The following is a 54,942-nucleotide window of genomic DNA, read 5'->3' as shown; positions in this document are numbered from 1 at the left end:
TTGTCATTGTGGATTCCATCCAAACTGTTTTTCAAAGTGATATTACATCTGCACCGGGGAGTGTTTCACAGGTTAGGGAATGTACCGCTGAACTGATGAGGATCGCGAAAACAAAAGGCATTGCGATCTTTATTGTGGGACATGTCACGAAGGAAGGTTCCATTGCGGGTCCGAGAATTCTTGAGCACATGGTGGATACCGTGCTTTATTTTGAAGGAGAACGCCATCATACGTACAGGATTTTAAGAGCTGTAAAAAACCGTTTTGGTTCAACAAACGAAATGGGCATTTTTGAAATGAAAGAAAGCGGTCTTGAGGAGGTCCTGAACCCTTCTGAGATTTTTCTTGAAGAACGGTCAAAAGGGGCAGCAGGCTCTACGGTTGTTGCATCCATGGAAGGAACAAGACCGGTTCTGGTGGAGATTCAGGCGTTAATCTCGCCTACCAGCTTTGGAAATCCGCGGAGAATGGCAACCGGGATTGATCATAACCGTGTCCCGCTGTTAATGGCTGTCCTTGAGAAACGAGTAGGCTTGCTTCTTCAAAACCAGGATGCCTATTTAAAAGTGGCAGGCGGGGTGAAATTAGATGAACCTGCTATTGATTTGGCAATAGCAGTCAGCATAGCTTCAAGCTTTAAGGACGTACCGTCAAAAGCGACAGATATTATTATTGGAGAAGTAGGATTAACCGGCGAAGTCAGACGTGTTTCAAGAATTGAACAGCGTGTCATGGAAGCGGCCAAGCTTGGATTTAAGCGTGCAATCGTTCCAGAGGCCAATATTGGCGGATGGACGGTGCCGGGGGACATTGAGGTTGTGGGAGTTAAGAACGTCTCAGAGGCCCTGCAGAGTACATTAGGGGGGTAGGACAATGATTGATAAAGAGAAAAAGACATATGAGAAAAGCATGAAGGAAATCTTGCAATTTATTGCTCCTGGGACACCTCTCAGAGCTGGAATTGAAAACGTATTGCGGGCGAAAACCGGCGGTCTGATTGTGGTCGGTTTCAGCGACAAAGTAAAAGAGCTGGTAGATGGAGGTTTTTACATAAACTCTGCCTTTTCCCCGGCTCACCTTTATGAACTTGCTAAAATGGACGGAGCCATTATTCTCAGCGATTCAGGCAATAAAATTTTATATGCAAATGCACAGCTTGTTCCAAATGCTTTTATCGGGTCCATTGAAACAGGCATGCGGCATCGGACAGCAGAAAGAGTAGCGAAGCAGACAGGCAATCTGGTAATCGCCATTTCACAGAGAAGAAATGTTATTACCCTCTATTACGGGGAGCTTCGCTATGCGCTGAGAGACATCGGTGTTATTTTAACAAAAGCGAATCAGGCGATTCAGACGCTTGAGAAATACCGCACGGTTCTTGATCAGTCAATCATAAATCTTGGAGCGCTTGAATTTGAAGAGCTTGTAACGTTTGATGAATTGCTGCAGGTCATTCACCGCATTGAAATGGTGCTCCGCATTAAGAATGAAATCTTGAATTACATTAACGAACTTGGAACAGAAGGACACCTGATCCGCCTGCAGCTGAACGAATTGCTGTCAGATATTGAAGAGGAAGCGGCGCTTGTCATTAAAGACTACTCATTTGATAAAACGCTTGATCCTAAATATGTGCTCGATCAGTTTCAGGTCCTTACAAATACGGAGCTCTTAGATGACATGGTCCTGCTTAGACTGCTTGGCTACTCAGCACATTTTACAAATCTTGAGGATTTAGTGATGCCGCGCGGCTACAGAGTTCTTAAGAAGATTCCGCGTCTTCCGCCTGTCATAATTGAAAATTTGGTGAACAAATTTACGAATCTGAAACTTATTACGCGTGCATCCGTAGAACAGTTGGATGAGGTTGATGGAATTGGCGAGGTTCGGGCGAAGAAAATTAAAGAAGGTCTGCGGAGGCTGCAGGAACAGCTGCTGATTGATCGTCAAATATAGCGAACTTTTTATGAAACTTTTTGTTTAAGCGTTTTAATCCCGCGGATTTAGGTTATATTATTCTTGTTTTTCTTTTTTAGGGAAAGGTATAATCTGTTCTAACATTTCAATCTGTTTACAGCTTTAGAAATTCATATCTTTGGCGTTTTAATTGAATTAAAGTGATTATAATAGATATAAAGGAGGTGGAGGTATGTTAAAGCGTATTGTGCAGATCTTTTTCCTGTTTCTCGGAGGAACTTTAGGCATTTTCTTTATGCCGGAGCTAATGAGATTGTTAAATCTACAAGACATACCTTTTATTAATTCACCATATGCATTGGCCATTTTAGGAGCAATATTATTCTATATAGCAACATTCTGGCTTGTTGATTATGTGGTTAACTGGGTCAAGCTTTTAGAAGAATCACTGGTAAAGGCACCTGTAACGGATGTTCTATTTGGTAGTTTAGGATTGATTGTCGGACTTATAATTGCCTTTCTTATCGTAAATGTTATTCCGTTTAAAGACATCCAATATCAAGTGTTCAGTACGATTATTCCGATCTTTCTTACACTGCTGCTTGGATACCTGGGTTTTCAGGTCGGTTTCAAGCGTAAAGATGAGCTGATCAGTCTGTTCTCTATTTCAGGCAAAATCGGAAAGAAAAAAGGCGCTGGCGAGGAAGACGCAGAAACAGAAGACAAAAAGCTTAAAATTTTGGACACAAGCGTGATTATCGACGGCAGAATTGCTGATATCTGCCAGACTGGGTTTTTAGAAGGCACGATTGTCATTCCTCAATTTGTCCTTGAAGAGCTTCAGCACATTGCTGATTCATCTGATGCATTAAAACGAAATCGCGGGAGACGCGGACTTGATATCCTGAACCGCATTCAAAAGGAGCTCTCCATTAAAGTAGAGATTTATGAAGGCGACTTTGATGAAATCCAAGAGGTTGACAGCAAGCTCGTGAAACTTGCCAAGCTTACATCCGGCGTCGTGGTAACAAACGATTTTAACTTAAATAAAGTATGTGAGCTGCAGGGTGTGGGTGTATTAAATATCAATGACTTAGCTAACGCTGTAAAGCCGGTTGTATTGCCTGGGGAAGAAATGAAAGTACAAGTCATTAAAGATGGAAAAGAACATAATCAGGGCGTCGCCTATTTAGATGACGGAACAATGATTGTTGTTGAAGATGGAAGAGATTATATAGGCAAGCACATTGATGTTATTGTGACGAGTGTGCTGCAGACATCTGCCGGAAGAATGATTTTTGCTAAACCCAAGCTGCTGGAAAAAGCGTTGTAGGGGAGAAAGCGCATGAAGTATGAGGTAGTCATTCCTGCTGCAGGACAAGGAAAGCGGATGAATGCAGGCAAGAACAAGCAATTCATTGAGCTTGACGGGATGCCTGTCATTGTTCATACATTGAATGTTTTTGAACAAGATCCGAAATGTACGGGCATTCTCTTAGTTGTCAATCCGAACGAAAAAGATATTTTCACCAAAATGGCTGACCGTTACGGAATTCATAAGATTAAAGGATTGATCAGCGGGGGCAGCGAGAGGCAGCACAGCGTGTATAATGGTCTAAAAGCTGCGTCTTCTGAGATAGTTCTTGTCCATGACGGGGCTCGGCCATTCATTAAAAAAAACATGATTAATAAACTAGTTAAAGCAGCAAGTGAAGATGGAGCTGCAACGGTTGCAGTCCCTGTGAAAGACACAATTAAACGTGTGCAGAACAGCGAAGTGATTGAAACAGTTGAACGTTCTAGCTTGTGGGCCGTACAGACCCCACAAGCTTTTCGTCTTTCAGCTATCCTCGCAGCCCACGAGGAAGCGTCACAGTCTGGTTTCCTGGGAACCGATGACGCAAGTTTAATTGAAAGAAGCGGAAGCAAAGTTCATGTAGTCGAGGGCGATTATACAAACATTAAACTAACGACACCAGATGATCTGCTGATTGCAAAAGCCATCTTAGAAAGTGAAAGAAGGGAAACATAATGCTTAGAATTGGACAGGGATTTGATGTGCATCAGCTCGTAGAAGGCAGACCGCTCATCCTCGGAGGAATTGAAATTCCGTATGATAAAGGACTGCTTGGCCATTCAGATGCAGATGTATTGCTTCATACAGTTGCAGATGCATGTCTGGGTGCTATTGCTGCTGGTGATATCGGCAAGCATTTTCCGGATACGGATCCTGAATTTAAAGATGCGGACTCCGCAAAGCTGCTGCAGCATGTTTGGCAGCTTGTTAAAGAAAATGGATATTCGTTAAGTAATATTGATTGCACGATTATTGCTCAGAGGCCAAAAATGGCTCCATATATTGACCAAATGAGAGGAAGAATTGCTGAATTGCTTGAGGCGGACATCAGCCAGGTGAATGTAAAAGCAACGACGACCGAACAGCTTGGATTTACGGGCAGAGGCGAAGGAATTGCATCTCAGGCAACGGTTCTCATTCAGAAAAAATAATCACGGACAATCTTTTGAACAGAGTGATTTTAGTGATAAAATGAAACGGATGCTAAAGATTATCGGAGGTACAACAATGACAAATGAAGTAAGAGTGCGATACGCTCCAAGTCCGACTGGACATTTACATATCGGGAATGCCCGAACAGCTCTTTTTAATTATTTATATGCACGCAACACAGGCGGCAAATTTATTATCCGAATTGAAGACACGGATAAAAAGAGAAATATTGAAGGCGGCGAAGAAAGCCAGCTTAAATATTTGAAATGGCTCGGCATCGACTGGGATGAAAGCATTGATACAGACGGTGAATACGGTCCATACAGACAATCAGAGCGCAATGATCTTTATAAAAAATATTACGATGAACTTCTTTCAAGCGGAAAAGCGTATAAATGCTATTGCACAGAAGAAGAGCTTGAGCAGGAGCGGGAAGAGCAAAGTGTCCGCGGGGAGACTCCTCAATACTCTGGAAAATGCGCGAATTTAACATCTGAAGAGCAGCAAAAGCTTGAGGATGAAGGAAGAAAACCTAGCATTCGCTTCCGTGTTCCAAAGGGAGAGGTCATCACATTCAACGATATCGTGAAAGATGAAATCTCATTTGAAACAGATGGAATCGGCGATTATGTCATCGTAAAAAAAGACGGAACACCAACTTATAACTTCGCTGTAGCGGTAGATGATTATTTAATGAAAATGACTCATGTCCTACGCGGGGAAGATCACATTTCCAATACACCGAAGCAAATTATGATCTTCAATGCATTAGGCTGGGAAACGCCTATTTTCGGCCATATGACATTAATCGTTAATGAAAACCGCAAAAAATTAAGCAAGCGCGATGAATCAATTATTCAATTTATTGAACAATATAAAGAGCTGGGCTATTTGCCGCAGGCGCTCTTTAACTTTATCGGCATGCTTGGATGGTCTCCGGGCGGCGAGGAAGAAATATTCAGCAAAGAGCAGTTCATTGAAATATTCGATCCGAATCGATTATCGAAATCACCGGCTGTTTTTGATACACAGAAGCTAATGTGGCTGAACAATCAATATGTCAAACAGCTCGAATTAGATCAGCTGGTTGAGCTTTCCCTTCCTCATTTGATTAAAGCTGGAAAAGTATCAGAAACTGCTGCAGCTGAAGAAATCGACTGGGCGCGGAAATTAATCGGCCTTCATCAGGACAAAATGAGTTATGGTGCAGAGATTGTTGAACTGACTGAGCTTTTCTTTAAAGAAGAAATTACTTATAACCGCGAGGCGCGTAATGTTCTTGAAGAGGAACAGGTTCCAGAGGTTCTTACAGCATTTGCTGTGGAAATCGAGAAACTTGAGTCCTTTACGGCTGATCAAATTAAAGCAGCTACAAAAGCTGTTCAGAAGTCGACCGGACATAAAGGCAAAAATCTCTTTATGCCAATCCGTGTTGCCACTACAGGACAAACTCACGGGCCGGATCTTCCTCAGGCAATTGAGCTGCTGGGGAAAGAAACAATTTTAACCCGATTAAAAAGTGCGAACAGTTAACTTTTTTCTAAAAATGTAATATAGTATGATTAATACATTTAAACGCGTTGATAAGGAGAAGTAGAGAGTCCGTTTCCATATTAGAGAGAACCTCCCCGGCTGAAAGAGGTTTATGCGAAAAAATTCTCGAAATGCACCTTTGAGCCTTTTATTGAACCATCAGCCAGTCTGACGCATTAAATAAAAGCGGATTGCTCACCGTTACAGGAGCCTAAAGTTGAAGCAGGCAATTTCTTTGCTTGTTTAAACAGAGTGGAACCGCGCATTTAAAGCGTCTCTGTCTATTAGGCAGAGGCGCTTTTTTAGATTTTTTTAAATAATCAAGGGGAATGTTTGGGGGGAATAGAATGTTCAAAATGCTGAAGGAAGATATCGAAGTTGTTTTCGAACAGGATCCAGCTGCAAGGTCTTATTTAGAAGTTATTCTTACTTATTCCGGGCTTCATGCAATTTGGGCTCACCGTCTTGCACATGCGTTCTTTAGACGGAATTTGTTCTTCATTGCAAGAGTCATTTCTCAAGTGAGCCGCTTTTTTACAGGAATCGAGATTCATCCAGGTGCAAAAATCGGCCGTCGCTTTTTTATAGACCACGGAATGGGTGTTGTGATTGGTGAAACATGTGAAATTGGAAATAACGTAACAGTCTTCCAAGGGGTAACTTTAGGCGGAACCGGGAAAGAAAAAGGAAAGAGGCACCCGACCATTCTGGATAACGCTTTGATTGCTACAGGTGCTAAAGTGCTGGGATCCATTACAGTCGGCGCTTACTCTAAAATAGGTGCGGGTTCGGTTGTGCTCCGTGATGTGCCTGATCATTCCACTGTGGTAGGAATACCGGGCAAGGTCGTGATACAAAATGGAAAGAGAATCAAAAATGATCTTGATCACTGCAATCTTCCTGATCCAGTCGCAGACAGGTTCAAAGAGCTGGAAGCAGAAATGCTGCATTTGAGACAAGAGCTTGCACAATTGAAAGAAGGGAAGAGTCAAGATGACCATCAAGTTATACAATACGCTAACCAGACAAAAAGAAACGTTTAAGCCGCTTGAAGAAGGCAAGGTCAAAATGTATGTGTGCGGACCGACCGTTTATAACTATATCCATATAGGGAATGCCCGTCCCGCAATCGTCTATGATACAGTCCGTAAATACTTGGAGTACAGAGGATATGATGTAACGTATGTATCAAACTTTACAGATGTAGACGATAAGCTGATAAAGGCAGCAAATGAACTCGGAGAAGATGTTCCAACCATTGCGGACCGCTTTATTGAAGCCTATTTTGAAGACGTCACTGCTCTTGGCTGCGACCGTGCAACTGCACATCCGCGAGTGACAGAAAGCATGGATATTATCATTGACTTTATTCAGGCTTTGATTGAAAAAGGGTTTGCTTATGAAGCAGGCGGGGATGTGTATTACAGAACAAGAGCTTTTAAAGATTACGGAAAACTCTCTCATCAATCCATCGATGAACTTCGAGTAGGCGCAAGAATCGATGCTGGAGAAAAGAAGCAGGATTCACTTGATTTTGCGCTATGGAAAGCGGCAAAAGAGGGCGAGATTTCTTGGGAAAGTCCGTGGGGAGAAGGAAGACCGGGCTGGCATATTGAGTGTTCCGCTATGGTCCATGATCACTTCGGGGATACAATAGATATCCATGCTGGAGGACAGGACTTAACATTCCCTCACCATGAGAATGAAATCGCCCAGTCTGAAGCACTGACAGAAAAACCGTTTGCTAACTACTGGCTGCACAATGGGTATATTAATATTAACAATGAAAAAATGTCGAAGTCTCTAGGCAACTTTGTATTAGTTCATGACATCCTGAAAGAACACGATGCCCAGGTTCTAAGATTGTTCATGCTGTCTGTTCATTATCGTCATCCAATTAACTATTCCGTTGATTTGCTTGAGAGCACGAAAAATGCATTAGACCGTCTTCGTACATCCTATGCAAATCTGCTGCACCGCGTACAAAGCAGCACGGACTTAACCGATGACAATGAGAAGTGGCTGAACATCATCTCTGAACAGCGCACCGTTTTTGTGGAAGCAATGGATGATGATTTCAACACAGCCAATGCCATTTCAGTCATGTTTGAATTGTCAAAGCAAGCCAACTATTATTTGCAGGAAAAGAACACTTCTAAAGAAGTAATTGCTGCATTCACAGCTGCATTTGATGAACTTGGCGCTGTACTTGGCCTGCAGTTCGGCAAAAAAGAACTATTGGATGCAGAAATTGAAGAATTGATTGAAAAGCGCATTCAGGCAAGAATTGACCGGAACTTTCAGCTGTCAGATGAAATCCGGGATCAGCTGAAAGGCATGAATATTATTTTAGAAGATACGCCTCAAGGCACGAGATGGAAAAGAGGGTAAGTATGCTTCACTTAGAAGAGATACCGCACCCAAAACAAGTGAACAGCCTGGCGCTTGCCTATATAGGTGATGCAATTTATGAAGTTTACGTCAGGCATCATCTGCTTTCTAAAGGCAATGTCCGTCCAAATCAGCTTCATAAATTAGCGACAAAATATGTTTCAGCCAAGGCGCAGGCCACCGTTCTTCATGAACTGTCTAAAGCGGAATATTTCTCTGAAGAAGAAATGGCCATTATACGCCGCGGCCGCAATGCAAAATCAGGCACGGTTCCTAAAAACACAGATGTTCAGACCTACCGCTACAGTACAGCATTTGAAGCACTAATAGGCTACCTGCATCTTATGAAAGATGCAGACAGGCTGGCAGAAATCATTCAGTCATCATTTGAATTGATTCAGAACGAAGGGAGGAAATAGGAATGTCAGAAGAATACATTATGGGGCGCAACACAGTCATTGAAGCGTTAAAATCAACGAGAAATGTGTATAAAATCTGGATGGCGGAAAACTCCGTCAAGGGACAGGCCCAGCAGATCATGGACCTTGCAAAAGAAAAGGGCATATCCATTCAATCTGTTCCTAAAAAGAAAATTGATCAAATGGTTGAAGGAAATCATCAGGGTGTCGTTGCTCAGGTAGCAGCATATGAGTACTCAGAGGTAGATGATATTTTAAAGGCGGCTGAAGATAAAAATGAAGCCCCATTTATCCTTCTTTTAGATGAAATTGAAGACCCTCATAACCTTGGTTCCATTATGAGAACAGCCGATGCAACGGGAGCGCACGGCATTATCATTCCTAAAAGAAGAGCGGTAGGGCTGACAGCTACAGTAGCGAAGTCTTCTACTGGTGCAATTGAATATATTCCTGTTGCAAGGGTGACAAATATGGCCAGAACCATTGAGGAATTAAAAGAGCGGGGCGTCTGGATAGTTGGCACAGATGCTAAAGGATCAGATGATTACCGTTCAATGGACGGGAAAATGCCTCTTGGCTTAGTTATTGGCAGTGAAGGTAAAGGAATGGGAAGACTGGTTAAAGAAAAATGCGATTTTCTGGTCAACTTGCCGATGGCTGGCCGGGTCACTTCGCTAAATGCTTCAGTAGCAGCGAGTCTGCTGATGTATGAGGTCTTCAGAAAGCGTCATCCATTAGGAGAATAATAAAATGGATATCCTTCTTGTTGACGGATATAACATCATCGGTGCATGGGCGAATCTTCAATCATTAAAAAAAGAGAATCTCTCAGAAGCAAGAGAGCTGCTGATTCAGAAAATGGCAGAGTATCAAGCTTACACCGGTTACAGGGTAATCGTCATTTTCGATGCTCATCAAGTAAAGGGTATTGAAAAGAAACAAAAAAACCACCGTGTCGAAGTCATCTATACCCGTGAAAACGAAACAGCGGATGAGCGCATTGAAAAACTTGCGATTTCCCTGAGCAATATTAAAACGCAGATCCATGTGGCAACTTCCGATTTTACAGAGCAATGGGCTATTTTTGGCCAGGGAGCTCTCAGGAAATCAGCAAGAGAACTTTTAAATGAAGTGGAAGCAATAGAAAAAAGAATCCAAAAAAGAGTAGAAAAAATAAAAGTGAATAGTCCTCAATCAAAGATTCCAATCACAGATGATGTCCTGAAAATGTTTGAAAAATGGCGCAGGGGCGATTTATAGCCTGTTGACGCTTTCAAAAATCATACTGTATAATATTTCTATCTATTGTGCGGTCGGGGGGATCGGCATGAACACACATTTCAGCACGGGTAAACTCAGCAAGGAAGACTTTCATGCTCTTTTGGATGAACAGGTTGTGGAGCTTGTTCATAATGGAGACAGCGATGCTCTTGATTATTTAATAACAAAGTACCGTAATTTTGTAAGAGCAAAGGCAAGGTCCTATTTTTTGATAGGCGCTGACAGAGAAGATATTATTCAAGAAGGTATGATCGGTTTGTATAAGGCTATCCGTGATTTCAGAGAGGACAAGCTTACTTCTTTCAAAGCTTTTGCAGAACTGTGCATCACTCGCCAAATCATTACCGCTATTAAAACCGCAACCCGTCAAAAACATATTCCTCTTAACTCTTATGTCTCACTGGACAAGCCGATTTATGATGAAGAATCAGACCGGACATTGATGGATGTTATTTCAGGGACAAAAGTCATGGACCCGGAAGAACTGATTATTAATCAGGAAGAATTTGATGATATCGAAGTGAAAATGGGCGAGCTTCTGAGCGATCTCGAACGAAAGGTGCTTGTTCTGTATCTGGACGGCAGGTCCTATCAGGAAATTTCTGAAGAGCTCAACCGCCACGTCAAATCAATAGACAATGCCCTTCAGCGGGTGAAACGAAAGCTTGAAAGGTATCTTGAGCTTCGTGAAATCAATATGTAAAAATCATGTAAAACACGTCAGGCGTCATTGACGAAGGTCCTTGCGTGTGTTACATTTTTATAGAAAAATGCAGGACTAGCGGAAGGTGCCATAAATGCGTAAGAAAGTTACAATGGCTTGCACAGACTGTGGAAGCAGAAACTACACAACGATGAAAAACACGTCAAGCTCCGAAGAGCGTTTAGAATTCAAGAAATTTTGTAAAGCTTGTAACGCACATACGGACCACCGTGAAACAAAGTAGCACTCATCTCATGATTCTTTATTTCTATGACAGGCTTTCTGAATTCTCTTGGAGGTAATGCAAATGCAGCGTATTGTTAATTTTTTCAAAGATGTTTCCCGTGAAATGAAAAAGGTCAGCTGGCCAAAAGGCAAAGAACTGACACGATATACAATTACAGTTATTGCAACTGTCGCTTTTGCTGTCATCTTTTTCGCCATTATTGATCTTGGAATTTCATCGTTAATTCGTCTAGTGTCTTAAAAAATAAAACACCGATCTTCATTTTCGTTTTATTTTTTGAATAATAGATATAAAATCGTGCTATAATAGAGAATATTATATTTCCCCAAAAACCCGTTCGACGGGTTTTTTCATTGTCTTAAAAAGAGTCAGCCAAAGAATAAGAGCAGCAGAATCATCATATAAGCTTCAAAAAGCAGGGAGGGAATGGACAAATCGTCCTATAAAAGATGGAGAAAAATTGGTATGTAGTCCACACTTATTCGGGTTATGAGAATAAGGTAAAGGCGAATCTTGAAAAGCGTGTAGAATCAATGGGCATGCAAGATAAAATTTTCCGTGTTGTCGTTCCGGAAGAAGAAGAAACAGATTATAAAAACGGCAAAAAGAAAGTAACAAAGAAAAAAGTATTCCCGGGATATGTCCTCGTTGAAATTGTAATGACAGATGATTCCTGGTATGTAGTCCGCAATACACCTGGTGTAACAGGATTTGTCGGTTCAGCTGGTTCTGGTTCAAAGCCAACAGCGCTTCTTCCTGAAGAAGTTGTATCAATCCTTAAACATATGGGAATGGAAGAAAAGAGAGTTGAACTTGATTTCGACTTGAAAGAGACTGTAAAAGTAATAGACGGACCTTTTGCTAACTTTACCGGATCAATTGAAGAGATTGATAAAGATAAGAGCAAAGTGAAGGTATTAGTAAACATGTTCGGCCGCGAAACACCGGTTGAGCTGGAATTTTCTCAAGTTGATAAATTATAAGAAAAAAACTTGAATTCGTAAAAGAAAAGTGATAATATTTCATAAGTCAGTATGTCTCGCAATGCGGGACAAAAAACTTGATTAATTTCTATCATTCATATAAAGAATGAACGACATGAGTGGGAGGGTATTACCCTATTACCACATCACGGACTTAAGGAGGTGTGTCTCGTGGCTAAAAAAGTAATTAAAATGGTTAAATTGCAAATTCCTGCTGGAAAAGCAAATCCAGCGCCGCCGGTTGGTCCTGCATTAGGTCAAGCTGGTGTTAACATCATGGGATTCTGTAAGGAGTTTAACGCTCGTACAGCTGATCAAGCTGGACTTATCATTCCTGTTGAAATTACGGTATTTGAAGACCGTTCATTTACATTTATTACAAAAACTCCGCCTGCTGCAGTATTGCTTAAGAAAGCAGCTGGTATCGAGTCTGGTTCTGGTGAACCTAACCGTAATAAAGTAGCAACAGTTAAGCGTGATAAAGTACGTGAAATTGCTGAAACAAAAATGCCTGACTTAAATGCAGCTAATGTTGAATCAGCTATGCGTATGGTTGAAGGTACTGCGCGCAGCATGGGTATCGTCATCGAAGACTAATTGTTGTTTTTGTTTTAGGGGTTGCGAGTTTGCTTTTAACAAGTTCGCAACCTTTATTCGTGGGAGGTTATTCCGCTAAAACCACTAAGGAGGAAATTTAAAATGGCTAAAAGAGGTAAAAAGTACGTTGAAGCTGCTGAATTAGTAGACCGTGCTCAAGCTTACGGAGTTCAAGAAGCAATTGAACTTGTAAAGAAAACAAACACAGCTAAATTTGATGCAACAGTTGAAGTTGCATTCCGTTTAGGCGTTGATCCACGTAAAAACGATCAGCAAATCCGCGGAGCAGTTGTTCTTCCAAACGGAACAGGTAAAACTCAACGCGTTTTAGTATTTGCTAAAGGTGAAAAAGCGAAGGAAGCAGAAGCTGCTGGAGCTGATTTCGTAGGCGATGCTGACTACATCAACAAAATCCAGCAAGGATGGTTTGACTTCGATGTAATCGTAGCTACTCCTGACATGATGGGTGAAGTTGGTAAGCTTGGCCGCGTACTTGGACCAAAAGGCTTAATGCCAAACCCTAAAACTGGCACTGTTTCATTTGACGTTGAAAAAGCAGTTAAAGAAATCAAAGCTGGTAAAGTTGAATACCGCGTTGACAAAGCTGGTAACATCCACGTGCCAATCGGTAAAGTATCTTTCGAAGACAGCAAGTTAGTTGAAAACTTCACTACAATCTTCGAAACGTTATTAAAAGCTAAACCTGCTGCTGCAAAAGGCACATACATGAAGAATGTAGCTGTTGCTTCTACTATGGGACCTGGCGTTAAAGTTGATTCATCAAGTTTCGGCATTAAATAATAGTTGACATAAGGGTCGACTTTATATATAATCAAAAATGTTGTTTAACTAAATAACTTCATTTATACCGAAGACAGTAGGTGCTTGCATAAGCTTAATTTCCTGCCGAGGTGTATATATGTGAACTAAAATTATTAGATCGCTTGTATATATACTGCCTCCATGTCTGACGTGGAGGCATTTCTTGTTTTTTAAAGAGAAAACACCGATCGGTATAAGTGTGGGACTTTGATTCTTACAGGAGGTGTATCAATGAGCAGCGCTATCGAAACAAAAAAATCCATCGTAGATGACATTACTGCTAAATTTCGCGACAGCAAAACAACAATCGTTGTTGACTACCGCGGATTAACAGTAGCAGAAGTTACTGAACTTCGTAAAACTCTTCGTGATGCTGGCATCGAGTTCAAAGTTTACAAAAACACAATGACTCGCCGTGCAGTTGAAAATGTTGAACTTACTGGTCTTAATGACGCCCTAACAGGTCCTAATGCGATCGCATTCAGTAATGACGACGTAGTTGCTCCAGCTAAGATTCTTAACGACTTTGCTAAAAAGCATGACGCGTTAGAAATCAAAGCAGGTGTAATCGAAGGCAACATCGCAACTGTAGAACAAATTAAAGCTCTTGCTGATCTTCCGTCACGTGAAGGCTTACTTTCTATGTTGCTTAGCGTTCTTCAAGCTCCAATCCGCAATCTTGCACTTGCTACTAAAGCAGTTGCAGAACAAAAAGAAGAGCAAGGCGCTTAATCTGTTTGACCCGTACCAAAACAAAAAACTAATAGGTTTATAAGGAGGAAATATACAATGACTAAAGAACAAATCATTGAAGCAGTTAAAGAAATGACTGTTTTAGAATTAAACGACTTAGTTAAAGCAATCGAAGAAGAATTTGGCGTAACTGCAGCTGCTCCTGTAGCAATGGCTGGTGGCGCTGCTGGTGGCGAAGCTGCTGCTGAGCAAACTGAATTTGATGTAGTACTTGCTAGCGCTGGTGCTCAAAAAATCAAAGTTATCAAAGTAGTACGTGAAATCACTGGTCTTGGCTTGAAAGAAGCTAAAGAATTAGTTGACAACACTCCTAAAGCTGTTAAAGAAGGAATCGCTAAAGAAGAAGCTGAAGAAATCAAAGGCAAACTTGAAGAAGTTGGCGCTTCTGTAGAAGTTAAGTAATTCCAAAAGACAAAGCTCGCTTAATTCATATAGCGAGCTTTTTTTTCACGTTTGACAGGAATTGATTTTTATAAAGATACAGAGGTATGAAAAATAGCATGATTTGCTATACTCCTTTAACATGGAGGGAAAAAGATGACAAATCATTATTATTCAAGTCAGCCTGAGGCTGAGAGTAATCGTAAATCATGGACGTTTACTTTAAGAGGGAATTCCTTTCATTTTCAAAGTGATCGCGGCGTTTTTTCTAAAAATGAAGTCGATTTTGGTTCAAGACTGCTGATTGAAACATTTACACTGCCTGATCAAAAAGGCGACTTGCTGGACGTTGGCTGCGGATACGGACCAATTGGAATTTCGCTTGCTAAAGAATTCAAGGATCTCACAGTTGATATGATCGATGTTAATGAGAGAGCAGTAGAACTTGCGAAAGTGAATGCAGAAGCAAATGGCGTGAAAAATGTCCGTATTATCGCAAGCAATCTTTTTGAAAATGTTGATCCTTCGAAAAAGTATGCGGCTGTTCTGACAAATCCTCCTATCCGGGCAGGAAAAAAGGTTGTTCACGAGATTTTTGAAAAAAGCTTTGAATCTCTTTTGCCGGGCGGAGAATTATGGGTTGTCATTCAGAAAAAGCAAGGAGCCCCATCGGCTATTGCCAAACTGGATGAGATGTTTAAAGAAGTTGTTACAGTCAAAAAGGATAAAGGCTACTTTATTATCAGAGCAGAAAAAGATTGACTCGCATTTTTCGCTATGTTAATATTATAAAATGCCAATATATATATTCCATAAGTCTCTATTTTTTGAGGTAAATGTATAAATATAGGACAGATGGAAAAACTTATAAAATCAATAGTACGTTTTACAAAAGTGGTTTTCTAATTTATAGAGACCTTTTTATTTTTGTTTTCTCCTTGTATGTGTATTGGTGGTTAATAGATTGATTTACGAGTACATATTACAAGTTATATTACGCTTGATTTGAGGGGTGAAGCAGTTGACAGGTCAACTAGTTCAGTATGGACGACACCGCCAACGCAGAAGTTATGCACGTATTAGTGAAGTGTTAGAATTACCAAATCTTATTGAGATTCAAACCTCTTCCTATCAGTGGTTTCTTGATGAGGGTCTTAGAGAAATGTTCCAGGACATATCTCCTATCGAAGACTTCACTGGTAACCTCTCGCTAGAATTTATTGATTATAGTTTAGGTGATCCTAAATATTCAGTAGAGGAATCTAAAGAGCGCGATGTTACCTATTCTGCACCGCTTCGTGTGAAGGTGCGTTTAATTAACAAGGAAACTGGTGAAGTAAAAGATCAGGATGTTTTCATGGGTGATTTCCCATTGATGACTGAAACAGGTACATTTGTGATTAACGGTGCTGAGCGTGTTATCGTATCACAGCTCGTACGTTCACCAAGTGTTTATTACAGCGGAAAAGTCGATAAAAATGGTAAAAAAGGCTTCACTGCTACTGTCATTCCAAACCGTGGCGCTTGGTTAGAGTACGAAACAGATGCTAAAGATGTTGCATATGTGCGTATTGATCGCACTCGGAAATTGCCGGTAACGGTTCTTTTGCGCGCACTAGGGTTTGGCTCTGATCAAGAAATCACCGATCTTTTTGGTGAAAATGAATACTTGCGCAACACACTTGATAAAGACAACACAGAAAGCACAGAAAAAGCTCTACTTGAGATTTATGAGCGTCTGCGCCCTGGTGAGCCTCCAACAGTGGATAACGCGAAAAGCTTGCTGGATTCAAGATTCTTTGATCCAAAACGCTATGATCTTGCAAGTGTAGGACGCTACAAGATCAATAAAAAGCTTCATATTAAAAATCGCCTGTTCAATCAGCGTCTTGCTGAAACATTAGTAGACCCTGAAACTGGCGAAATTATTGCAGAAAAAGATACTTTAATTGATAGACGTACTCTTGACCGAATCATTCCTAATTTAGAGAGTGGAGTAGGCTTCAGAAAAATTACGCCATCTGGCGGAGTTGTTGAAGAAGATGTAACGCTTCAATCAATTAAAATCTATGCTCCTATTGATTCAGAAGGTGAAAAAGTCATTAACGTGATCAGCAACGCTTATGTCGAAGAAAACGTTAAGAATATTACGCCTGCTGACATCCTGTCTTCTATCAGTTATTTCTTTAACTTGCTTCATGGAGTAGGAGACACAGATGATATCGACCATTTAGGCAACCGTCGTCTGCGTTCTGTAGGAGAACTTCTCCAAAATCAATTCAGAATCGGTCTTTCTCGTATGGAGCGTGTTGTACGCGAGAGAATGTCCATTCAAGATACAAATACAATTACACCTCAGCAGCTGATTAACATCCGTCCTGTTATTGCATCAATTAAAGAGTTCTTCGGAAGCTCACAGTTATCGCAGTTCATGGATCAGACGAATCCGCTTGCTGAATTAACTCATAAACGCCGTCTGTCTGCACTTGGACCTGGTGGATTAACACGTGAACGCGCTGGATTTGAAGTGCGTGACGTTCATTACTCTCACTATGGCCGCATGTGTCCGATTGAAACGCCAGAGGGACCAAATATCGGTTTGATCAACTCACTTTCTTCTTATGCTAAAGTTAATCGCTTTGGGTTCATTGAAACGCCATATCGCCGCGTAGATCCTGAAACAGGGAAAGTAACTGCCCGCATCGATTACTTAACGGCAGACGAAGAAGATAATTACGTAGTTGCCCAAGCAAACGCTCGTTTAGCAGAAGATGGTTCATTCATTGATGAGGACATCGTTTCCCGTTTCCGCGGTGAGAACACAGTTATGTCCCGTGACAGAATGGATTACATGGATGTATCTCCTAAACAAGTAGTTTCTGCTGCGACAGCATGTATCCCGTTCTTGGAAAATGATGACTCCAACCGTGCCCTAATGGGAGCGAACATGCAGCGACAAGCAGTACCGCTTATGAACCCTGAGTCTCCGATTGTCGGAACAGGCATGGAGTACGTATCAGGTAAAGACTCTGGTGCTGCAGTAATCTGCAAGTTCCCTGGAGTTGTTGAAAAAGTAGAAGCTAAAAACATCTGGGTACGACGCTACGAAGATGTGGATGGCGTGAAAACAAAGGGCAACTTGGATAAGTACAGCCTGCTTAAATTCATCCGTTCTAACCAAGGTACCTGCTACAACCAGCGCCCGATCGTAAGTGTCGGCGATGAAGTTGTTAAAGGTGAAATCCTTGCTGACGGACCATCTATGGAACTAGGCGAACTCGCACTTGGACGTAACGTTATGGTTGCATTCATGACATGGGATGGCTACAACTATGAGGATGCCATCATCATGAGTCAGCGTCTAGTAAAAGATGATGTTTATACTTCTATTCATATCGAAGAATATGAATCAGAATCTCGTGATACAAAGCTTGGACCTGAAGAAATCACACGCGATATCCCGAATGTCGGAGAAGATGCTCTTCGCAACTTAGACGACCGCGGAATTATCCGTGTTGGTGCTGAAGTAAAAGACGGAGATTTGCTTGTTGGTAAGGTTACACCAAAAGGGGTTACTGAACTGACTGCAGAAGAACGCCTTCTACATGCAATCTTTGGTGAAAAAGCAAGGGAAGTACGTGATACTTCACTTCGTGTTCCTCACGGAGGCGGCGGTATCGTTCTTGATGTTAAAGTGTTCAACCGTGAAGACGGCGATGAACTTCCGCCGGGAGTTAACCAGTTAGTCCGCGCATACATCGTTCAGAAACGTAAAATTTCTGAAGGGGATAAAATGGCCGGACGTCACGGAAACAAAGGTGTTATCTCAAGAATTCTTCCTGAAGAAGATATGCCTTACCTTCCAGACGGCACACCAGTAGATATTATGTTAAATCCGCTGGGCGTACCATCTCGTATGAACATCGGTCAGGTACTTGAACTGCATCTTGGAATGGCAGCGCGCAAACTCGGTTTACACGTTGCATCTCCTGTATTTGATGGTGCACGCGAGGAAGATGTATGGTCAACTCTTGAAGAAGCTGGCATGGCACGCGATGCTAAAACAGTTCTTTATGATGGCCGATCAGGCGAACCGTTTGATAACCGTGTATCAGTAGGAATCATGTACATGATCAAACTTGCTCACATGGTTGATGATAAATTGCATGCCCGTTCAACAGGACCTTACTCACTTGTTACGCAGCAGCCACTTGGCGGTAAAGCCCAGTTTGGCGGACAGCGTTTTGGAGAAATGGAAGTATGGGCGCTTGAAGCTTATGGCGCAGCTTATACTCTTCAAGAGATTCTCACAGTTAAGTCAGATGACGTTGTCGGACGTGTGAAAACGTACGAAGCAATCGTTAAAGGCGAAAATGTTCCGGAGCCAGGAGTTCCAGAATCATTCAAAGTATTAATAAAAGAACTTCAAAGCTTAGGTATGGATGTTAAGATTCTCTCAAGCGACGAAAAAGAAATCGAAATGAGAGACTTAGAAGATGATGAAGAAGGACAGCAATCAGAAGGTTTATCCTTGAATGATCAGCCGGATGATCTTTCATCAGCAGCCATGGAAAAAGAAAAAGACGCAGTTATTAAAGAATAGTAAGCAATAAGGGTAAAACCTGAAGACGAAAAGGGAGGTAGGCCCCTTGCTAGATGTAAATAACTTTGAGTATATGAACATCGGTCTCGCTTCACCTGATAAAATTCGCTCGTGGTCATTCGGTGAAGTTAAGAAACCAGAAACGATTAACTATCGTACTTTAAAACCAGAAAAAGACGGTTTATTCTGTGAGCGTATTTTCGGTCCTACTAAGGACTGGGAATGTCATTGCGGAAAATATAAAAGAGTTCGCTACAAAGGTGTAGTCTGTGATCGATGCGGAGTTGAAGTAACTCGTGCTAAGGTCCGCCGTGAGCGTATGGGGCATATTGAACTTGCTGCCCCTGTTTCTCACATTTGGTATTTTAAAGGCATTCCTAGCCGCATGGGCTTAGTGCTTGATATGTCTCCTCGTGCATTAGAAGAAGTGATTTACTTCGCTTCTTACGTGGTTACAGAAACAGGCGACACGCCGCTTGAGAAAAAACAGCTGCTCTCTGAAAAAGAGTATAGAGCATACCGTGATAAATACAGCTCAACTTTCCAAGCTGCAATGGGTGCAGAAGCGATCAAAAAACTTCTTTCTGACATCGATTTGGATAAAGAGGTTGATCAGCTTAAAGAAGAACTTAAAACAGCACAAGGCCAGCGCAGAACTCGTGCAATCAAACGTTTAGAAGTATTAGAAGCATTCCGTAATTCAGGCAATGAGCCATCTTGGATGATCCTTGATGTTCTTCCTGTTATCCCGCCTGAACTTCGTCCAATGGTTCAATTAGACGGCGGACGCTTTGCGACTTCTGACTTAAATGATTTGTACCGCCGTGTAATTAACCGCAACAACCGTTTAAAACGTTTATTGGACCTTGGTGCTCCAAGCATCATCGTACAGAACGAAAAACGCATGCTTCAAGAAGCTGTTGATGCGTTGATTGACAATGGCCGACGCGGCCGTCCAGTTACTGGACCAGGTAATCGTCCTCTTAAATCACTTTCACATATGCTGAAAGGTAAACAAGGACGTTTCCGTCAAAACCTTCTTGGGAAACGTGTTGACTATTCAGGCCGTTCCGTTATCGTTGTAGGACCAAACTTAAAAATGTATCAATGCGGTTTGCCGAAAGAAATGGCTCTTGAATTATTCAAGCCTTTCGTTATGAAAGAACTTGTTGAAAAGGGCTTAGCACACAACATTAAGAGTGCTAAACGTAAAATAGAACGTGTATCTCCTGAGGTTTGGGATGTATTAGAAGCAGTTATCAGAGAGCATCCAGTTCTCCTTAACCGCGCACCTACACTTCACAGACTGGGAATCCAGGCATTTGAGCCTACTCTTGTAGAAGGCCGTGCAATTCGTCTTCACCCATTAGTATGTACAGCATATAACGCTGACTTTGATGGTGACCAAATGGCGGTTCACGTACCTCTATCTGCTGAAGCTCAAGCAGAAGCACGCATTTTGATGCTTGCAGCTCAAAACATTCTAAATCCTAAAGACGGAAAACCTGTTGTTACTCCTTCTCAGGATATGGTACTCGGAAACTACTACCTGACATTAGAACGCGAAGAAGCTGTCGGCGAAGGAATGGTCTTCAAAGATACGAATGAAGCCTTGCTTGCATATCAAAACGGATATGTTCATCTTCACTCTCGTATTGCTGTTCAAGCAAGCTCTCTGCCTAACGAATCATTTACGGATGAACAGCGCAAAAAGCTGCTTGTAACAACAGTAGGAAAACTGATTTTCAATGAAATTCTGCCGCCTTCATTCCCGTATATGAATGAACCGACTAAGAGCAACATTGAAGATGAAACACCGGAAAAATTCTTTATTGATGCAAATGTGAATGTGAAAGAATTCATTCAAAGCCAAGAGATTATCCCTCCTTTCAAGAAGGGGATCTTAGGTAAAATCATTGCTGAAATCTTTAAGAAATTCCATATTACCGAAACGTCTAAAATGCTTGATCGCATGAAAGATCTTGGATTCAGATATTCTACTAAAGCCGGTATTACGGTTGGTGTATCAGATATCATCGTACTTCGCGAAAAAGAAGAGATCTTAAAAGAGGCACAAGCTAAAGTTGATAATGTTCTTAAACAATTCAAACGCGGTCTGATTACAGAAGAAGAGCGCTATGAACGTGTTATTTCCATCTGGAGTGCGTCTAAAGATGTCATCCAGGGCAAACTGATGGCTTCTCTTGATAAGCGCAACCCGATCTTCATGATGAGTGATTCAGGAGCCCGTGGTAACGCATCTAACTTTACGCAGCTTGCGGGAATGCGCGGACTGATGGCCAACCCGGCTGGACGTATTATTGAACTTCCAATCAAATCAAGTTTCCGTGAGGGCTTAACAGTGTTAGAGTACTTTATCTCAACACATGGTGCGCGTAAAGGTCTTGCCGATACAGCCCTTAAAACAGCTGACTCAGGTTACTTGACAAGACGTCTCGTTGACGTTGCGCAGGATGTCATCATTCGTGATGAAGATTGTGGAACGGACCGCGGCATCTTGACGAAGTCAATCAAGGAAGGCACAGAAGTAATCGAGCATTTAGAAGAGCGTTTAATTGGACGTCATGCACGCAAAACTCTTAAACATCCGGAGACTGGTGAAGTCATCGTTTCTGAAAATGATCTCATTACAGAAGACCTTGCCTTAGCGATTGTTGAAACTGGCATAGAAGAAGTATGGATCCGTTCTGCATTTACATGTAACACTCGTCATGGAGTATGTAAAAAATGCTACGGACGCAACTTGGCTACAGGAACCGAGGTTGAAGTTGGAGAGGCAGTCGGTATTATCGCTGCTCAATCTATCGGAGAACCGGGAACTCAGCTTACAATGCGTACGTTCCATACAGGCGGTGTTGCCGGAGATGACATCACTCAAGGTTTACCTCGTATTCAGGAGCTATTTGAAGCGAGAAATCCTAAAGGTCAAGCAACCATCTCTGAAATTGATGGTGTAGTAGTAGAAATTAATGAAGTCCGTGACAGACAACAGGAAATCGTTATTAAAGGCGATGTTGAAACACGCACTTACACAGCTGCTTACAACGCTAGACTTAAAGTGGCCGAAGGCGACAAAATTACACACGGTCAGGAACTTACTGAAGGTTCAATCGACCCTAAAGAATTGCTGAAAGTAACAGACATCACATCTGTTCAGGAATATCTGCTTCGTGAAGTTCAAAAAGTATACCGTATGCAAGGGGTAGAAATTGGAGACAAACACGTTGAAGTAATGGTTCGCCAAATGCTTCGCAAAGTTAGAGTAATGGATGCAGGAGATACAGATGTATTGCCTGGAACATTGCTTGATGTTCACCAATTTACAGATGCCAACAAAAAGGTATTGCTTGAAGGCAAGCGCCCGGCAACAGGACGTCCGATCCTGCTTGGTATCACAAAAGCATCACTTGAAACAGATTCATTCTTATCCGCTGCATCATTCCAGGAAACAACTCGTGTCCTGACTGATGCTGCGATTAAAGGCAAGCGTGATGAACTGCTCGGCTTGAAAGAAAATGTTATCATCGGTAAGCTTGTACCTGCCGGAACTGGAATGCAGCGCTATAGACGCGTTAATCCAATTCCTCGCATTCAGCCTGAAGATGAAACTGTAACTGTAGATTAATTAACTAACTGAAAAAGAGATGGACGATTCTAGAAAAATGTTTCTTTGATCTAGTTGACATCCATCTCTTACGATGTTAGTATGTTCTAGGTGCTTAATTAAAACCTGTTGCTTTGGAGGATATATTTTTATGTCTTATGAAAAAGTATCGCAGGCACATAAAATTATTGTTGGTACAAAGCAAACAGTAAAGGCTCTAAAACTTGATCAAGTAAAGGAACTGATCATTGCTGAAGACGCTGATTCAAGAATCATTCACATGATTACTGAACTCGCTGAACAGAAGAACATTCCCTTTAATATGGTTGACTCTATGAAAAAGCTTGGAAAAGCTTGCGGAATAGAAGTAGGAGCAGTAACTGTAGCTATTATCAATTAAAACCGTTTTTGCCAAGGGTTTTAAATCCTCTGCAAAAACTTTGTTTTTGCCCAAATATGAACCACCTGGATGTGTGGTATTAAACTTCGAGAAGGGAGGACATAAACATGCCTACTATTAACCAATTAGTGCGCAAGGGACGCGTAAGCAAAGTTGAAAAATCAACTTCTCCTGCGTTAAACAAAGGTTACAACAGCTTCAAAAAAGAGCAAACAAACACATCATCACCGCAAAAACGCGGAGTATGTACTCGTGTTGGTACAATGACACCGAAGAAACCGAACTCGGCTCTTCGTAAATATGCTCGTGTTCGTTTAACTAACGGAATCGAGGTAACTGCCTACATTCCTGGTATCGGACACAACCTGCAAGAGCATAGTGTTGTACTTATCCGCGGCGGACGTGTAAAAGATTTACCGGGTGTGCGTTATCACATCGTGCGCGGTGCATTAGACACTGCTGGTGTTGACAAGCGTATGCAAGGCCGCTCTAAATACGGTACAAAACGACCAAAAGCACCAAAAAAATAATGCCTTAAGTAATATAAAGCTTAAGATTATAGCATGAAGGGAGGATATAACATGCCACGTAAAGGTCCTGTTACAAAAAGAGACGTATTACCAGATCCACTTTACAACTCAAAGCTTGTTACTCGTCTAATCAACAGAATTATGGTAGACGGTAAGAGAGGTAAAGCACAAACTATTCTTTACACAGCTTTTGACTTAGTGAAAGAGCGTTCAGGTAAAGAAGCAATCGAAGTGTTTGAACAAGCGCTTAAAAACATCATGCCAGTTCTTGAGGTAAGAGCTCGTCGTGTGGGTGGTGCTAACTATCAAGTTCCTGTTGAAGTTCGCCCTGACCGCCGTACTACTCTTGGTCTTCGCTGGTTAGTAAACTACGCTCGTCTTCGCGGTGAAAAAACGATGGAAGAGCGCTTAGCTAACGAGATTCTTGATGCAGCTAACAACACTGGCTCATCAGTTAAGAAACGTGAAGATACTCACAAAATGGCTGAAGCTAACAAAGCATTTGCTCACTACCGCTGGTAGGATTCAAACCATAAAATATACTAATCCTTATAATAGGAAGGAGAAAAACCCAAATGGCAAGAGAGTTCTCCTTAGACAAAACTCGTAATATCGGCATCATGGCTCACATCGATGCCGGTAAAACGACTACTACTGAACGTGTATTATTCTACACTGGACGTATCCATAAAATTGGTGAAACACATGAAGGTGCTTCACAAATGGACTGGATGGAGCAAGAGCAAGAACGTGGTATCACTATCACTTCTGCTGCTACAACTGCTCAGTGGAAGGGTCATCGCGTAAACATCATCGATACACCGGGACACGTAGACTTCACAGTTGAAGTTGAACGTTCACTTCGTGTACTTGATGGTGCAGTAGCAGTACTTGATGCTCAATCAGGTGTTGAGCCTCAAACTGAAACAGTATGGCGCCAGGCAACAACTTACGGAGTACCGCGTGTAGTATTCGTTAATAAAATGGATAAAATCGGTGCGGATTTCTTATACTCTGTAAAAACAATGCATGACCGTCTTGAAGCTAATGCTCATCCTATCCAACTTCCAATTGGTGCTGAAGATGAGTTTGTAGGTATTATCGACTTAGTAGAAAATGTTGCATATATCTACGAAGACGATCTAGGAACTCGCTCAGAGGCTATGGAAATTCCTGATGAGTATAAAGATCTTGCTGAAGAGTGGCGCGGAAAGCTTGTAGAAGCTGTAGCGGAACTTGACGAAGAGCTTATGATGAAATACCTTGAAGGTGAAGAGCTTACAATCGATGAATTGAAAGCTGCGATCCGTAAAGGAACAGTAAATGTAGAATTCTACCCAGTAATCTGTGGATCTGCATTTAAAAACAAAGGTGTACAGTTAATGTTAGACGCTGTTCTGGATTACCTGCCATCACCTTTAGATGTACCAGCAATTAAAGGTACATTACCTGACAGTGAGGACGAAGTAACTCGTGAATCTAGTGATGAGGGTCCATTCTCAGCACTTGCATTCAAAGTTATGACGGATCCTTATGTTGGTAAATTAACATTCTTCCGTGTGTATTCAGGTGTCTTGAACTCTGGATCATACGTACAGAACTCAACGAAAGGCAAGCGTGAACGCGTAGGACGTATCCTGCAAATGCATGCTAACTCTCGTGAGGAAATCTCAACAGTATACGCTGGAGATATTGCTGCTGCTGTAGGTCTTAAAGATACTACAACTGGTGATACTTTATGTGATGAGAAGAACCAAGTTATCTTGGAATCAATGAATTTCCCAGATCCGGTTATCTCACTATCTGTTGAACCAAAATCTAAAGCTGACCAAGACAAAATGTCTACAGCTTTAACAAAGCTTTCTGAAGAAGATCCAACTTTCAAAGCTCACACTGATACTGAAACAGGTCAAACGATCATCTCTGGTATGGGTGAACTTCACCTTGACATCATTGTTGACCGTATGAGACGTGAATTTAAAGTGGAAGCTAACGTTGGTGCTCCTCAGGTTGCGTATCGCGAAACTTTCCGTGGCTCTGCTAAGGTTGAAGGTAAATTCGCACGCCAATCTGGTGGACGCGGTCAGTTCGGACATGTTTGGGTAGAATTTGAACCAAACGAAGAAGGAAAAGGCTTTGAGTTCCAAAATAAAGTAGTAGGTGGAACAGTACCACGTGAATACGTGCCTGCTGTTGCAGCCGGTCTAGAAGACTCTATGAAAAATGGTGTTCTAGCTGGATACCCTCTAATCGATGTAAAAGCTACATTGGTTGATGGTTCTTACCATGATGTTGACTCTAGTGAAATGGCGTTTAAGATTGCTGCATCTATGGCTCTTAAAAACGCTGTATCAAAGTGTAACCCTGTTATCCTTGAGCCTGTTATGAAGGTTGAAGTTGTAATTCCTGATGAGTACATGGGAGATATCATGGGTGATATCACTTCTCGTCGCGGACGAGTAGAGGGTATGGAAGCACGCGGAAATGCTCAAGTTGTACGTTCAATGGTTCCACTTTCTGAGATGTTTGGTTACGCTACTGCGTTACGTTCAAATACTCAAGGCCGCGGAACATTCTCAATGCACTTTGATCATTACGAAGAGGTTCCAAAATCAATTTCTGAAGAAATTATCAAAAAAAATAAAGGTGAATAATTGATTTTCACCTTTTATTGAAGTATAACTACTTATGTATGAATAGAAAGTGGACATGTTTCACTTTCTGCAATCTATATAATGAATCACGACTCTAAGGAGGAATTTAGAATGGGTAAAGAAAAATTCGACCGTTCAAAAACGCATGCCAATATCGGTACAATTGGACACGTTGACCACGGTAAAACAACTTTAACAGCTGCTATTACAACTGTATTAGCTAAACGTAGCGGTAAAGGTGCTGCAATGGCATACGACATGATCGATGCTGCTCCAGAAGAGCGCGAGCGCGGAATCACAATCTCAACTGCACACGTTGAGTACGAAACTGAAACTCGTCACTATGCACACGTTGACTGCCCAGGACATGCTGACTATGTTAAAAACATGATCACTGGTGCTGCACAAATGGACGGCGGAATCCTAGTTGTTTCTGCTTCTGACGGCCCAATGCCACAAACTCGTGAGCACATCCTTCTTTCTCGTCAAGTAGGTGTTCCTTACCTAGTTGTATTCATGAACAAATGTGACATGGTAGACGACGAAGAATTACTTGAATTAGTAGAAATGGAAGTTCGTGACCTTCTTTCTGAATATGACTTCCCTGGCGATGACATTCCAGTAATCAAAGGTTCTGCTCTTAAAGCTCTTGAAGGCGAAGCAGAGTGGGAAGAGAAAATCGTTGAACTTATGAACGCAGTTGACGAGTATATCCCAACTCCAGCTCGTGACACTGAAAAACCATTCATGATGCCAGTTGAGGATGTATTCTCAATCACTGGCCGTGGAACAGTTGCTACAGGACGTGTAGAGCGCGGCGTAGTTAAAGTTGGAGATGTTATCGACATCATCGGCTTCACTGAAGAGCCAAAATCTACAACTGTAACAGGTGTTGAAATGTTCCGTAAGCTTCTTGACTATGCAGAAGCTGGCGACAACATCGGTGCACTTCTTCGTGGGGTTTCTCGTGAAGACATCCAACGTGGACAAGTTCTTGCTAAGCCAAAAACAATCACTCCACACACTAAATTTAAATCAGAAGTTTACGTTCTTTCAAAAGAAGAGGGTGGACGTCACACTCCATTCTTCTCTAACTACCGCCCACAGTTCTACTTCCGTACTACGGACGTAACTGGTATCATTCAACTTCCAGAAGGCGTTGAAATGGTTATGCCTGGCGATAACATCGAAATGACTGTTGAACTTATCGCTCCAATCGCGATTGAAGAAGGTACTAAATTCTCAATCCGTGAAGGCGGACGTACAGTAGGCGCTGGTGTCGTAGCTACGATCACTGAGTAATTCTACTTTCAAAAAGACGAGCTTAATGCTCGTCTTTTTTTATATGAAAAAATCTCTTCTATTAGAAGTATTTTAGTCAAGAAGCAAAAACATTTTCCATTTGCTGATTCGCTTGTCATACGACTATGAAGTATGTATAATAGTAAAAGTGCGCAAGAAAGTAAAAACTTTATTTTCTTCTTGCATTGGGCACGGATTTTTTATATAATAGACAATGTTGGTCTTTGACTGCGATGAAGTAGGAGGTTGCCGATACACACGGCCGCTTTGCCATGGCGAGTGTACGGAAAATTTCTACGGAGAAAGTCTATTTTAAAAGTAGGCGAAAAGGAGGGAAAATAATGGCAAAACAAAAAATTCGTATTCGTTTGAAAGCATATGATCACAGAATTCTTGATCAATCTGCTGAGAAGATCGTTGAAACAGCAAAACGTTCAGGTGCTAACGTTTCTGGTCCGATCCCGTTGCCAACTGAAAAATCGATTTATACGATTCTTCGTGCGGTACACAAATACAAAGATTCTCGTGAGCAATTTGAAATGCGCACGCACAAACGTTTGATCGATATCATTAACCCAACACCACAAACTGTTGATGCATTAATGCGATTAGACTTACCGTCAGGCGTTGACATTGAAATCAAACTTTAATTTCAAAAATAGATTTTACAACACATTATAGGAGGTGTGACTAATGACCAAAGGAATCTTAGGTAAAAAAATCGGTATGACTCAAGTATTCACGGAAAAGGGTGACCTTATCCCGGTAACAGTAATTGAGGCTACTAGAAACGTTGTTCTTCAATTGAAAACTGTTGAAAGTGACGGCTATGCAGCTGTTCAAGTTGGTTTCTCAGACAAACGCGACAAACTTTCTAACAAACCTTCAAAAGGACACGTTGCAAAAGCTAATACTGCACCTAAGCGCTTCGTAAGGGAATTCCGCGGAGATGCTGGTGAGTATGAAGTTGGTCAGGAAGTCAAAGTTGATATTTTCTCTGCTGGAGATGTAGTAGATGTAACAGGAGTATCGAAAGGTAAAGGTTTCCAAGGCTCAATCAAACGCCATAACCAATCTCGCGGACCGATGTCACATGGTTCTCGTTACCACCGTCGCCCAGGTTCAATGGGTCCTGTTGCTCCTAACCGAGTATTCAAAAACAAATTATTGCCAGGCCGTATGGGCGGAGAGCGCGTTACTGTTCAAAACCTTGAGATCGTGAAAGTTGACGCTGAGCGTAACCTTCTATTGATCAAAGGTAACGTACCTGGACCTAAAAAATCACTTATTACAGTGAAAAAAGCTGTTAAATCTAACTAATTTTTCTAAGAAAGGAGGAATTCGATAATGCCGAAAGTAGCATTATTAAACCAAAGCGGATCTAACGTTGGTGAAATCGAGCTAAACGACTCCGTATTTGGTATCGAACCTAATCAGCACGTTTTATTCGAAGCGGTTATCATGCAAAGAGCTTCCTTGCGACAAGGAAACCACAAAGTTAAAGGTCGTTCAGAAGTTAGAGGCGGAGGTCGTAAGCCTTGGCGTCAAAAAGGTACTGGACGTGCTCGTCAAGGGTCTATCCGTTCACCACAATGGCGCGGCGGTGGTATCGTATTCGGTCCAACACCACGCAGCTATTCTTACAAATTACCAAAAAAAGTTCGCCGCTTAGCGATCAAATCAGCTTTATCATCTAAAGTACAAGAAAACAACGTATTAGTATTAGAAGACTTACTAATGAATGCTCCTAAAACAAAAGAAATGACTTCTATCCTTACAGGTCTTTCAATTGCGAAGAAAGCATTGATCGTTACTGCTGATGTAAACGAAACAGTTGAATTATCAGCTCGTAACATCCCTGGCATTACAGTTCTTACAGCTAATTCTATTAACGTTTTAGATGTACTTAACCATGAGAAGCTTGTTATTACGAAAGCAGCGGTGCAAAAAGTAGAGGAGGTGCTTGCATAATGAAAGATCCTCGTGATATTATTAAGCGCCCCGTAATCACTGAACTTTCAACAGACTTAATGACTGAGAAAAAGTACACGTTTGAAGTAGACGTTAAAGCTAACAAAACTCAAGTTAAAGATGCTATCGAAGCGATCTTTGGCGTAAAAGTTGAGAAAGTTAACGTACTTAACTACAAAGGCAAATATAAGCGTGTAGGTCGTTATACAGGTCTTACTAATAAGCGTAAAAAAGCAGTTGTTAAATTAACAGCTGACAGCAAAGAAATCGAATTATTCGAAGTCTAATACATTTTTCAAGATAGGAGGGAAACGAGATGGCGATTAAAAAGTACAAACCAACCTCAAATGGTCGTCGCGGCATGACGGTTTCTGATTTCGCTGAGATTACAACAAACAAACCAGAAAAGTCATTACTTGCGCCTGTTCACAGAAAAGGCGGTCGTAACAACCAAGGTAAAATTACTGTACGTCATCAAGGCGGCGGTCACAAACGTCAATACCGTATTATCGATTTTAAACGCGATAAAGATGGTATACCAGGACGCGTTGCTACAATCGAGTATGATCCAAACCGTTCTGCAAACATTGCACTTATCAATTATGCAGATGGTGAGAAAAGATATATCCTTGCTCCAAAAAACCTAGAAGTAGGTTTACAAGTTGTTTCTGGACCTGAGGCTGATATTAAAGTAGGAAATGCACTTCCTCTTCAAAACATCCCAGTAGGTACAGTAATCCACAACATCGAACTAAAACCTGGAAAAGGCGGACAATTAGTACGTTCTGCTGGTACTTCTGCACAAGTACTTGGTAAAGAAGGCAAATACGTATTAGTTCGTTTGAATTCTGGTGAGGTTCGCATGATTCTTGCTACTTGCCGTGCTACTATTGGTCAAGTAGGAAATGAACAGCATGAACTTATCAACATTGGTAAAGCTGGACGCTCACGCTGGTTAGGTATCAGACCTACAGTACGTGGTTCTGTAATGAACCCTAACGATCACCCTCATGGTGGTGGTGAAGGTCGTTCTCCAATCGGACGTAAGTCTCCAATGACTCCTTGGGGTAAACCGACTCTTGGTTATAAAACTCGCAAGAAAACCAATAAGTCTGATAAATTCATCGTACGTCGTCGTAAAAAATAACGTGATGGTTCTACGGTTCGAAGGAACCGTAGCGCAATCGCGAAGGGAGGTACAAGTATGGGCCGTAGCTTGAAAAAAGGACCATTCGTAGATGAGCATTTATTCAAAAAAGTTGAAAAGTTAAACGAGTCAGAGAAAAAGCAAGTGATCAAAACTTGGTCTCGTCGTTCTACTATTTTCCCACAATTCATCGGTCAAACGATCGCTGTATATGACGGTCGCAAACATGTTCCTGTATACGTTACTGAAGATATGGTAGGACACAAACTCGGTGAGTTTGCTCCAACACGTACGTATAAAGGTCATGCAGCTGACGACAAAAAAACAAGACGTTAATGAGAGGAGGCTTTTAAATGCAAGCTAAAGCCGTTGCAAGAACAGTACGTATTGCTCCTCGTAAAGCTCGTTTAGTAATTGATCTTATCCGAGGAAAGCAAATAGGTGAAGCGGTAGCGATTCTTCGTCACACACCGAAAACTGCTTCTCCAATTATTGAAAAAGTTCTAAAATCTGCTGTGGCAAATGCAGAGCACAACTATGAAATGGACATTAACAACCTGGTTGTAACTGAAGCTTATGTAGGCGAAGGTCCAACTCTAAAACGTTTCCGTCCACGCGCAATGGGTCGTGCTAGTGCAATCAACAAACGCACAAGCCACATTACAATCGTTGTATCAGAAAAGAAGGAGGGATAATCCGTGGGTCAAAAGGTAAATCCAGTCGGTCTTCGCATTGGTGTCATTCGTGATTGGGAATCTAAATGGTTCGCTGGTAAAGATTATGCAAATCTTTTACACGAAGACATTAAAGTTCGTGAATATATCAACCAACGTTTAAGCGATGCTTCTGTTTCTAAGATTGAAATCGAGCGTGCTGCTAATCGTGTAAACATTACGATCCACACTGCTAAGCCAGGTATGGTAATCGGTAAAGGCGGTACTGAAGTTGAAGCACTTCGTAAAGCTCTTAACCAATTAACTGGCAAGCGTGTACACATCAACATTCTTGAAATTAAAAGAGCTGATTTAGATGCTAAATTAGTAGCTGAAAACATTGCTCGTCAATTAGAAAACCGTATTTCTTTCCGCCGTGCTCAAAAGCAAACAATTCAACGTGCTATGCGCGCTGGTGCAAAAGGAATCAAAACAATGGTATCTGGTCGTCTTGGCGGTGCTGATATCGCTCGTTCTGAACATTACAGTGAAGGAACTGTTCCACTTCACACACTTCGTGCTGATATTGACTATGGTACAGCTGAAGCTGACACTACTTATGGTAAATTAGGCGTTAAAGTTTGGATCTATCGTGGAGAGGTTCTTCCTACTAAGAAGAAAAAAGAGGAAGGAGGAAAATAATTATGTTGTTGCCAAAACGCGTTAAGTATCGCAGAGAACACCGTGGAAAAATGCGCGGTCGTGCTAAAGGCGGTACAGAAGTTCACTTCGGTGAGTTCGGTATTCAAGCTCTAGAAGCTTCATGGATTACAAATCGTCAAATCGAGGCAGCTCGTATTGCGATGACTCGTTACATGAAACGTGGCGGTAAAGTCTGGATCAAAATTTTCCCTTCTAAGCCATATACGGCAAAACCTCTAGAGGTACGTATGGGATCCGGTAAAGGGGCTCCAGAAGGCTGGGTAGCAGTCGTTAAACCTGGAAAAGTTTTGTTTGAGATTGCTGGTGTTTCTGAAGAAGTAGCACGCGAAGCATTGCGTCTTGCATCTCACAAATTACCAATCAAAACAAAATTCGTTAAACGCGAGGAAATTGGTGGTGAATCAAATGAGAGCTAATGATATTCGTGATCTTACCACTGCTGAAATTGAACAAAAAGTAAAATCACTAAAAGAAGAGTTGTTTAACCTTCGTTTCCAATTAGCGACAGGTCAACTTGAAAACACTGCTCGCATTCGTGAAGTACGTAAATCGATCGCTCGTATGAAAACTGTGATCACTGAAAGAGAGATCGCTGCTAATAATCGATAATCCTGAGAGGAGGTTGCAGAATGAGTGAACGCAACAACCAGCGCAAAGTCTACACTGGACGTGTAGTTTCTGATAAAATGGATAAAACGATCACTGTTCTTGTCGAAACTTATAAAAAGCATTCGCTTTACGGCAAGCGTGTAAAATACTCCAAAAAGTTCAAAGCTCATGATGAGAACAACCAAGCTAAAGTTGGCGATGTAGTGAAAATCATGGAAACTCGCCCTTTATCAGCTACTAAACGTTTCCGTCTAGTTGAAATTGTTGAAGAAGCTGTTATTATCTAATATTGTTCGGATTATTTTTCCGAAAGGAGGTAACGTAAATGATTCAACAAGAATCCCGTTTAAAAGTTGCTGACAATTCCGGTGCTCGTGAAGTACTTACTATTAAAGTTCTTGGCGGATCTGGACGTAAAACTGCTAGTATTGGTGATGTAATTGTTTGCACGGTCAAACAAGCAACACCAGGAGGCGTTGTTAAAAAAGGTGACGTTGTTAAGGCAGTAATTGTTCGCACAAAAAGTGGTGCTCGCCGTCAAGACGGAACATATATCCGCTTCGACGAAAATGCATGTGTAATCATTAAAGATGACAAGAGCCCTCGCGGAACTCGTATCTTTGGACCAGTTGCACGTGAATTGCGTGAAAATAACTTTATGAAAATTGTTTCTCTTGCTCCAGAAGTATTATAAATCGAAAATAGACAGCCTTACTAAGGAGGTGCGACTAGGATGCATGTAAAAAAAGGTGATAAGGTAATGGTTATCTCAGGTAAAGATAAAGGTAAACAAGGCACAGTTCTTGCTGCTTTTCCTAAGAAAGACCGAGTACTTGTTGAAGGCATCAACATTATGAAGAAGCATTCAAAACCTTCTCAATCAAATCCTCAAGGCGGCATCATCAGCCAAGAGGCACCTATCCATGTATCAAATGTTATGCCACTAGATCCTAAATCTGGTGAACCAACTCGTGTTGGATTCAAAGTGGTTGATGGCAAAAAGGTACGTGTTGCAACAAAATCTGGTGAAACTTTAGATAAATAGTAAATAAGGAAGGGAGGTCCTCGCATGAACCGCCTTAAAGAAAAGTATCAAAAAGAAATTACACCTGCTTTAATGAGCAAGTTCAACTATAAATCAGTGATGCAAGTTCCAAAGCTTGAGAAGATCGTAATCAACATGGGTGTTGGTGACGCAGTATCTAACTCTAAAGCTCTTGACACAGCTGTTGAAGAGTTAACAACTATCTCAGGTCAAAAGCCGGTTATCACTAAAGCTAAAAAATCAATTGCAGGATTCCGTCTGCGTGAAGGTATGCCTATCGGTGCGAAAGTAACACTTCGCGGCGAGCGCATGTATGAATTCCTAGATAAATTAGTTTCTGTATCATTACCACGTGTACGTGACTTCCGCGGTATCTCTAAAAAGTCTTTTGACGGACGCGGCAACTACACACTAGGTGTTAAAGAACAATTAATCTTCCCTGAAATTGATTATGATAAAGTATCAAAAGTTCGTGGTATGGACATCGTCATCGTTACAACTGCTAACACTGACGAAGAATCTCGTGAGTTATTAACTCAGTTCGGTATGCCATTCCAAAAATAATCGAAATAGGGAGGCGAAAACGTGGCTAAAAAGTCAATGATTGCGAAACAAAAACGCACTCAAAAGTTTAAAGTACAAGAGTACACTCGCTGCGAACGCTGTGGTCGTCCACATTCAGTTCTGCGTAAATTTAAACTTTGCCGTATTTGTTTCCGTGAACTCGCATATAAAGGTCAAATTCCAGGCGTTAAAAAAGCTAGCTGGTAATACCCCATAATCGGGAAGGAGGTAATTTTGATATGGTAATGACAGATCCAATTGCAGATATGCTTACTCGTATTCGTAACGCGAATATGGTTCGTCATGAAAAATTAGAAATTCCTGCATCTAAAGCGAAAAAAGAGATCGCTGAAATTCTTAAGCGTGAAGGTTTCGTTCGTGATGTTGAATATGTAGAAGATAACAAACAAGGTATCATTCGTATTTTCTTGAAATACGGATCAAACAACGAGCGTGTTATCACTGGTTTGAAACGTATCAGTAAACCAGGATTACGCGTTTACGCTAAAGCTAACGAAGTACCACGCGTACTTAACGGTTTAGGTATTGCAATCGTATCTACTTCTCAAGGTGTCTTAACTGACAAAGAAGCTCGTGCGAAGCAAGCTGGCGGAGAAGTTCTAGCATACGTTTGGTAAGAACCTGAAATAGAATGGAGGTGTACATGAATGTCTCGTATTGGTAAAAAACCACTTGAAATCCCTGCAGGTGTAACAGTTACTATCAACGAAAGCACTGTAACTGTTAAAGGACCTAAAGGTGAATTAACTCGTACTTTTAACTCTGATATCAACGTTAAAGTTGAAGATAACGTACTTACTGTGACACGTCCTTCTGATCAAAAAGAACATCGTGCTCTTCACGGTACAACTCGCAGCCTTTTAGGCAACATGGTTGAGGGCGTTTCTAAAGGATTTGAAAAAGGTCTTGAATTAGTAGGTGTCGGTTACCGTGCTACTAAATCTGGCAACAAGCTAGTTCTAGCTGTTGGATACTCACATCCTGTAGAAATCGTTCCTGAACAAGGAATCGAAATTGAAGTACCTTCAAATACGAAAGTTATCGTAAAAGGTACTGATAAAGAGCGTGTTGGAGCTATCGCTTCAAACATCCGTGCTATTCGTCCGCCAGAGCCTTATAAAGGCAAAGGTATCCGCTACGAAGGTGAATATGTACGTCGTAAAGAAGGTAAAACAGCGAAGTAATATCGCCTAGATGATAAGAAAGGAGTGACCTAGATGATTACGAAACTTGATAAAAACGTTGTGCGTAAGAAAAGACACGGCCGTGTTCGCGCGAAATTATCTGGAACAACTGCTCGTCCTCGTTTAAACGTATTTCGTTCTAATCAGCACATCTATGCTCAAGTAATTGACGATCTTCAATCAGTTACAATTGCAAGTGCTTCTACTTTAGATAAAGATCTTAATCTTGACGCAAAAGCTAATATCGATGCAGCTCAAAAAGTTGGCGAATTAGTTGCTAAGCGTGCGATTGAAAAAGGTGTTAAATCTGTTGTATTTGACCGCGGGGGTTACTTATACCATGGCCGTGTAAAAGCTTTGGCTGAAGCTGCTCGCGAAGCTGGATTAGAATTTTAATAAAAAAAGGAGGGACACAGAGAATGGGTCGTATTGAACCAAACAAATTAGAGCTTGAAGAACGCGTTGTTACTGTAAACCGTGTAGCTAAAGTAGTTAAAGGTGGACGTCGTTTCCGCTTTGCTGCATTAGTAGTTGTCGGCGACAAAAACGGTCATGTAGGTTTCGGTACTGGTAAAGCACAAGAAGTGCCAGAAGCGATTCGCAAAGCGATCGAAGACGCTAAGAAAAACCTTGTTGAAGTACCTATGGTTGGTACTACTATTCCTCACCAAGTCATCGGTAGATTCGGTGCTGGAAACATCCTTTTAAAACCTGCATCTGAAGGTACTGGTGTTATCGCTGGTGGTCCTGTTCGTGCAGTACTAGAATTAGCAGGAGTTAGTGACATCTTGTCAAAATCACTAGGTTCTAACACTCCAATTAACATGATCCGTGCTACAATTTCTGGATTAACAGAACTTAAACGCGCTGATGAAGTTGCGAAGCTACGTGGCAAGTCGGTTGAAGAATTGTTAGGATAAGGAGGGAAACATGATGGCAAACAAATTAGCGATTACCCTCACTCGCAGTGTGATTGGTCGCCCAGAAGACCAACGTATTACTGTTAAAACACTAGGTCTTAAAAAAATGCATCAAACAGTTGTACTTGATGACAATGCAGCTATTCGCGGCATGATCAACAAAGTATCTCATTTGCTTACAGTTAAAGAACAATAATATAGATCTTCTAATATCAAGGAGGTGTCCCGATGAAACTTCATGAATTAAAACCAGCAGAAGGGTCACGCAAAACACGTAACCGTGTTGGCCGTGGTACAGGTTCTGGTAACGGTAAAACGTCTGGTAAAGGTCATAAAGGACAAAACGCTCGTTCTGGCGGCGGTGTTCGCCCTGGATTCGAAGGTGGTCAAACTCCTTTATTCCGACGTCTTCCTAAACGCGGATTTACGAACATCAACCGTAAAGATTTCGCGATCGTGAGCTTAGACAAATTAAATCTTTTTGAAGATGGTACTGAAGTAACAACTGAACTTTTACTTGAAGCTGGCATGATCAGCAAAGTAAGATCAGGCGTGAAAGTACTTGGCAACGGCAAGCTTGAGAAAAAGCTTACTGTAAAAGCTAACAAATTCTCTGCATCTGCTAAAGAAGCTATTGAAGCTGCTGGCGGTACAGTAGAGGTGATTTAATGTTTAAGACAATCTCCAATTTTATGCGCGTGGGTGATATCCGCAATAAAATCTTGTTCACCCTTTTAATGTTAATTATATTTCGCATTGGAACTTTCATCCCTGTGCCTGGCGTCAACGCTGACGTTTTAAAGGCTCAGGATGAAATGAATGTTTTCGGAATTCTTAACACGTTCGGCGGTGGTGCACTGTATAACTTCTCGATCCTTGCGATGGGGATTATGCCGTACATTACAGCATCCATTATCGTGCAGCTTTTGCAGATGGATGTTGTGCCGAAATTTACTGAGTGGTCAAAGCAAGGTGAAGTTGGCCGTCGTAAACTAGCACAATTCACTAGATATTTTACGATTGTACTAGGTTTCATCCAAGCGTTGGGTATGTCTTACGGTTTTAATAATCTCGCTGGGGGATTATTAATTGAAAACCCAGGTATTGCAACGTACCTTTTAATTGCAGTTGTCTTAACAGCAGGTACTGCTTTTTTAATGTGGTTAGGAGAGCAAATTACCTCTAAGGGTGTTGGCAATGGTATTTCCATTATCATCTTTGCAGGGATTGCAGCAGGAATCCCTACAACTCTTAACCAAATCTATGCACAACAATTCCAGGACGCTGGAGATCAGCTTTTCTTGAATATTGTAAAAGTTGGGCTGATAGTATTAGCGGTAATCGCAATTATTGTTGGAGTTATCTTCATTCAGCAGGCTCTTCGCAAGATTCCTATTCAATATGCGAAGAACTCAGCAGGTCGTGCACCGGCGAAAGGTCAGTCTACTCACCTTCCGCTTAAAGTGAACCCGGCTGGCGTAATCCCTGTCATCTTTGCGGTTTCGTTCATTATTACACCGCCAACGATTGCATCATTCTTTGGATCCAATGATGTTACAAACTGGATTCAAAAAACGTTTGACTATACACAGCCAATTGGTATGGTAGTCTACGTAGCACTAATCATTGCTTTCACTTATTTCTATGCATTCGTTCAGGTTAATCCGGAACAAATGTCAGAGAATCTGAAAAAGCAAGGCGGATATATCCCAGGCATTCGCCCTGGTAAAAATACGCAAGAATATTTGACAAAAATTTTATACAGACTGACGTTTGTTGGTTCTCTTTTCTTAGCAGCTATCTCAGTTCTTCCTGTATTCTTTATTAAGTTCGCTAACTTGCCAGCTTCTGCACAGATTGGCGGAACGAGCTTGTTGATCGTAGTAGGGGTTGCTCTTGAAACGATGAAACAACTTGAAAGTCAGCTTGTTAAGCGTCATTATAAAGGATTTATTAAACAGTAAGGTTATGGGACTTGGGTCCCTTTCCTTCTAAATAGAGACTGAGGGGGGTAATATTCTTGAATTTAGTTCTTATGGGTCTGCCAGGAGCCGGTAAAGGCACACAGGCAGAACGAATCGTTGAAAAATATGAAATCCCTCATATCTCAACAGGGGATATGTTCAGAGCTGCTATTAAAGGTGAAACTGAATTAGGTCTTAAAGCAAAATCCTTCATGGATCAAGGTGCACTTGTTCCTGATGAAGTAACAATTGGTATCGTCCGTGAGAGATTGGGCAAGAATGATTGTGAAAAAGGTTTCCTCTTAGATGGATTCCCGCGCACAGTTGCTCAAGCTGAAGCTTTAGAAGAAATTCTGTCAGATCTTAATAGAAAAATTGATTACGTCATTAACATCGAGGTTGATAAAGACATCCTTATGGAGCGTCTTACAGGTCGCCGTATTTGCAAAAAATGCGGATCAACATATCATCTCGTTTTCAACCCTCCTGCGGCTGAAGGAATCTGCGACAAATGTGGCGGAGAACTTTACCAAAGAGAAGATGATAACGAAGAGACTGTTGCAAACAGACTTGAAGTGAATCTCAAACAGACACAACCTTTGCTGAATTTCTATGAAGAAAAAGGATATTTGCGTAATATTAATGGACAACAGGACATTAAGCAGGTTTTCGTTGACGTTAATGAACTGCTTGGAGGATTAGGTGAATGATCATTTGTAAGACTCCACGTGAAATTGAAATCATGCGTGAAGCTGGTCGCATTGTCGCATTGACCCACCAGGAACTCCAAAAACATATACAGCCTGGAATTACTACAAAAGAACTGGATGTAATTGCCGAAAAGTTTATACGCGGAAGCAATGCAATTCCTTCTTTTAAAGGTTATAATGGTTTTCGCGGGAGCATTTGTGCTTCAGTGAATGAGGAGCTCGTTCACGGAATACCTGGAGATCGAGTATTGCGTGAAGGAGACATTATCAGCATCGATATCGGTGCTAAGTATAATGGCTATCATGGTGACTCTGCTTGGACATATCCTGTTGGAAAAATCTCTCTGGAATCCGAAAGACTTCTTGAAGTTACAGAGGAATCCTTATACAAAGGGCTAGCTGAAGCAAAGCCTGGCGAGAGACTATCCAATATATCACACGCTATTCAGACGTATGTTGAACAGCATCAATTCTCGGTCGTTCGGGAATATGTTGGACACGGCGTTGGACAGGATTTACATGAAGATCCGCAGATTCCGCATTATGGTCCGCCAAACAAAGGTCCGAGGTTAAAACCAGGCATGGTCTTGGCGATTGAGCCAATGGTTAATGCCGGCAGCCGTTACGTAAGAACTCTTTCTGACAACTGGACAGTTGTTACGCAAGACCGCAAGATGTGTGCTCATTTTGAACATACAATTGCTATTACTGAAACTGGCTATGAAATTTTAACTAAAGCCTGATCCGAAGGTGATATTGTTTGAACGAAGCCGAATCGAGTCCGCGCATAGGTCAGTTTGTCTATATTACTGAAGGCAGAGAAGCTGGACAATATGCTGTTGTGATCAATATTCTCGATGAACGATTCGTTTTAATAGCTGATGGAGAGAATCGATTGTTTCACTCCCCGAAAAAGAAGAATGTTAATCATCTAGAATTTATTGATTGCGTATCTCCGGAAGTTCAGAACAGTATATATGAAACAGGTCGTGTGACAAACGGGAAACTTCGGTTTGCCTTAACAAAGTTTGTCAATGAGCAAGTTGCTGATTTGAAGAAGGGAGAAAAGTGAATGGCGAAAGACGATGTAATTGAAGTAGAGGGTACTGTACAAGAGACATTGCCTAATGCAATGTTCAAAGTTGAGCTTGAGAACGGTCATACGGTTTTAGCGCATGTATCTGGAAAAATCCGCATGCATTTTATTCGTATTTTACCTGGAGACAAAGTTACGGTAGAATTATCACCATATGATCTATCTCGTGGCAGAATTACGTACCGTTTTAAATAAAACACTCCGCAACTAAGGAGGTAAGAGAAATCATGAAGGTAAGACCATCGGTTAAACCAATCTGTGAAAAATGCAAAGTTATTCGCAGAAAAGGCAAAGTAATGGTAATTTGTGAAAATCCAAAACATAAACAAAAACAAGGCTAAAACTAAAGGAGGTGCAGCTTTAAATGGCTCGTATTGCTGGTGTAGATATTCCTCGTGACAAACGCGTTGTTATTTCATTAACATACGTTTTCGGTATTGGTCGTCCAACTGCTGAAAAAGTACTAGCTGAGGCTGGTGTTTCTGAAGATACTCGTGTGCGTGACTTAACAGAAGAAGAATTAGGTAAAATTCGTGATATCGTAGACAAGCTGAAAGTTGAAGGAGACCTTCGTCGTGAAGTTTCTTTAAACATCAAACGTCTGATTGAGATCGGCAGTTTCCGCGGTTTGCGTCATCGTCGCAGTTTACCTGTTCGTGGTCAAAATACCAAAAATAACGCTCGTACTCGTAAAGGACCTCGTCGTACGGTTGCGAACAAGAAAAAATAAGGTAAAGGAGGTTAACCCACAATGGCTCGTAAAACGAACACTCGTAAGCGTCGCGTAAAAAAGAATATTGAGGCAGGTATCGCTCATATTCGTTCAACATTTAACAACACGATTGTTACTATTACAGACGTACATGGTAACGCTCTTTCTTGGTCAAGTGCAGGTTCACTGGGATTCAGAGGATCACGTAAATCGACTCCATTTGCTGCACAAATGGCTGCTGAAGCTGCAGCTAAAGGATCAATTGAACACGGTATGAAAACTCTTGAAGTAACTGTTAAAGGACCAGGCGCAGGCCGTGAAGCTGCTATTCGTGCACTTCAAGCTGCTGGTCTAGAAGTAACAGCTATCAGAGACGTTACTCCGGTTCCACATAACGGATGCCGTCCGCCAAAACGTCGTCGTGTATAAATTTTCTGTATAGATTTTGTATCCCTGTCAATAATGGGTTATGATACAGTAAAAAGTTCTCGCAGAAATAACTATTTGTTGTTGTGCACATTCGGGACTTTATAATGGGGAATTTCGGTTAGACACACCTAAAAGCTTGCTTTTGTCTAGCCGGGGTTTCGACGTTTTGAAGGAGGGTTTATAGATGATAGAAATTGAAAAACCAAAAATCGAAACGGTTGAAATCAGCGACGATGCCAAGTACGGTAAATTCGTCGTCGAACCACTCGAGCGTGGATATGGTACTACTTTGGGTAACTCCTTACGTCGTATTCTCTTATCTTCACTCCCTGGTGCCGCTGTAACATCAATCCAGATAGATAGTGTACTCCATGAATTCTCTACAATCGAAGGCGTTGTTGAAGATGTTACAACAATCATCTTAAACATTAAAAAGCTTGCTCTTAAGATTTATTCTGAGGAAGAAAAAACGCTTGAGATTGACGTACAGGATGAAGGAGTTGTAACGGCTGCAGATATTACTCACGACAGTGATGTTGAAATTCTAAATCCGGACCTTCATATTGCTACATTAGCGAAGGGTGCACATTTCCGTATGAGATTGACTGCGAAGCGTGGACGCGGATATACTCCGGCTGATGCAAACAAAAGAGAAGATCAGCCAATTGGCGTTATCCCAATCGATTCAATTTTCACACCTGTATCCCGCGTGTCTTATCAAGTTGAAAATACACGTGTAGGTCAAGTGTCGAACTATGATAAACTTACTTTTGATGTGTGGACAGACGGAAGCACAGGTCCAAAAGAAGCTATTGCACTTGGTGCAAAGATTCTGACTGAACATCTTAATATCTTCGTAGGGCTTACTGATGAAGCTCAAAACGCTGAGATTATGGTGGAAAAGGAAGAGGACCAAAAAGAAAAAGTTTTAGAAATGACGATCGAAGAATTGGATTTGTCAGTTCGTTCTTATAACTGTTTAAAACGTGCAGGCATCAACACTGTACAGGAGCTTGCTCATAAAACAGAAGAAGACATGATGAAAGTTCGTAACTTAGGTCGTAAATCTTTGGAAGAAGTTAAAGCGAAACTAGAAGAACTTGGCTTAGGTCTTCGTAAAGACGACTGACGACTAGTTAACAAGTTAACTAGCGTTTTCGCGTGTTTCTAAAATTAACATACAGTATTAAACGAAGGAGGGAACACATAATGCCTTACAGAAAATTAGGACGTACAAGTGCTCAACGTAAAGCGTTACTTCGTGATCTAACTACAGATTTAATTATCAGCGAGCGCATTGAAACTACTGAGGCTCGTGCGAAAGAATTACGTTCAACTGTAGAAAAAATGATTACTTTAGGTAAACGTGGGGATCTTCATGCCCGCCGCCAAGCTGCTGCTTACATCCGTAACGAGGTAGCAAACGAAGAAGGCACGCAAAATGCACTTCAAAAACTATTCGGTGATATCGCACCACGTTATACAGAGCGTCAAGGTGGATACACTCGCATAATGAAACTTGGACCTCGCCGCGGCGACGGAGCACCAATGGTCATTATCGAATTAGTTTAATTATATTTAGTTACTCCAAGGGCGGGTCAGTTTTTAGAAACTGGATCTATGCCCTTTTTTTATACACTTAAAGCCCCTCTGCTTTCTAATAGGCTGTGAGGGGTCATTCTAAGTGTGAGCAGAGAGAGAATAGAAGAGTACAGGTGTTTTTTTGTGTGAACATGCAGTTGCATGTTTTCATTATACGAATAAAAACACAGGTGAGGGAGGCAGCAATGGAACAGCCGATCATTCATGTGAATGACGTGACATTCCGTTATCACGAAGAGGACGCAAGACCCGCATTGAACTCCGTTTCCTTAAGTGTAAACAAGGGAGAGTGGCTTGCGGTTGTCGGTCATAACGGCTCGGGCAAGTCTACACTTGCAAGGGTACTGAATGGTTTGATACTGCCTCAGAACGGTAACGTAATCGTAAACGGCATCACTCTTAATGAAGATTCAGTTTGGGAGATACGAAAACAGATTGGCATGGTTTTTCAAAATCCTGATAATCAATTTGTCGGTACAACCGTAAAGGATGATGTGGCTTTTGGTTTAGAAAATCACGGAGTGCCGCGGGAAGTCATGAAAAAGCGCGTGGAGTGGGCTACACATAAAGTGAAGATGGAAGCATTTCTCGATCAAGAGCCGCACCATCTGTCAGGAGGACAAAAGCAGCGTGTTGCCATAGCAGGTGTCATAGCTGTCCAGCCTCAAATTATCATCTTAGATGAAGCAACCTCCATGCTTGATCCCCAGGGAAGAAAAGAAGTCATGGAAACAGTAAGGGAACTAAAAGATCAGGGGATCGTTACTGTTATATCGATTACTCATGATCTGGAAGAAGCTTCGAAGGCTGACAGGATTATTGTCATGAATGGCGGGGAAAAGTTCTCCGAAGGTACACCTGAGACAATCTTCAAGCTTGATCAGAAGCTAGTTGAAATTGGCCTTGATCTCCCTTTTCCATACAGAGTGAGCATGAAGCTGAGAGAAGCAGGGGTTAACCTGACACGCAACCATCTTGATGAAGAAAGCCTGGTGAATGAACTATGGACATTACATTCAAAGAGTTAGAGCACAGGTACCAAGTTCATTCTCCTTTTGAACGTCTTGCCCTTTATGACATCAATCTGACGATTAAAGATCGTTCGTTTGTTTCGATTATCGGACATACGGGATCAGGGAAATCTACCATCCTGCAGCATCTAAATGGCCTGCTGAAGCCAACAAAGGGATCGGTCTCTATTGGGGACCGCAAAATTGAAGCTTCTAAGAAAAACAAGAATCTGAAATTAATCCGCCAATCGGTTGCGATTGTCTTTCAGTTTCCTGAGCATCAGCTGTTTGAGGAAACGGTGGAACGTGATATCATGTTTGGCCCCTTGAACTTCGGCGTGCCGCCTGAAGAGGCGAAAGTGAAGGCGGGAGATGCATTAAGACGAGTAGGTCTTCCTGCAGAGGTTCTTCAAAAATCGCCATTTGATTTAAGCGGCGGACAAATGAGACGTGTCGCCATTGCAGGTGTCCTGGCCATGGAGCCAAAGGTGCTTGTACTCGATGAACCGACTGCAGGACTTGATCCAAGCGGTAGAAAAGAGATCATGGACCTTTTCTATACCCTTCATCAGGATCGCTCTCTAACAACCATTCTTGTCACACACAGCATGGAAGACGCTGCCCGTTACTCAGATGAAATCATCGTCATGCACAAAGGAACTGTTCAAATGAAGGGAACTCCTGAAGAAGTATTCAGCCATTCAGAAACATTAATTTCTGCAGGGCTTGATCTTCCGGAAACTGTAAAGCTTCAAACAATAATCGAACAAAAGCTTGGCAAGGAACTGAAAGGGATCTCACTTTCTATTGATGATTTGGTTCATCAGGTTGCATCTGAGATAAAGGGTGACCCAACATGATGAGCAGTATGATCATTGGAAAATATGTGCCTGGAAGTTCTCTCATTCATAAGATGGATCCGCGTTCGAAGCTTGCGATGATCTTTTTGTTTGTCTTTATTGTCTTTTTTGCCAACAATACACTGACTTATGCGATTCTTGGATTCTTCACGCTCTTTATTGTTGCTTCTACCAAATTGCCGCCTAGATTTTTACTGAATGGCTTGAAGCCGATTATATGGATTATCTTATTTACCTTTATCCTGCACATTCTGGTCACAAAAGAAGGGCCTCTTCTGTTTGAATTTGGTTTTCTATCAATTCATGAAGAAGGAGTCAGACAGGGGATTTACATTTCCCTGCGTTTCCTGTTTCTTATTCTTCTTACGACGATCCTGACATTAACTACTACTCCTATCGAAGTAACAGACGGGATGGAAAGTCTGCTTAATCCGTTTAAAAAAATCGGCCTGCCTGTCCATGAACTCGCATTAATGATGTCGATCTCACTCCGGTTTATTCCAACCCTTATGGAAGAAACGGATAAAATCATGAAAGCGCAGATGGCAAGAGGCGTTGATTTTACAAGCGGACCTGTCAAACAAAGGATTAGTGCCATTATACCTCTGTTAGTGCCGTTGTTTATAAGTGCGTTTAAACGGGCTGAGGAACTTGCCACTGCTATGGAAGCGCGTGGATATCAGGGCGGCGAGGGCAGAACAAAGCTGCGCGAGCTGAAATGGGGAATCCTCGATTCGGTCATTCTGGCCATTTTAGTCGGTGTAGGTATTGTTCTATTACTATTGCGTTCATAGGAGCTTATCATGAGGGTAAAATGTACAATCGGATATGATGGAACAAGATTTAACGGCTTTCAAATTCAGCCGAATCTGAGAACCGTCCAGGGTGAGATTGAAAGGGGCCTTAAAAGGCTTCATAAAGGAAAAGAAGTAAAAGTATTTGCATCGGGAAGAACGGACGCAGGAGTCCACGCAGTCGGACAGGTTCTGCATTTTGATACGGACATTTATATTCCTGAGGACCGCTGGCCAAATGCATTAAATTCACTGCTTGCTGAGGACGTTGCGATTCAATCCGTTTCGTTTGTAAACGAAGACTTTCATGCAAGGTATCATGTCCGCGCGAAGGAATACCGCTATAAAATAAACCGTTCAGCGATCCGGAATGTATTTAATCGAAATTATTCTTATCATTATCCTTATAAACTTGATTACGTCAAAATGAGAGAAGCGATTAAATTTCTGATCGGCACTCATGACTTTACCAGCTTTTGTTCTGCGAAGACGGATAAAGAAGACCGGGTAAGAACATTATATGATATCGAATTTTATGAAGAAGATGACATGCTTACGTTTCGATTTGTAGGCGATGGATTTCTTTATAACATGGTAAGAATATTGGTCGGCACTCTGATCAATGCAGGGCGCGGAGCGATGGATCCTTATCAGATTCCGGAGATACTGAAGGCGCAGGATCGTTCCTTATGCGGCAAAACAGCCCCGGGGTCTGGATTATATTTGTGGAAAGTTTATTATGACAACTAAACCAGGTGTAACATTTTCTTGACAATGTTGCCTGAACGTTATAATATATCATATGGTATGTATTTCAACCCCACAAATAAAGCCCCGGAAGAGTTTAATTTGTGTTTTGAAATAGAATGATTAAATTTTAACAACTGAAAGATATTTAGGAGGGAAAAACATGCGTACAACATATATGGCGAAAGCAACTGAAGTTGAACGTAAATGGTTCGTAGTAGATGCGGCCGGCAAAACTTTAGGTCGTCTTGCTAGCGAAGTAGCATCTGTACTTCGTGGAAAACACAAACCAACTTACACACCACATGTAGACACTGGTGATCATGTGATCATCATCAATGCAGCACAAATCGAACTAACTGGTAAAAAATTGACTGACAAGATTTACTACCGTCACAGCCAATTCCCAGGCGGTTTGAAATCAAGAACAGCTCTTGAAATGCGTACAAACTACTCTGAGAAAATGCTTGAATTAGCAATTCGCGGAATGCTTCCTAAAGGTTCATTAGGACGTCAAATGTACAAAAAATTACATGTATATGCTGGCAACGAACATCCACATCAAGCACAACAACCAGAAGTTTACGAACTTCGCGGTTAATTATTAAGGAGGTTATTAATTTGGCACAGGTTCAATATTACGGTACTGGCCGTCGTAAAAGTTCAGTAGCGCGTGTTCGTCTGGTTCCAGGCGAAGGCCGTATTGTTATCAACGATCGTGAAGTAAAAGATTATATCCCATTCGCAGCTTTAATCGAAGATATTAAACAACCATTAAACTTAACTGAAACAACTGGAAGCTATGATGTTTTAGTTAGCGTTAACGGCGGTGGATTTGCTGGTCAAGCTGGCGCAATCCGTCATGGTATCTCTCGTGCATTATTAGAAGCTGACCCAGAATACCGCGGCACTTTAAAGCGCGCTGGTCTTCTAACTCGTGACGCTCGTATGAAAGAACGTAAAAAATACGGTCTTAAAGGCGCTCGTCGTGCACCTCAGTTCTCAAAACGTTAATCTGTACGTTTCAAAGGCTCTCAACCATTATGGCTGGGGGTCTTTTTTATAGCTGAAAAATGCTTATGGTCAATTTTTAGTCAAGAAAATATTTTTGATCAAATTTGACCACATATCATCACTCAATGTACTTTTGAAATTTTTCTGCTGTTTGTTCTTTAAGTGTATCTTTTTACGAAAATTCCTGTAGTGTTATTGCTAGAAATTGTTTTTATCTCATCCTTTTTCTAATAATTCCTCTCATATGCCTCATTTTCCTTGCTAATTAACTCTTTTTGCTGTCTTGGTATTTACATGCTCCAACGGGTTCTTTGAGATAATATCCATACTTAAAGCGCATTTAAAAACTTGAATTCGTAAATATTCATCCTATCTTTACCGTTAGATGAAAAAGGAGTTTATTCTTCTGTATTCTAGTACTATACCGGGCATGAACATGTCTCTGACGCCGGGCGGTGTGCATGAGGTACATTGACAAAAGCATGCAGACTGGGTTTAGATGAGTTTGAAAAACAGCAGGGGGAAATTCCTGCTGTTTTTTTAGACCTAAAAAACTTTTTTCTGATCTCGATCTTCTTTTAATATTTCTACCGCTTCACGGAATCTCATAGAGTGGACGATTTCACGTTCTCTTAAAAAGCTAAGCGAATCATTAATGTCTGGATCGTCGGACATATTGATCAGCCATTGATAGGTAGCACGCGCTTTTTCCTCGGCTGCTATATCTTCATATAAATCGGCAATCGGATCCCCTTTTGCCTGAATATATGCAGCAGTCCATGGTACACCAGCTGCGTTATGGTAAAAAACTGCACTGTCATGATTCGCATAATGTTCGCCAATCCCGGCATCTCTTAGCTGCTCGGGCGTAGCATCTTTGGTAAGCTTAACAACCATTGTCGCAATCATTTCAAGATGGGCAAATTCTTCAGTACCAATATCAGTTAAAAGCCCAACAACCTTATCCGGAATGGAGTACCGCTGGTTTAAGTATCGGAGGGCTGCCGCAAGTTCTCCATCCGCACCCCCGTATTGTTCAATCAAATACTTTGCAAGGGTTGGGTTGCATTTACTAACTTTTACAGGATATTGCAACTTCTTTTCATAGACCCACATATGCTCTCCTCCTTAAACCTGCCATGGCCAGGGGGCGCTTCCCCAATCCCAGCGGGGGCCGGGATTATTGCTGACTCCAAATTGAAACAAAGGACCGTATTTCGCTTCAAAAACCTGTTTCACTTGTCTTGAGTAATCGGAAAACTGGTTGAATTGCTGTAATGCGTTCTCATCATCAGGATGCGTGTCAAGGTAAAGAGTTAATTCGACTAGAACGAAATCTGCAGCCTGAATCTGATGCATCAATTGATAGTATTCATCATCAATTTGCTTTACCAAATCAAGACTTCCTCTCTTTATATGGATTTTCATAAGGATCGTATAAAGCTTTCCAAAGCGTTCCTTTTTTCAATGCTTCATAAGGCGGAAATTGTTCCAGGTTAGGCGGCTGAAAATTCATGTATAAGTTAGGTGGGGTCCAATAATATTTACTTCCGATTGGCGGACAGGGATCAAAACGGCTATGAAAGGGTTTATATGTTTTAACTGGTGTAAAGTGATTTGGATTTTGGCTATACAAATCATTTCCCTCCTCTCCAAAAATCCTTGCCATTAAAAGGTATGTGTGTGTATGAAAGCTTATGACCCCATTATTGCATCCGGTTTAAACATTGAAGTCACGGGACCACTTCTGGATTAGGATATTTACTATTTGTACATATCCCGCGGAACATCAACCCACCTTCAGGACAGACATTCAAATGCGGAGAGCTGAACAAGCTTTCGAACTAGTTCCTGCATACGTTTATCTAACATCTAATGAGTCGGCCTGCGTGACCGGCCAGTTTCTGCATGTGAACGGCGGAAAGATACGCTATACCTAGGGATAACCATCAATGTATAGTGATAAGGTTTAAAAAGAACATTTAATCATGAAGAACATGTACATAATTGGGCACCCTTTTGTCTTTTCGTTATTTGGACATGAAATTTTAATGGGAAACCTATTCGTGCACCTCTGTTCTGTTACTTTTATTAAAATCACAATATTTATGTGTGTGTTTTCATTGATCGCAATCCAAAGCCTCCGGATCCTCCTTTAATTGGTAAAACAATCACGAATGATAAAAAAACAGCAGTAAAACAATAGAGAAAGGGGGCGATGAATAAATGGAAATTATAACATCACTTGCAGATAAAAGAAGAGATAAACAAATCAAATACGAACGAAGCATCCTTAAGGATCTCACGTTAACCCAGCTAAAAGCAAAAGCCTATGAAAGCTTTGGCGTTTTCATGCATTCTGGTACATTCGATTATTCAGCAATTGAGGATGGCTGCATTGACTTATCGATTGAAGCTTATTTGCTTGGTGCCAGCTACAGCAGGTTTGGCTTTTTTGGAGAATCTATCCAAACTGTCAATAATAGGAGCAGAAGAGAAGAAAAGCTGCTTATCGATGAATTGTATGAATATATGCTGATATGGGGTAATCAAAGCGAAAGTGATTTTACAAATGAATCCATTTACTATGCTTGTGAATTTTTAATTCACTCATGGTGGTCTGAGGGATTTGAGATAGGTGAAAAACGGTACAAGCTTCGGCTTCATTAAACTTTTTTTAGCATAATCCATTCTATTTCTTAACATATTCCCTGCAAGTCCCCCATATATTGTTAAAGGACGAGCAGGAGGGGAAAAAATGAGAAGAAAGCTAAGATGGTTTGGCTTCGGTGCAGGCTTTATTTTATTACTCCTATTATTTCAGTTTCAATTCAATAACGACAGTTCCTGGAAATCGTGGAATCTGCCTTTGACGGGGAAAGTGATTTACATAGACCCGGGCCACGGAGGACCAGACGGAGGGGCGGTAGGAAAAAAACATCTTGAGAAAGATATCGCACTTTCCATATCGAAGCAGATTAGAGACTACCTTCAAGAACAGGGAGCATTAGTCCTTCTCACCCGTGAAACAGATACAGATCTTGCTGAAAAGGATACAAAAGGATATTCAAAGAGAAAAGGGCAGGATTTGAGAAAAAGACTCCACATGATTAACGATTCCGAAGCAGACTTGTATTTGAGTATTCACTTGAATGCCATTCCCTCTAATGAATGGAGCGGAGCCCAGACTTTTTATCATTCCAAAATGAAAGAGAATGAAAAGGTGGCAAAATTCATTCAAGATGAACTAAGAAGAAATTTAGAGAATACAGACAGAAAAGCAAAGCAAATGAACACAATCTACTTAATGAAGCACATTGATAAACCGGGTGCATTAGTAGAAGTAGGTTTCTTATCTAACCCAGAAGAGGCCAGGCTTCTTGGAACGGAAGAATACCAGGACAAAGTGGCTGCTTCCATTTATAATGGCATCTTAAGATATATGACACATGAAAAAAATCCTCCTGAGTGAAGGATTTTTTTGTTTTCTGCTGCATTCTCTGGTCGGAATGTGCAATACCTCTTTTTTGTCTATATATGTTATACTGATGTAAACGAATACAACAAAGGGTGGTTATCATGCTGAATGAGGAAACAGCTCGTAAAATTGTCGGGAATTTAGAAGAACCTTTTTTACATAGAACATTAAAAGAGTTAAATGCAATTGAAGAAGTTTCCATAAAAGAAGAGAAAAATCATATTAGCATGAAAGTGGCGATTGCCAAAACAGGTACATCTGAACAAATGCAGCTGCAGCAGGAAATCGTTGCTAAACTGAAAGAAACAGGGGCTGCAACAGTGGGTCTCCGTTTCACTGAGCTTCCTCAAGAGGTCATCGCGAAATATCAAACTGCAAAGCCTGAAGATCCTTCATTGCTCTCAAACGGAAAGCAGCCGACGTTTATCGCGATTGCAAGCGGAAAAGGCGGAGTCGGAAAGTCTACCGTATCAGTAAATTTAGCAGTTGCACTCGCTCGCTTAGGCAAGAAGGTCGGCTTAATTGATGCGGATATTTATGGGTTCAGTGTTCCTGATATGATGGGGATCACAAAAAGACCGGTTGTAAGGGGAGAAAGAATCATCCCTGTTGAGCGGTTCGGAGTACAAGTTATATCTATGGGATTTTTTGTTGAAGATAATGCTCCGGTCATCTGGAGAGGACCTATGCTTGGTAAAATGCTCAACAACTTCTTTCAGGAAGTAGAATGGGGAGACCTGGATTACCTGCTGCTTGATCTGCCTCCTGGTACTGGCGACGTTGCGCTCGATGTCCATGCCATGCTGCCGTCTTGTAAGGAAATCATCGTGACGACTCCTCATCCAACAGCTGCATTTGTAGCGGCAAGAGCAGGTGCTATGGCTCTTAGAACAGAGCATGAAGTAATCGGAGTAGTCGAAAACATGTCTTACTTTGAAAGCAAGCTCACTGGAGAAAAAGAATATGTATTTGGCAAAGGCGGAGGGGAAAAGCTTGCACGTGAACTTGAAGTGCCTGTCCTTGGAAATATTCCGCTGCAGCAGCCGGACTGGAACGAAGAAGACTTTGCTCCATCTGTTTACGCGAAAGATCACCCTACAGGTGAGATTTACTTAGGGATTGCCAAGAAGGTTACAGAACTTGTGCCTGTAAGTGTATAAAGAAAAGCGCCAAGTGATTGGCGCTTTTCTTTATTATTTAATGGATGCGGATTATTACCCGCCCGATCCAGTTTCACTTTGTCCGCCTTGCTCTGATTGCTGGCCGCCGCTTTCACCGCCTCCTGAGCTTCCTCCGCTGCCGCCTTGCTGATTCATTTCTTTAGCAGCTTTCAGGAGGGTTTCTTCCATCTTTGTTTTGAAAAGCGGGCTATTAATCGTTTCTGTGATGACTTGCTGTAAATGCTTGCGGAATTCTTGGCTTTGAAGCACTTTTACCGTTTGTTTTTCCATTTCAGGATTCTCAAGAACGCCAATAAGCATTTCTTGATACTCAGGGTCTTTCATCAATCCTTTAATGACTTTTTCATGCTCCGTCTGCAGGCTTTTGGCGAAGCTTTCACTGAATTTTGGATCTTCAAAGGTTTTTTTCCAGAATTCCGCACCTTTTTCAGATGTCAGTGTTTTAGAAATGGTATCTGAAACAACCTTTTGGTCCATGATCAAATTTTGCTTCATGTCATCATTTTTCAAAATTTCCTGTATTGCTTTTTTTCCATCATCGGTCTTTAGTATATCAACAACCATCTTTTTTGTTTCTTCATAATCAAGTTGTCCTGCAGGCTGATCCTTTGGTGAACAGCTTGCAAGGAAGAAACAAATGGCTATTAGCGATAATAATGAGAGCAACCCTCGCTTATTCATGTATGCAAAGCTCCTTTCATAATCAAGTTGCTTATTTTTAATATGAATTATCTAAAGGTTTTTATACTGGGAATTAAAATAGCTTTTTCAGAAGGACATTGGTAAAATTTCATGAGTAGATTACATATTGGGGGAAACTGCATTGAACAGTAGAAATTGGGTCCGTTTGTTTTTGACGACTCTGCTTGTCGGAGGCATCAGTACAAGCATCGTCGGCTTTGCATTAAAATGGGGAGAGTATCAGAAATTTTTTACCTCTTTTGATCTTGTTGAAATCCTCTCCATTTTATTTTGGCTGATTGGTGTTGGTTTTATTTTCAGTATTATTAGCCAAATGGGCTTTTTTGCGTACTTAACGATCCATCGCTTTGGTCTGGGCATATTCAAAACAGCTGCTTTATGGAATGCCATTCAAATCGTGCTGATTTTGTTCGTGGTGTTTGATTTGATTTATTTCCGCTATCAGCTGTTCGCAGCGGAAGGCGAATCGATTCTGTCTTATATCCTTCTTGCATTATTCATTGTTATTTTTGGTCTGGCTGTAGCTTACATCAAAATGCAGCAAACAAATAAAATGGCTTTCATCCCTGCTTTGTTCTTTATGATTGTCGTTACTTCTGTCGAATGGGTCCCTGCTCTCCGTGTAAATGAGGGAGACTGGCTGTATCTCATGCTCATTCCGCTTCTCATCTGCAATGCGTATCAGCTATTATTATTAACGAAATACTCTCAAGCCAAAAAAGCTAAGCCCATGTGAGCTTAGCTTTTTTATGATCTTTATTTCACTTCAGTTGTTTTCGCATTCCCATTAGCGATTAATTCAGCAACCGATACATTCTGTAATCCTTTTTGCTTCAGACCATCAACAATCTGGGGAAGTGCTTTTTGTGTTTGCTTAGCGGAATCAGAAGCATGAAGCAGGATAATGTCTCCGCCCTGGACACTGTCAATGACGTTTTTAACAATTTCATTTACTCCTGGATTCATCCAATCATCAGAGTCAACACTGTAGTGGACAACCGTATAACCATATCTTTCAGCTATAGTAAGAATTTCTTGATTGAAATTGCCTGTTGGAGGTCTGAGGAGTTTAATATCCTTCAGCCCAAGTTCATTAAACACATCCTGTGCCATTAGAATGTCACGGCGAACGTCCTCAGCCTCCAAAGAAGTATAATTTTTATAAGCATAGCCCATGCTTCCAACCTGGTGTCCATCCTTTACAATTTGCTTCACGATTTCCGGATGACGTTCAGCCCATGCCGCAGAGAGGAAAAAGGTTGCGTTTGTAATGCCGTTTTGCTTCAATGTTTCAAGAATGGGTTTTGCTTTCTCATCTCCCCAGCTGATATCAAAAGTTAATGAAACCTTATTCTCCTTTTCCTCACCTCTGAAAACGGCTTTAGGGCCATCTGCAGTTGAAAAAACAGGGAATTGCATGACGTTTTCTATATATAATATCCCGGCTGTAAAAAGCGCAGCTATAACAATAATAATAAGTTGCTTGATCTTTTTAACATGTAAAACGTAAAAATTATTCATCCTCATCAACCCCGTTCCAATGTTCTTGTCTCATATGTATGCCAAGCTGTTAATAATATGATTAGAAAAATACTGCTTGTGCAATAATGATAAAACTTAGGCATCTTAGAGGAGGATCATATGTCAAAAGGATTCATTTTTAATGATAAAGAAGCACAGGAAATGGAGCTGCTGGTTGAGCAGGAATTATCCATTATCAGCAACATACTGATCGATGAAAATTTGACGTTCGTTCAAAAAAGGTCTCTTTTAGAAAAAAGAGAACTCCTTAGCAATTTGTATAAAATTATCAGCGGGAAATTCGATCAGCATTTTAATAAATATATTAAATAATTTCTATTGACCATGGGTGGAATAGATGGTATATTATTCTTCGTCGCTAAGAAACAATTTGAATTTGAAAGAATGAAAAAATATTTCAAAAGGTTGTTGACACGGCGATAAAGACCATGTTAAATTATATAAGCCGTCACCACTGATGGCGCAAATGATCTTTGAAAACTAAACAAAACCAAAAGCGTACCAAACGTTTTAAATTTTTGAAGTCAGCAACAAATTGAGTCACAAATTTTCTTCGGAGAGTTTGATCCTGGCTCAGGACGAACGCTGGCGGCGTGCCTAATACATGCAAGTCG

The 54,942-nt window shown here is 41.3% G+C and carries 73 protein-coding genes, 1 rRNA gene, 1 pseudogene and 2 other annotated features (1 of these 77 only partly in view); of the genes and pseudogenes, 70 read left to right on the top strand and 5 right to left on the bottom strand.

Annotation, left to right across the window (positions count from 1 at the left end):
* The 64 genes and pseudogenes from radA to rpsI form a co-directional block, all read left to right on the top strand.
* Positions 1–869: the 3' portion of a DNA repair protein RadA gene (radA, locus tag GJU41_RS23130; RefSeq protein ID WP_070875257.1), read on the top strand. The gene continues 514 nt to the left of window position 1, outside the view; the window shows 869 of its 1,383 coding nt (coding positions 515–1,383); the start codon falls outside the window, past its left edge; the stop codon is at positions 867–869.
* Between the two features lie 7 nt (positions 870–876).
* Entirely contained in the window at positions 877–1,956 is a 1,080-nt protein-coding gene (disA, locus tag GJU41_RS23125) for a DNA integrity scanning diadenylate cyclase DisA (protein ID WP_083328100.1), read from the top strand.
* A gap of 193 nt (positions 1,957–2,149) precedes the next feature.
* Positions 2,150–3,250 carry a PIN/TRAM domain-containing protein gene (locus GJU41_RS23120; protein WP_070875255.1) on the top strand — a complete coding sequence of 367 codons (1,101 nt, stop codon included), beginning with the start codon at positions 2,150–2,152 and terminating at the stop codon, positions 3,248–3,250.
* A 12-nt stretch (positions 3,251–3,262) separates the two neighbouring features.
* Positions 3,263–3,949: a 2-C-methyl-D-erythritol 4-phosphate cytidylyltransferase gene (gene ispD, locus GJU41_RS23115; protein WP_070875254.1), complete on the top strand. Its 687-nt coding sequence runs from the start codon at positions 3,263–3,265 to the stop codon at positions 3,947–3,949.
* Entirely contained in the window at positions 3,949–4,425 is a 477-nt protein-coding gene (ispF, locus tag GJU41_RS23110; protein WP_070875253.1) for a 2-C-methyl-D-erythritol 2,4-cyclodiphosphate synthase, read from the top strand. Before ispD ends, ispF begins: the two co-directional genes overlap by 1 nt.
* 76 nt (positions 4,426–4,501) lie before the next feature.
* Entirely contained in the window at positions 4,502–5,959 is a 1,458-nt protein-coding gene (gene gltX, locus GJU41_RS23105; protein ID WP_154319698.1) for a glutamate--tRNA ligase, read from the top strand.
* A 38-nt stretch (positions 5,960–5,997) separates the two neighbouring features.
* Positions 5,998–6,241 (top strand) — a binding site (T-box leader).
* Between the two features lie 65 nt (positions 6,242–6,306).
* Positions 6,307–7,002: a serine O-acetyltransferase gene (gene cysE / locus GJU41_RS23100; RefSeq protein WP_070875251.1), complete on the top strand. Its 696-nt coding sequence runs from the start codon at positions 6,307–6,309 to the stop codon at positions 7,000–7,002.
* A complete protein-coding gene (gene cysS / locus GJU41_RS23095; protein WP_070875250.1) occupies positions 6,953–8,350 on the top strand; it encodes a cysteine--tRNA ligase in 1,398 nt (465 codons plus the stop codon). The genes cysE and cysS overlap by 50 nt, the downstream gene beginning before the upstream one ends.
* Before the next feature lie 2 nt (positions 8,351–8,352).
* Positions 8,353–8,769, top strand: a complete 417-nt coding sequence (locus GJU41_RS23090; RefSeq protein WP_070875249.1) for a Mini-ribonuclease 3 — start codon at positions 8,353–8,355, stop codon at positions 8,767–8,769.
* 2 nt (positions 8,770–8,771) lie between these two features.
* Entirely contained in the window at positions 8,772–9,515 is a 744-nt protein-coding gene (gene rlmB / locus GJU41_RS23085) for a 23S rRNA (guanosine(2251)-2'-O)-methyltransferase RlmB (RefSeq protein WP_070875248.1), read from the top strand.
* A 4-nt stretch (positions 9,516–9,519) separates the two neighbouring features.
* The gene (locus tag GJU41_RS23080) at positions 9,520–10,029 is read left to right on the top strand and encodes an NYN domain-containing protein (protein ID WP_070875247.1); all 510 of its coding nucleotides are present in this window, start codon (positions 9,520–9,522) and stop codon (positions 10,027–10,029) included.
* Positions 10,030–10,096: 67 nt separating this feature from the next.
* A complete protein-coding gene (gene sigH / locus GJU41_RS23075; protein WP_070875246.1) occupies positions 10,097–10,753 on the top strand; it encodes an RNA polymerase sporulation sigma factor SigH in 657 nt (218 codons plus the stop codon).
* Positions 10,754–10,847: 94 nt separating this feature from the next.
* Positions 10,848–10,997 carry a 50S ribosomal protein L33 gene (rpmG, locus tag GJU41_RS23070; RefSeq protein WP_083328099.1) on the top strand — a complete coding sequence of 50 codons (150 nt, stop codon included), beginning with the start codon at positions 10,848–10,850 and terminating at the stop codon, positions 10,995–10,997.
* 63 nt (positions 10,998–11,060) lie between these two features.
* Positions 11,061–11,240: a preprotein translocase subunit SecE gene (gene secE / locus GJU41_RS23065; RefSeq protein ID WP_070875245.1), complete on the top strand. Its 180-nt coding sequence runs from the start codon at positions 11,061–11,063 to the stop codon at positions 11,238–11,240.
* Positions 11,241–11,449: 209 nt separating this feature from the next.
* Positions 11,450–11,983, top strand: coding sequence for a transcription termination/antitermination protein NusG (nusG, locus tag GJU41_RS23060; protein WP_070875244.1), 534 nt, complete (start codon positions 11,450–11,452; stop codon positions 11,981–11,983).
* Between the two features lie 171 nt (positions 11,984–12,154).
* Complete coding sequence (rplK, locus tag GJU41_RS23055; RefSeq protein WP_029282857.1) at positions 12,155–12,580, top strand: 50S ribosomal protein L11; 426 nt, start codon at positions 12,155–12,157, stop codon at positions 12,578–12,580.
* Between the two features lie 102 nt (positions 12,581–12,682).
* Positions 12,683–13,381 (top strand): 50S ribosomal protein L1, encoded by a 699-nt coding sequence (gene rplA, locus GJU41_RS23050; RefSeq protein WP_154319697.1) that lies wholly within the window; start codon positions 12,683–12,685, stop codon positions 13,379–13,381.
* A gap of 49 nt (positions 13,382–13,430) precedes the next feature.
* Positions 13,431–13,576, top strand: a sequence feature (ribosomal protein L10 leader region).
* 57 nt (positions 13,577–13,633) lie between these two features.
* Positions 13,634–14,134: a 50S ribosomal protein L10 gene (gene rplJ, locus GJU41_RS23045; RefSeq protein WP_070875242.1), complete on the top strand. Its 501-nt coding sequence runs from the start codon at positions 13,634–13,636 to the stop codon at positions 14,132–14,134.
* 57 nt (positions 14,135–14,191) lie between these two features.
* Positions 14,192–14,557 carry a 50S ribosomal protein L7/L12 gene (gene rplL / locus GJU41_RS23040; protein ID WP_070875241.1) on the top strand — a complete coding sequence of 122 codons (366 nt, stop codon included), beginning with the start codon at positions 14,192–14,194 and terminating at the stop codon, positions 14,555–14,557.
* Positions 14,558–14,692: 135 nt separating this feature from the next.
* A complete protein-coding gene (locus tag GJU41_RS23035) occupies positions 14,693–15,298 on the top strand; it encodes a class I SAM-dependent methyltransferase (RefSeq protein ID WP_070875240.1) in 606 nt (201 codons plus the stop codon).
* A gap of 259 nt (positions 15,299–15,557) precedes the next feature.
* Positions 15,558–19,139, top strand: coding sequence for a DNA-directed RNA polymerase subunit beta (gene rpoB / locus GJU41_RS23030; protein WP_070875239.1), 3,582 nt, complete (start codon positions 15,558–15,560; stop codon positions 19,137–19,139).
* 46 nt (positions 19,140–19,185) lie between these two features.
* On the top strand, positions 19,186–22,785 hold the full coding sequence (gene rpoC, locus GJU41_RS23025) for a DNA-directed RNA polymerase subunit beta' (RefSeq protein WP_070875238.1): 3,600 nt from the start codon (positions 19,186–19,188) through the stop codon (positions 22,783–22,785).
* Positions 22,786–22,915: 130 nt separating this feature from the next.
* A complete protein-coding gene (locus GJU41_RS23020) occupies positions 22,916–23,164 on the top strand; it encodes a 50S ribosomal protein L7ae-like protein (protein ID WP_070875237.1) in 249 nt (82 codons plus the stop codon).
* 107 nt (positions 23,165–23,271) lie between these two features.
* A complete protein-coding gene (gene rpsL / locus GJU41_RS23015) occupies positions 23,272–23,694 on the top strand; it encodes a 30S ribosomal protein S12 (RefSeq protein WP_029282841.1) in 423 nt (140 codons plus the stop codon).
* A gap of 51 nt (positions 23,695–23,745) precedes the next feature.
* A complete protein-coding gene (gene rpsG / locus GJU41_RS23010) occupies positions 23,746–24,216 on the top strand; it encodes a 30S ribosomal protein S7 (protein ID WP_070875236.1) in 471 nt (156 codons plus the stop codon).
* Positions 24,217–24,269: 53 nt separating this feature from the next.
* On the top strand, positions 24,270–26,348 hold the full coding sequence (gene fusA / locus GJU41_RS23005) for an elongation factor G (protein WP_070875235.1): 2,079 nt from the start codon (positions 24,270–24,272) through the stop codon (positions 26,346–26,348).
* A 111-nt stretch (positions 26,349–26,459) separates the two neighbouring features.
* Positions 26,460–27,650, top strand: a complete 1,191-nt coding sequence (gene tuf, locus GJU41_RS23000) for an elongation factor Tu (RefSeq protein ID WP_070875234.1) — start codon at positions 26,460–26,462, stop codon at positions 27,648–27,650.
* A 341-nt stretch (positions 27,651–27,991) separates the two neighbouring features.
* Complete coding sequence (rpsJ, locus tag GJU41_RS22995) at positions 27,992–28,300, top strand: 30S ribosomal protein S10 (RefSeq protein WP_029282834.1); 309 nt, start codon at positions 27,992–27,994, stop codon at positions 28,298–28,300.
* 43 nt (positions 28,301–28,343) lie between these two features.
* Positions 28,344–28,970 (top strand): 50S ribosomal protein L3, encoded by a 627-nt coding sequence (gene rplC / locus GJU41_RS22990; protein ID WP_154319696.1) that lies wholly within the window; start codon positions 28,344–28,346, stop codon positions 28,968–28,970.
* A gap of 27 nt (positions 28,971–28,997) precedes the next feature.
* Complete coding sequence (gene rplD, locus GJU41_RS22985) at positions 28,998–29,621, top strand: 50S ribosomal protein L4 (protein ID WP_070875232.1); 624 nt, start codon at positions 28,998–29,000, stop codon at positions 29,619–29,621.
* Positions 29,621–29,908, top strand: a complete 288-nt coding sequence (rplW, locus tag GJU41_RS22980) for a 50S ribosomal protein L23 (protein ID WP_070875231.1) — start codon at positions 29,621–29,623, stop codon at positions 29,906–29,908. Before rplD ends, rplW begins: the two co-directional genes overlap by 1 nt.
* Before the next feature lie 29 nt (positions 29,909–29,937).
* On the top strand, positions 29,938–30,768 hold the full coding sequence (gene rplB, locus GJU41_RS22975) for a 50S ribosomal protein L2 (RefSeq protein ID WP_070875230.1): 831 nt from the start codon (positions 29,938–29,940) through the stop codon (positions 30,766–30,768).
* Between the two features lie 57 nt (positions 30,769–30,825).
* Positions 30,826–31,104, top strand: coding sequence for a 30S ribosomal protein S19 (rpsS, locus tag GJU41_RS22970; RefSeq protein ID WP_029282824.1), 279 nt, complete (start codon positions 30,826–30,828; stop codon positions 31,102–31,104).
* A 17-nt stretch (positions 31,105–31,121) separates the two neighbouring features.
* Entirely contained in the window at positions 31,122–31,463 is a 342-nt protein-coding gene (gene rplV, locus GJU41_RS22965; RefSeq protein WP_029282822.1) for a 50S ribosomal protein L22, read from the top strand.
* Positions 31,464–31,466: 3 nt separating this feature from the next.
* Positions 31,467–32,123 (top strand): 30S ribosomal protein S3, encoded by a 657-nt coding sequence (rpsC, locus tag GJU41_RS22960; RefSeq protein WP_070875229.1) that lies wholly within the window; start codon positions 31,467–31,469, stop codon positions 32,121–32,123.
* A 2-nt stretch (positions 32,124–32,125) separates the two neighbouring features.
* Positions 32,126–32,560: a 50S ribosomal protein L16 gene (gene rplP, locus GJU41_RS22955; protein ID WP_070875228.1), complete on the top strand. Its 435-nt coding sequence runs from the start codon at positions 32,126–32,128 to the stop codon at positions 32,558–32,560.
* The gene (rpmC, locus tag GJU41_RS22950; RefSeq protein ID WP_070875227.1) at positions 32,550–32,753 is read left to right on the top strand and encodes a 50S ribosomal protein L29; all 204 of its coding nucleotides are present in this window, start codon (positions 32,550–32,552) and stop codon (positions 32,751–32,753) included. Before rplP ends, rpmC begins: the two co-directional genes overlap by 11 nt.
* A gap of 20 nt (positions 32,754–32,773) precedes the next feature.
* On the top strand, positions 32,774–33,040 hold the full coding sequence (gene rpsQ / locus GJU41_RS22945) for a 30S ribosomal protein S17 (RefSeq protein WP_070875226.1): 267 nt from the start codon (positions 32,774–32,776) through the stop codon (positions 33,038–33,040).
* 38 nt (positions 33,041–33,078) lie between these two features.
* Positions 33,079–33,447 carry a 50S ribosomal protein L14 gene (gene rplN / locus GJU41_RS22940; RefSeq protein ID WP_070875225.1) on the top strand — a complete coding sequence of 123 codons (369 nt, stop codon included), beginning with the start codon at positions 33,079–33,081 and terminating at the stop codon, positions 33,445–33,447.
* Between the two features lie 39 nt (positions 33,448–33,486).
* Positions 33,487–33,798 carry a 50S ribosomal protein L24 gene (gene rplX / locus GJU41_RS22935; RefSeq protein ID WP_070875224.1) on the top strand — a complete coding sequence of 104 codons (312 nt, stop codon included), beginning with the start codon at positions 33,487–33,489 and terminating at the stop codon, positions 33,796–33,798.
* Between the two features lie 24 nt (positions 33,799–33,822).
* Complete coding sequence (gene rplE / locus GJU41_RS22930; RefSeq protein WP_029282808.1) at positions 33,823–34,362, top strand: 50S ribosomal protein L5; 540 nt, start codon at positions 33,823–33,825, stop codon at positions 34,360–34,362.
* Positions 34,363–34,383: 21 nt separating this feature from the next.
* The gene (rpsN, locus tag GJU41_RS22925) at positions 34,384–34,569 is read left to right on the top strand and encodes a 30S ribosomal protein S14 (protein ID WP_010285078.1); all 186 of its coding nucleotides are present in this window, start codon (positions 34,384–34,386) and stop codon (positions 34,567–34,569) included.
* A 32-nt stretch (positions 34,570–34,601) separates the two neighbouring features.
* Positions 34,602–35,000, top strand: a complete 399-nt coding sequence (gene rpsH / locus GJU41_RS22920) for a 30S ribosomal protein S8 (protein ID WP_029282804.1) — start codon at positions 34,602–34,604, stop codon at positions 34,998–35,000.
* A 30-nt stretch (positions 35,001–35,030) separates the two neighbouring features.
* On the top strand, positions 35,031–35,567 hold the full coding sequence (gene rplF, locus GJU41_RS22915; RefSeq protein ID WP_070875223.1) for a 50S ribosomal protein L6: 537 nt from the start codon (positions 35,031–35,033) through the stop codon (positions 35,565–35,567).
* 33 nt (positions 35,568–35,600) lie between these two features.
* The gene (rplR, locus tag GJU41_RS22910; RefSeq protein ID WP_070875222.1) at positions 35,601–35,963 is read left to right on the top strand and encodes a 50S ribosomal protein L18; all 363 of its coding nucleotides are present in this window, start codon (positions 35,601–35,603) and stop codon (positions 35,961–35,963) included.
* A gap of 23 nt (positions 35,964–35,986) precedes the next feature.
* On the top strand, positions 35,987–36,487 hold the full coding sequence (rpsE, locus tag GJU41_RS22905) for a 30S ribosomal protein S5 (RefSeq protein ID WP_029282798.1): 501 nt from the start codon (positions 35,987–35,989) through the stop codon (positions 36,485–36,487).
* A gap of 13 nt (positions 36,488–36,500) precedes the next feature.
* On the top strand, positions 36,501–36,683 hold the full coding sequence (gene rpmD / locus GJU41_RS22900) for a 50S ribosomal protein L30 (protein WP_029282796.1): 183 nt from the start codon (positions 36,501–36,503) through the stop codon (positions 36,681–36,683).
* A 32-nt stretch (positions 36,684–36,715) separates the two neighbouring features.
* A complete protein-coding gene (gene rplO / locus GJU41_RS22895) occupies positions 36,716–37,156 on the top strand; it encodes a 50S ribosomal protein L15 (RefSeq protein WP_070875221.1) in 441 nt (146 codons plus the stop codon).
* Positions 37,156–38,451 (top strand): preprotein translocase subunit SecY, encoded by a 1,296-nt coding sequence (gene secY / locus GJU41_RS22890; protein ID WP_070875220.1) that lies wholly within the window; start codon positions 37,156–37,158, stop codon positions 38,449–38,451. The genes rplO and secY overlap by 1 nt, the downstream gene beginning before the upstream one ends.
* A gap of 56 nt (positions 38,452–38,507) precedes the next feature.
* Complete coding sequence (locus GJU41_RS22885; protein ID WP_070875219.1) at positions 38,508–39,161, top strand: adenylate kinase; 654 nt, start codon at positions 38,508–38,510, stop codon at positions 39,159–39,161.
* Positions 39,158–39,904, top strand: coding sequence for a type I methionyl aminopeptidase (map, locus tag GJU41_RS22880; protein WP_070875218.1), 747 nt, complete (start codon positions 39,158–39,160; stop codon positions 39,902–39,904). The genes GJU41_RS22885 and map overlap by 4 nt, the downstream gene beginning before the upstream one ends.
* 17 nt (positions 39,905–39,921) lie before the next feature.
* Positions 39,922–40,256, top strand: a pseudogene (locus tag GJU41_RS22875) (KOW motif-containing protein).
* The gene (gene infA / locus GJU41_RS22870; RefSeq protein ID WP_070875217.1) at positions 40,234–40,452 is read left to right on the top strand and encodes a translation initiation factor IF-1; all 219 of its coding nucleotides are present in this window, start codon (positions 40,234–40,236) and stop codon (positions 40,450–40,452) included. The pseudogene GJU41_RS22875 and the gene infA overlap by 23 nt, the downstream one beginning before the upstream one ends.
* Before the next feature lie 32 nt (positions 40,453–40,484).
* Positions 40,485–40,598, top strand: coding sequence for a 50S ribosomal protein L36 (rpmJ, locus tag GJU41_RS22865; protein ID WP_003156543.1), 114 nt, complete (start codon positions 40,485–40,487; stop codon positions 40,596–40,598).
* A 23-nt stretch (positions 40,599–40,621) separates the two neighbouring features.
* On the top strand, positions 40,622–40,987 hold the full coding sequence (rpsM, locus tag GJU41_RS22860; RefSeq protein WP_070875216.1) for a 30S ribosomal protein S13: 366 nt from the start codon (positions 40,622–40,624) through the stop codon (positions 40,985–40,987).
* A gap of 21 nt (positions 40,988–41,008) precedes the next feature.
* Positions 41,009–41,398 (top strand): 30S ribosomal protein S11, encoded by a 390-nt coding sequence (gene rpsK, locus GJU41_RS22855; protein ID WP_029282777.1) that lies wholly within the window; start codon positions 41,009–41,011, stop codon positions 41,396–41,398.
* A gap of 184 nt (positions 41,399–41,582) precedes the next feature.
* Positions 41,583–42,527, top strand: coding sequence for a DNA-directed RNA polymerase subunit alpha (locus GJU41_RS22850; protein ID WP_070875215.1), 945 nt, complete (start codon positions 41,583–41,585; stop codon positions 42,525–42,527).
* 80 nt (positions 42,528–42,607) lie between these two features.
* Positions 42,608–42,970, top strand: a complete 363-nt coding sequence (gene rplQ, locus GJU41_RS22845) for a 50S ribosomal protein L17 (protein WP_070875214.1) — start codon at positions 42,608–42,610, stop codon at positions 42,968–42,970.
* A gap of 215 nt (positions 42,971–43,185) precedes the next feature.
* Positions 43,186–44,028 (top strand): energy-coupling factor ABC transporter ATP-binding protein, encoded by an 843-nt coding sequence (locus GJU41_RS22840; RefSeq protein ID WP_070875213.1) that lies wholly within the window; start codon positions 43,186–43,188, stop codon positions 44,026–44,028.
* Entirely contained in the window at positions 44,004–44,870 is an 867-nt protein-coding gene (locus GJU41_RS22835; protein WP_154319695.1) for an energy-coupling factor ABC transporter ATP-binding protein, read from the top strand. The genes GJU41_RS22840 and GJU41_RS22835 overlap by 25 nt, the downstream gene beginning before the upstream one ends.
* Positions 44,867–45,664 carry an energy-coupling factor transporter transmembrane component T family protein gene (locus tag GJU41_RS24825; protein WP_070875211.1) on the top strand — a complete coding sequence of 266 codons (798 nt, stop codon included), beginning with the start codon at positions 44,867–44,869 and terminating at the stop codon, positions 45,662–45,664. The genes GJU41_RS22835 and GJU41_RS24825 overlap by 4 nt, the downstream gene beginning before the upstream one ends.
* A gap of 6 nt (positions 45,665–45,670) precedes the next feature.
* On the top strand, positions 45,671–46,414 hold the full coding sequence (truA, locus tag GJU41_RS24820) for a tRNA pseudouridine(38-40) synthase TruA (RefSeq protein WP_070875210.1): 744 nt from the start codon (positions 45,671–45,673) through the stop codon (positions 46,412–46,414).
* Positions 46,415–46,574: 160 nt separating this feature from the next.
* Positions 46,575–47,012 (top strand): 50S ribosomal protein L13, encoded by a 438-nt coding sequence (rplM, locus tag GJU41_RS22825; RefSeq protein ID WP_070875209.1) that lies wholly within the window; start codon positions 46,575–46,577, stop codon positions 47,010–47,012.
* Positions 47,013–47,032: 20 nt separating this feature from the next.
* Positions 47,033–47,425: a 30S ribosomal protein S9 gene (gene rpsI / locus GJU41_RS22820; RefSeq protein ID WP_070875208.1), complete on the top strand. Its 393-nt coding sequence runs from the start codon at positions 47,033–47,035 to the stop codon at positions 47,423–47,425.
* Positions 47,426–47,971: 546 nt separating this feature from the next.
* On the opposite strand, the gene cotJC is transcribed toward rpsI, so the two are convergent.
* The 3 genes from cotJC to GJU41_RS22805 are packed head-to-tail and all read right to left on the bottom strand — an operon-like array spanning position 47,972 to position 49,061.
* A complete protein-coding gene (gene cotJC / locus GJU41_RS22815; RefSeq protein WP_070875207.1) occupies positions 47,972–48,541 on the bottom strand; it encodes a spore coat protein CotJC in 570 nt (189 codons plus the stop codon).
* Positions 48,542–48,553: 12 nt separating this feature from the next.
* The gene (locus tag GJU41_RS22810; RefSeq protein WP_139149054.1) at positions 48,554–48,853 is read right to left on the bottom strand and encodes a spore coat protein CotJB; all 300 of its coding nucleotides are present in this window, start codon (positions 48,851–48,853) and stop codon (positions 48,554–48,556) included.
* Positions 48,822–49,061, bottom strand: coding sequence for a spore coat associated protein CotJA (locus GJU41_RS22805; protein WP_224771492.1), 240 nt, complete (start codon positions 49,059–49,061; stop codon positions 48,822–48,824). The genes GJU41_RS22810 and GJU41_RS22805 overlap by 32 nt, the downstream gene beginning before the upstream one ends.
* Before the next feature lie 590 nt (positions 49,062–49,651).
* Between GJU41_RS22805 and GJU41_RS22800 the strand changes: the two genes are divergently transcribed.
* The 3 genes from GJU41_RS22800 (at position 49,652) to GJU41_RS22790 (ending at position 52,063) form a co-directional block, all read left to right on the top strand.
* The gene (locus GJU41_RS22800) at positions 49,652–50,095 is read left to right on the top strand and encodes a DUF2521 family protein (protein WP_070875204.1); all 444 of its coding nucleotides are present in this window, start codon (positions 49,652–49,654) and stop codon (positions 50,093–50,095) included.
* Positions 50,096–50,183: 88 nt separating this feature from the next.
* Positions 50,184–50,897, top strand: coding sequence for an N-acetylmuramoyl-L-alanine amidase CwlD (cwlD, locus tag GJU41_RS22795; protein WP_070875203.1), 714 nt, complete (start codon positions 50,184–50,186; stop codon positions 50,895–50,897).
* Positions 50,898–51,004: 107 nt separating this feature from the next.
* Positions 51,005–52,063, top strand: coding sequence for an Mrp/NBP35 family ATP-binding protein (locus tag GJU41_RS22790; RefSeq protein ID WP_070875202.1), 1,059 nt, complete (start codon positions 51,005–51,007; stop codon positions 52,061–52,063).
* A 54-nt stretch (positions 52,064–52,117) separates the two neighbouring features.
* Here GJU41_RS22790 and gerD read toward each other — a convergent pair whose 3' ends face one another.
* Positions 52,118–52,765, bottom strand: coding sequence for a spore germination lipoprotein GerD (gerD, locus tag GJU41_RS22785; RefSeq protein WP_070875201.1), 648 nt, complete (start codon positions 52,763–52,765; stop codon positions 52,118–52,120).
* A 142-nt stretch (positions 52,766–52,907) separates the two neighbouring features.
* Here gerD and GJU41_RS22780 point away from each other — a divergent pair, with 142 nt between their 5' ends.
* Entirely contained in the window at positions 52,908–53,522 is a 615-nt protein-coding gene (locus tag GJU41_RS22780) for a KinB-signaling pathway activation protein (protein ID WP_070875200.1), read from the top strand.
* 20 nt (positions 53,523–53,542) lie between these two features.
* Here the strand turns inward: GJU41_RS22780 and pdaB are convergent, their stop codons facing one another.
* Positions 53,543–54,307 (bottom strand): polysaccharide deacetylase family sporulation protein PdaB, encoded by a 765-nt coding sequence (gene pdaB, locus GJU41_RS22775; RefSeq protein ID WP_154319694.1) that lies wholly within the window; start codon positions 54,305–54,307, stop codon positions 53,543–53,545.
* 120 nt (positions 54,308–54,427) lie between these two features.
* On the opposite strand from pdaB, the gene GJU41_RS22770 reads away from it, so the two are divergent.
* A complete protein-coding gene (locus tag GJU41_RS22770) occupies positions 54,428–54,640 on the top strand; it encodes a hypothetical protein (protein ID WP_070875198.1) in 213 nt (70 codons plus the stop codon).
* Between the two features lie 238 nt (positions 54,641–54,878).
* Positions 54,879–54,942, top strand: a 16S ribosomal RNA gene (locus GJU41_RS22765); the annotation flags it as partial.

This window comes from Metabacillus idriensis (assembly GCF_009674765.1).
GTDB lineage: Bacteria > Bacillota > Bacilli > Bacillales > Bacillaceae > Bacillus_P > Bacillus_P idriensis.
This window is presented reverse-complemented; position numbering and strand designations above follow the sequence as displayed.

Excerpts from the sequence above, each read along its gene's own strand:
- GJU41_RS23120 (WP_070875255.1), top strand. The coding sequence starts at position 2,150 with ATGTTAAAGCGTATTGTGCAGATCTTTTTCCTGTTTCTCGGAGGAACT.
- ispD (WP_070875254.1), top strand. The coding sequence starts at position 3,263 with ATGAAGTATGAGGTAGTCATTCCTGCTGCAGGACAAGGAAAGCGGATG.
- ispF (WP_070875253.1), top strand. The coding sequence starts at position 3,949 with ATGCTTAGAATTGGACAGGGATTTGATGTGCATCAGCTCGTAGAAGGC.
- gltX (WP_154319698.1), top strand. The coding sequence starts at position 4,502 with ATGACAAATGAAGTAAGAGTGCGATACGCTCCAAGTCCGACTGGACAT.
- cysE (WP_070875251.1), top strand. The coding sequence starts at position 6,307 with ATGTTCAAAATGCTGAAGGAAGATATCGAAGTTGTTTTCGAACAGGAT.
- cysS (WP_070875250.1), top strand. The coding sequence starts at position 6,953 with ATGACCATCAAGTTATACAATACGCTAACCAGACAAAAAGAAACGTTT.
- GJU41_RS23090 (WP_070875249.1), top strand. The coding sequence starts at position 8,353 with ATGCTTCACTTAGAAGAGATACCGCACCCAAAACAAGTGAACAGCCTG.
- rlmB (WP_070875248.1), top strand. The coding sequence starts at position 8,772 with ATGTCAGAAGAATACATTATGGGGCGCAACACAGTCATTGAAGCGTTA.
- GJU41_RS23080 (WP_070875247.1), top strand. The coding sequence starts at position 9,520 with ATGGATATCCTTCTTGTTGACGGATATAACATCATCGGTGCATGGGCG.
- sigH (WP_070875246.1), top strand. The coding sequence starts at position 10,097 with ATGAACACACATTTCAGCACGGGTAAACTCAGCAAGGAAGACTTTCAT.
- rpmG (WP_083328099.1), top strand. The coding sequence starts at position 10,848 with ATGCGTAAGAAAGTTACAATGGCTTGCACAGACTGTGGAAGCAGAAAC.
- secE (WP_070875245.1), top strand. The coding sequence starts at position 11,061 with ATGCAGCGTATTGTTAATTTTTTCAAAGATGTTTCCCGTGAAATGAAA.
- nusG (WP_070875244.1), top strand. The coding sequence starts at position 11,450 with ATGGAGAAAAATTGGTATGTAGTCCACACTTATTCGGGTTATGAGAAT.
- rplA (WP_154319697.1), top strand. The coding sequence starts at position 12,683 with ATGGCTAAAAGAGGTAAAAAGTACGTTGAAGCTGCTGAATTAGTAGAC.
- rplJ (WP_070875242.1), top strand. The coding sequence starts at position 13,634 with ATGAGCAGCGCTATCGAAACAAAAAAATCCATCGTAGATGACATTACT.
- rplL (WP_070875241.1), top strand. The coding sequence starts at position 14,192 with ATGACTAAAGAACAAATCATTGAAGCAGTTAAAGAAATGACTGTTTTA.
- GJU41_RS23035 (WP_070875240.1), top strand. The coding sequence starts at position 14,693 with ATGACAAATCATTATTATTCAAGTCAGCCTGAGGCTGAGAGTAATCGT.
- GJU41_RS23020 (WP_070875237.1), top strand. The coding sequence starts at position 22,916 with ATGTCTTATGAAAAAGTATCGCAGGCACATAAAATTATTGTTGGTACA.
- rpsL (WP_029282841.1), top strand. The coding sequence starts at position 23,272 with ATGCCTACTATTAACCAATTAGTGCGCAAGGGACGCGTAAGCAAAGTT.
- rpsG (WP_070875236.1), top strand. The coding sequence starts at position 23,746 with ATGCCACGTAAAGGTCCTGTTACAAAAAGAGACGTATTACCAGATCCA.
- fusA (WP_070875235.1), top strand. The coding sequence starts at position 24,270 with ATGGCAAGAGAGTTCTCCTTAGACAAAACTCGTAATATCGGCATCATG.
- tuf (WP_070875234.1), top strand. The coding sequence starts at position 26,460 with ATGGGTAAAGAAAAATTCGACCGTTCAAAAACGCATGCCAATATCGGT.
- rpsJ (WP_029282834.1), top strand. The coding sequence starts at position 27,992 with ATGGCAAAACAAAAAATTCGTATTCGTTTGAAAGCATATGATCACAGA.
- rplC (WP_154319696.1), top strand. The coding sequence starts at position 28,344 with ATGACCAAAGGAATCTTAGGTAAAAAAATCGGTATGACTCAAGTATTC.
- rplD (WP_070875232.1), top strand. The coding sequence starts at position 28,998 with ATGCCGAAAGTAGCATTATTAAACCAAAGCGGATCTAACGTTGGTGAA.
- rplW (WP_070875231.1), top strand. The coding sequence starts at position 29,621 with ATGAAAGATCCTCGTGATATTATTAAGCGCCCCGTAATCACTGAACTT.
- rplB (WP_070875230.1), top strand. The coding sequence starts at position 29,938 with ATGGCGATTAAAAAGTACAAACCAACCTCAAATGGTCGTCGCGGCATG.
- rpsS (WP_029282824.1), top strand. The coding sequence starts at position 30,826 with ATGGGCCGTAGCTTGAAAAAAGGACCATTCGTAGATGAGCATTTATTC.
- rplV (WP_029282822.1), top strand. The coding sequence starts at position 31,122 with ATGCAAGCTAAAGCCGTTGCAAGAACAGTACGTATTGCTCCTCGTAAA.
- rplP (WP_070875228.1), top strand. The coding sequence starts at position 32,126 with ATGTTGTTGCCAAAACGCGTTAAGTATCGCAGAGAACACCGTGGAAAA.
- rpmC (WP_070875227.1), top strand. The coding sequence starts at position 32,550 with ATGAGAGCTAATGATATTCGTGATCTTACCACTGCTGAAATTGAACAA.
- rpsQ (WP_070875226.1), top strand. The coding sequence starts at position 32,774 with ATGAGTGAACGCAACAACCAGCGCAAAGTCTACACTGGACGTGTAGTT.
- rplN (WP_070875225.1), top strand. The coding sequence starts at position 33,079 with ATGATTCAACAAGAATCCCGTTTAAAAGTTGCTGACAATTCCGGTGCT.
- rplX (WP_070875224.1), top strand. The coding sequence starts at position 33,487 with ATGCATGTAAAAAAAGGTGATAAGGTAATGGTTATCTCAGGTAAAGAT.
- rplE (WP_029282808.1), top strand. The coding sequence starts at position 33,823 with ATGAACCGCCTTAAAGAAAAGTATCAAAAAGAAATTACACCTGCTTTA.
- rpsH (WP_029282804.1), top strand. The coding sequence starts at position 34,602 with ATGGTAATGACAGATCCAATTGCAGATATGCTTACTCGTATTCGTAAC.
- rplF (WP_070875223.1), top strand. The coding sequence starts at position 35,031 with ATGTCTCGTATTGGTAAAAAACCACTTGAAATCCCTGCAGGTGTAACA.
- rplR (WP_070875222.1), top strand. The coding sequence starts at position 35,601 with ATGATTACGAAACTTGATAAAAACGTTGTGCGTAAGAAAAGACACGGC.
- rpsE (WP_029282798.1), top strand. The coding sequence starts at position 35,987 with ATGGGTCGTATTGAACCAAACAAATTAGAGCTTGAAGAACGCGTTGTT.
- rpmD (WP_029282796.1), top strand. The coding sequence starts at position 36,501 with ATGGCAAACAAATTAGCGATTACCCTCACTCGCAGTGTGATTGGTCGC.
- rplO (WP_070875221.1), top strand. The coding sequence starts at position 36,716 with ATGAAACTTCATGAATTAAAACCAGCAGAAGGGTCACGCAAAACACGT.
- secY (WP_070875220.1), top strand. The coding sequence starts at position 37,156 with ATGTTTAAGACAATCTCCAATTTTATGCGCGTGGGTGATATCCGCAAT.
- map (WP_070875218.1), top strand. The coding sequence starts at position 39,158 with ATGATCATTTGTAAGACTCCACGTGAAATTGAAATCATGCGTGAAGCT.
- infA (WP_070875217.1), top strand. The coding sequence starts at position 40,234 with ATGGCGAAAGACGATGTAATTGAAGTAGAGGGTACTGTACAAGAGACA.
- rpmJ (WP_003156543.1), top strand. The coding sequence starts at position 40,485 with ATGAAGGTAAGACCATCGGTTAAACCAATCTGTGAAAAATGCAAAGTT.
- rpsM (WP_070875216.1), top strand. The coding sequence starts at position 40,622 with ATGGCTCGTATTGCTGGTGTAGATATTCCTCGTGACAAACGCGTTGTT.
- rpsK (WP_029282777.1), top strand. The coding sequence starts at position 41,009 with ATGGCTCGTAAAACGAACACTCGTAAGCGTCGCGTAAAAAAGAATATT.
- GJU41_RS22850 (WP_070875215.1), top strand. The coding sequence starts at position 41,583 with ATGATAGAAATTGAAAAACCAAAAATCGAAACGGTTGAAATCAGCGAC.
- rplQ (WP_070875214.1), top strand. The coding sequence starts at position 42,608 with ATGCCTTACAGAAAATTAGGACGTACAAGTGCTCAACGTAAAGCGTTA.
- GJU41_RS22840 (WP_070875213.1), top strand. The coding sequence starts at position 43,186 with ATGGAACAGCCGATCATTCATGTGAATGACGTGACATTCCGTTATCAC.
- GJU41_RS22835 (WP_154319695.1), top strand. The coding sequence starts at position 44,004 with ATGGACATTACATTCAAAGAGTTAGAGCACAGGTACCAAGTTCATTCT.
- GJU41_RS24825 (WP_070875211.1), top strand. The coding sequence starts at position 44,867 with ATGATGAGCAGTATGATCATTGGAAAATATGTGCCTGGAAGTTCTCTC.
- rplM (WP_070875209.1), top strand. The coding sequence starts at position 46,575 with ATGCGTACAACATATATGGCGAAAGCAACTGAAGTTGAACGTAAATGG.
- cotJC (WP_070875207.1), bottom strand. The coding sequence starts at position 48,541 with ATGTGGGTCTATGAAAAGAAGTTGCAATATCCTGTAAAAGTTAGTAAA.
- GJU41_RS22810 (WP_139149054.1), bottom strand. The coding sequence starts at position 48,853 with ATGAAAATCCATATAAAGAGAGGAAGTCTTGATTTGGTAAAGCAAATT.
- GJU41_RS22800 (WP_070875204.1), top strand. The coding sequence starts at position 49,652 with ATGGAAATTATAACATCACTTGCAGATAAAAGAAGAGATAAACAAATC.
- cwlD (WP_070875203.1), top strand. The coding sequence starts at position 50,184 with ATGAGAAGAAAGCTAAGATGGTTTGGCTTCGGTGCAGGCTTTATTTTA.
- GJU41_RS22790 (WP_070875202.1), top strand. The coding sequence starts at position 51,005 with ATGCTGAATGAGGAAACAGCTCGTAAAATTGTCGGGAATTTAGAAGAA.
- gerD (WP_070875201.1), bottom strand. The coding sequence starts at position 52,765 with ATGAATAAGCGAGGGTTGCTCTCATTATTATCGCTAATAGCCATTTGT.
- pdaB (WP_154319694.1), bottom strand. The coding sequence starts at position 54,307 with ATGAATAATTTTTACGTTTTACATGTTAAAAAGATCAAGCAACTTATT.
- GJU41_RS22770 (WP_070875198.1), top strand. The coding sequence starts at position 54,428 with ATGTCAAAAGGATTCATTTTTAATGATAAAGAAGCACAGGAAATGGAG.